54 protein-coding genes and 1 tRNA gene (1 of these 55 running past the window's edge) are annotated in these 57671 nt (G+C 57.8%); 24 read left to right on the top strand and 31 right to left on the bottom strand.

Going from position 1 to position 57671, the window contains the following annotated elements:
* The 5 genes from Q1A00_RS06145 to nifJ all read right to left on the bottom strand — a co-directional run.
* On the bottom strand, positions 1 to 42 hold the start of the coding sequence (locus Q1A00_RS06145) for a hypothetical protein (protein ID WP_298400586.1). 93 nt of this gene lie to the left of the window's left edge; only the first 42 of its 135 coding nucleotides appear in the window; the start codon lies at positions 40 to 42; its stop codon lies beyond the left edge, outside the window.
* A gap of 92 nt (positions 43 to 134) precedes the next feature.
* The gene (locus Q1A00_RS06140; protein ID WP_298482249.1) at positions 135 to 677 is read right to left on the bottom strand and encodes a TetR/AcrR family transcriptional regulator; all 543 of its coding nucleotides are present in this window, start codon (positions 675 to 677) and stop codon (positions 135 to 137) included.
* Positions 678 to 975: 298 nt separating this feature from the next.
* Entirely contained in the window at positions 976 to 1386 is a 411-nt protein-coding gene (locus tag Q1A00_RS06135; protein ID WP_299755753.1) for a cupredoxin domain-containing protein, read from the bottom strand.
* Positions 1387 to 2046: 660 nt separating this feature from the next.
* On the bottom strand, positions 2047 to 3114 hold the full coding sequence (locus Q1A00_RS06130; protein WP_298400592.1) for a dihydroorotate dehydrogenase-like protein: 1068 nt from the start codon (positions 3112 to 3114) through the stop codon (positions 2047 to 2049).
* On the bottom strand, positions 3111 to 6689 hold the full coding sequence (nifJ, locus tag Q1A00_RS06125) for a pyruvate:ferredoxin (flavodoxin) oxidoreductase (protein WP_298400594.1): 3579 nt from the start codon (positions 6687 to 6689) through the stop codon (positions 3111 to 3113). Before nifJ ends, Q1A00_RS06130 begins: the two co-directional genes overlap by 4 nt.
* Before the next feature lie 240 nt (positions 6690 to 6929).
* Here nifJ and Q1A00_RS06120 point away from each other — a divergent pair, with 240 nt between their 5' ends.
* From Q1A00_RS06120 to Q1A00_RS06070, 11 genes are all read left to right on the top strand, one after another.
* Positions 6930 to 7487: a DUF2064 domain-containing protein gene (locus Q1A00_RS06120; RefSeq protein ID WP_298400596.1), complete on the top strand. Its 558-nt coding sequence runs from the start codon at positions 6930 to 6932 to the stop codon at positions 7485 to 7487.
* Positions 7488 to 7623: 136 nt separating this feature from the next.
* A complete protein-coding gene (gene hrcA, locus Q1A00_RS06115) occupies positions 7624 to 8754 on the top strand; it encodes a heat-inducible transcriptional repressor HrcA (RefSeq protein WP_298400598.1) in 1131 nt (376 codons plus the stop codon).
* A gap of 33 nt (positions 8755 to 8787) precedes the next feature.
* Positions 8788 to 9363 (top strand): nucleotide exchange factor GrpE, encoded by a 576-nt coding sequence (gene grpE, locus Q1A00_RS06110; RefSeq protein ID WP_298400600.1) that lies wholly within the window; start codon positions 8788 to 8790, stop codon positions 9361 to 9363.
* 150 nt (positions 9364 to 9513) lie between these two features.
* Positions 9514 to 11355, top strand: coding sequence for a molecular chaperone DnaK (gene dnaK, locus Q1A00_RS06105; protein WP_298400602.1), 1842 nt, complete (start codon positions 9514 to 9516; stop codon positions 11353 to 11355).
* Positions 11356 to 11418: 63 nt separating this feature from the next.
* Positions 11419 to 12537, top strand: coding sequence for a molecular chaperone DnaJ (dnaJ, locus tag Q1A00_RS06100; protein WP_298400604.1), 1119 nt, complete (start codon positions 11419 to 11421; stop codon positions 12535 to 12537).
* 58 nt (positions 12538 to 12595) lie between these two features.
* The gene (gene rlmB, locus Q1A00_RS06095; protein ID WP_298400606.1) at positions 12596 to 13354 is read left to right on the top strand and encodes a 23S rRNA (guanosine(2251)-2'-O)-methyltransferase RlmB; all 759 of its coding nucleotides are present in this window, start codon (positions 12596 to 12598) and stop codon (positions 13352 to 13354) included.
* Positions 13355 to 13456: 102 nt separating this feature from the next.
* Positions 13457 to 13609 (top strand): hypothetical protein, encoded by a 153-nt coding sequence (locus Q1A00_RS06090; protein ID WP_172812265.1) that lies wholly within the window; start codon positions 13457 to 13459, stop codon positions 13607 to 13609.
* A 13-nt stretch (positions 13610 to 13622) separates the two neighbouring features.
* Positions 13623 to 14273: an N-acetyltransferase gene (locus Q1A00_RS06085; RefSeq protein WP_298400611.1), complete on the top strand. Its 651-nt coding sequence runs from the start codon at positions 13623 to 13625 to the stop codon at positions 14271 to 14273.
* Between the two features lie 44 nt (positions 14274 to 14317).
* On the top strand, positions 14318 to 15583 hold the full coding sequence (locus Q1A00_RS06080) for a Glu/Leu/Phe/Val dehydrogenase (RefSeq protein WP_366144861.1): 1266 nt from the start codon (positions 14318 to 14320) through the stop codon (positions 15581 to 15583).
* Between the two features lie 107 nt (positions 15584 to 15690).
* Complete coding sequence (locus Q1A00_RS06075; protein WP_298400617.1) at positions 15691 to 16059, top strand: response regulator; 369 nt, start codon at positions 15691 to 15693, stop codon at positions 16057 to 16059.
* A 20-nt stretch (positions 16060 to 16079) separates the two neighbouring features.
* Positions 16080 to 16769 (top strand): HAD family hydrolase, encoded by a 690-nt coding sequence (locus Q1A00_RS06070; RefSeq protein ID WP_299645217.1) that lies wholly within the window; start codon positions 16080 to 16082, stop codon positions 16767 to 16769.
* Positions 16770 to 16854: 85 nt separating this feature from the next.
* Here the strand turns inward: Q1A00_RS06070 and Q1A00_RS06065 are convergent, their stop codons facing one another.
* The 4 genes from Q1A00_RS06065 to Q1A00_RS06050 all read right to left on the bottom strand — a co-directional run bounded on the left by Q1A00_RS06065 (position 16855) and on the right by Q1A00_RS06050 (position 21441).
* Positions 16855 to 17112, bottom strand: coding sequence for a hypothetical protein (locus Q1A00_RS06065; RefSeq protein ID WP_298490463.1), 258 nt, complete (start codon positions 17110 to 17112; stop codon positions 16855 to 16857).
* Between the two features lie 140 nt (positions 17113 to 17252).
* Entirely contained in the window at positions 17253 to 18212 is a 960-nt protein-coding gene (trxB, locus tag Q1A00_RS06060; RefSeq protein ID WP_298400628.1) for a thioredoxin-disulfide reductase, read from the bottom strand.
* 288 nt (positions 18213 to 18500) lie between these two features.
* Positions 18501 to 19679 carry a DUF58 domain-containing protein gene (locus Q1A00_RS06055; protein WP_298400631.1) on the bottom strand — a complete coding sequence of 393 codons (1179 nt, stop codon included), beginning with the start codon at positions 19677 to 19679 and terminating at the stop codon, positions 18501 to 18503.
* Between the two features lie 172 nt (positions 19680 to 19851).
* Entirely contained in the window at positions 19852 to 21441 is a 1590-nt protein-coding gene (locus Q1A00_RS06050; protein WP_298482251.1) for an ATP-binding protein, read from the bottom strand.
* Between the two features lie 428 nt (positions 21442 to 21869).
* Here Q1A00_RS06050 and Q1A00_RS06045 point away from each other — a divergent pair, with 428 nt between their 5' ends.
* The 8 genes from Q1A00_RS06045 to Q1A00_RS06010 all read left to right on the top strand — a co-directional run bounded on the left by Q1A00_RS06045 (position 21870) and on the right by Q1A00_RS06010 (position 29036).
* Positions 21870 to 22160 carry a helix-turn-helix domain-containing protein gene (locus Q1A00_RS06045; RefSeq protein ID WP_298400637.1) on the top strand — a complete coding sequence of 97 codons (291 nt, stop codon included), beginning with the start codon at positions 21870 to 21872 and terminating at the stop codon, positions 22158 to 22160.
* An 88-nt stretch (positions 22161 to 22248) separates the two neighbouring features.
* A complete protein-coding gene (locus Q1A00_RS06040; RefSeq protein ID WP_066782371.1) occupies positions 22249 to 22614 on the top strand; it encodes a roadblock/LC7 domain-containing protein in 366 nt (121 codons plus the stop codon).
* Positions 22615 to 22686: 72 nt separating this feature from the next.
* Positions 22687 to 23181, top strand: coding sequence for a roadblock/LC7 domain-containing protein (locus tag Q1A00_RS06035; protein WP_015941405.1), 495 nt, complete (start codon positions 22687 to 22689; stop codon positions 23179 to 23181).
* A gap of 66 nt (positions 23182 to 23247) precedes the next feature.
* Positions 23248 to 23835, top strand: a complete 588-nt coding sequence (locus tag Q1A00_RS06030) for a GTPase domain-containing protein (protein ID WP_066782374.1) — start codon at positions 23248 to 23250, stop codon at positions 23833 to 23835.
* 48 nt (positions 23836 to 23883) lie between these two features.
* Positions 23884 to 24684 carry a DUF4388 domain-containing protein gene (locus Q1A00_RS06025; protein ID WP_298400651.1) on the top strand — a complete coding sequence of 267 codons (801 nt, stop codon included), beginning with the start codon at positions 23884 to 23886 and terminating at the stop codon, positions 24682 to 24684.
* A gap of 91 nt (positions 24685 to 24775) precedes the next feature.
* Positions 24776 to 26293 carry a bifunctional phosphoribosylaminoimidazolecarboxamide formyltransferase/IMP cyclohydrolase gene (purH, locus tag Q1A00_RS06020; protein ID WP_299755742.1) on the top strand — a complete coding sequence of 506 codons (1518 nt, stop codon included), beginning with the start codon at positions 24776 to 24778 and terminating at the stop codon, positions 26291 to 26293.
* 96 nt (positions 26294 to 26389) lie between these two features.
* Positions 26390 to 27010 carry a bifunctional phosphoribosyl-AMP cyclohydrolase/phosphoribosyl-ATP diphosphatase HisIE gene (gene hisIE, locus Q1A00_RS06015; protein WP_299755739.1) on the top strand — a complete coding sequence of 207 codons (621 nt, stop codon included), beginning with the start codon at positions 26390 to 26392 and terminating at the stop codon, positions 27008 to 27010.
* Between the two features lie 25 nt (positions 27011 to 27035).
* Positions 27036 to 29036 carry a response regulator gene (locus Q1A00_RS06010; RefSeq protein ID WP_298400658.1) on the top strand — a complete coding sequence of 667 codons (2001 nt, stop codon included), beginning with the start codon at positions 27036 to 27038 and terminating at the stop codon, positions 29034 to 29036.
* Between the two features lie 6 nt (positions 29037 to 29042).
* Here Q1A00_RS06010 and rimM read toward each other — a convergent pair whose 3' ends face one another.
* The 4 genes from rimM to ffh form a co-directional block, all read right to left on the bottom strand.
* On the bottom strand, positions 29043 to 29552 hold the full coding sequence (gene rimM, locus Q1A00_RS06005; RefSeq protein WP_298400660.1) for a ribosome maturation factor RimM: 510 nt from the start codon (positions 29550 to 29552) through the stop codon (positions 29043 to 29045).
* A 62-nt stretch (positions 29553 to 29614) separates the two neighbouring features.
* A complete protein-coding gene (locus tag Q1A00_RS06000) occupies positions 29615 to 29842 on the bottom strand; it encodes a KH domain-containing protein (protein WP_066782385.1) in 228 nt (75 codons plus the stop codon).
* Between the two features lie 23 nt (positions 29843 to 29865).
* Positions 29866 to 30135, bottom strand: coding sequence for a 30S ribosomal protein S16 (gene rpsP, locus Q1A00_RS05995; RefSeq protein WP_298400665.1), 270 nt, complete (start codon positions 30133 to 30135; stop codon positions 29866 to 29868).
* A gap of 119 nt (positions 30136 to 30254) precedes the next feature.
* On the bottom strand, positions 30255 to 31607 hold the full coding sequence (gene ffh / locus Q1A00_RS05990) for a signal recognition particle protein (protein WP_299755734.1): 1353 nt from the start codon (positions 31605 to 31607) through the stop codon (positions 30255 to 30257).
* 311 nt (positions 31608 to 31918) lie between these two features.
* On the opposite strand from ffh, the gene Q1A00_RS05985 reads away from it, so the two are divergent.
* The 3 genes from Q1A00_RS05985 to Q1A00_RS05975 all read left to right on the top strand — a co-directional run bounded on the left by Q1A00_RS05985 (position 31919) and on the right by Q1A00_RS05975 (position 36976).
* Complete coding sequence (locus tag Q1A00_RS05985; protein WP_299755732.1) at positions 31919 to 33886, top strand: PAS domain S-box protein; 1968 nt, start codon at positions 31919 to 31921, stop codon at positions 33884 to 33886.
* Between the two features lie 40 nt (positions 33887 to 33926).
* Positions 33927 to 36374, top strand: coding sequence for a hypothetical protein (locus Q1A00_RS05980; RefSeq protein ID WP_299755730.1), 2448 nt, complete (start codon positions 33927 to 33929; stop codon positions 36372 to 36374).
* Between the two features lie 77 nt (positions 36375 to 36451).
* Entirely contained in the window at positions 36452 to 36976 is a 525-nt protein-coding gene (locus Q1A00_RS05975; protein WP_298482255.1) for a hypothetical protein, read from the top strand.
* An 86-nt stretch (positions 36977 to 37062) separates the two neighbouring features.
* Here the strand turns inward: Q1A00_RS05975 and ftsH are convergent, their stop codons facing one another.
* The 7 genes from ftsH to Q1A00_RS05940 form a co-directional block, all read right to left on the bottom strand.
* A complete protein-coding gene (ftsH, locus tag Q1A00_RS05970) occupies positions 37063 to 39033 on the bottom strand; it encodes an ATP-dependent zinc metalloprotease FtsH (RefSeq protein ID WP_298400678.1) in 1971 nt (656 codons plus the stop codon).
* 345 nt (positions 39034 to 39378) lie between these two features.
* A complete protein-coding gene (gene hpt, locus Q1A00_RS05965) occupies positions 39379 to 39921 on the bottom strand; it encodes a hypoxanthine phosphoribosyltransferase (protein WP_298400680.1) in 543 nt (180 codons plus the stop codon).
* A 2-nt stretch (positions 39922 to 39923) separates the two neighbouring features.
* On the bottom strand, positions 39924 to 41345 hold the full coding sequence (tilS, locus tag Q1A00_RS05960; protein WP_299755725.1) for a tRNA lysidine(34) synthetase TilS: 1422 nt from the start codon (positions 41343 to 41345) through the stop codon (positions 39924 to 39926).
* Positions 41346 to 41435: 90 nt separating this feature from the next.
* Positions 41436 to 41510, bottom strand: a tRNA-Met gene (locus Q1A00_RS05955).
* Between the two features lie 400 nt (positions 41511 to 41910).
* Positions 41911 to 43020 (bottom strand): STAS domain-containing protein, encoded by a 1110-nt coding sequence (locus tag Q1A00_RS05950; protein ID WP_298400685.1) that lies wholly within the window; start codon positions 43018 to 43020, stop codon positions 41911 to 41913.
* Positions 43021 to 43326: 306 nt separating this feature from the next.
* Complete coding sequence (locus Q1A00_RS05945; protein ID WP_299755825.1) at positions 43327 to 44844, bottom strand: hypothetical protein; 1518 nt, start codon at positions 44842 to 44844, stop codon at positions 43327 to 43329.
* 81 nt (positions 44845 to 44925) lie between these two features.
* Positions 44926 to 45954, bottom strand: a complete 1029-nt coding sequence (locus Q1A00_RS05940; RefSeq protein WP_299755723.1) for an STAS domain-containing protein — start codon at positions 45952 to 45954, stop codon at positions 44926 to 44928.
* A 197-nt stretch (positions 45955 to 46151) separates the two neighbouring features.
* Between Q1A00_RS05940 and Q1A00_RS05935 the strand changes: the two genes are divergently transcribed.
* Together Q1A00_RS05935 and Q1A00_RS05930 are read left to right on the top strand one after the other, a co-directional pair.
* The gene (locus Q1A00_RS05935) at positions 46152 to 47045 is read left to right on the top strand and encodes a UbiA family prenyltransferase (RefSeq protein ID WP_298490524.1); all 894 of its coding nucleotides are present in this window, start codon (positions 46152 to 46154) and stop codon (positions 47043 to 47045) included.
* A gap of 144 nt (positions 47046 to 47189) precedes the next feature.
* Positions 47190 to 47390, top strand: a complete 201-nt coding sequence (locus Q1A00_RS05930; protein ID WP_299755720.1) for a hypothetical protein — start codon at positions 47190 to 47192, stop codon at positions 47388 to 47390.
* Positions 47391 to 47432: 42 nt separating this feature from the next.
* Here Q1A00_RS05930 and Q1A00_RS05925 read toward each other — a convergent pair whose 3' ends face one another.
* From Q1A00_RS05925 to Q1A00_RS05875, 11 genes are all read right to left on the bottom strand, one after another.
* On the bottom strand, positions 47433 to 48857 hold the full coding sequence (locus tag Q1A00_RS05925; protein WP_298400696.1) for a glutamine synthetase family protein: 1425 nt from the start codon (positions 48855 to 48857) through the stop codon (positions 47433 to 47435).
* Positions 48858 to 48974: 117 nt separating this feature from the next.
* Complete coding sequence (locus Q1A00_RS05920; protein ID WP_298400699.1) at positions 48975 to 49406, bottom strand: hypothetical protein; 432 nt, start codon at positions 49404 to 49406, stop codon at positions 48975 to 48977.
* A 62-nt stretch (positions 49407 to 49468) separates the two neighbouring features.
* Complete coding sequence (locus Q1A00_RS05915) at positions 49469 to 49912, bottom strand: cytochrome c (protein ID WP_298400702.1); 444 nt, start codon at positions 49910 to 49912, stop codon at positions 49469 to 49471.
* A gap of 28 nt (positions 49913 to 49940) precedes the next feature.
* Positions 49941 to 50402 (bottom strand): hypothetical protein, encoded by a 462-nt coding sequence (locus tag Q1A00_RS05910; protein WP_299755717.1) that lies wholly within the window; start codon positions 50400 to 50402, stop codon positions 49941 to 49943.
* 509 nt (positions 50403 to 50911) lie between these two features.
* On the bottom strand, positions 50912 to 51487 hold the full coding sequence (locus Q1A00_RS05905) for a cytochrome c (RefSeq protein ID WP_299755714.1): 576 nt from the start codon (positions 51485 to 51487) through the stop codon (positions 50912 to 50914).
* Positions 51488 to 52002: 515 nt separating this feature from the next.
* Positions 52003 to 52377, bottom strand: a complete 375-nt coding sequence (locus Q1A00_RS05900; protein WP_298400709.1) for a 2Fe-2S iron-sulfur cluster-binding protein — start codon at positions 52375 to 52377, stop codon at positions 52003 to 52005.
* Positions 52378 to 52468: 91 nt separating this feature from the next.
* Positions 52469 to 53803, bottom strand: a complete 1335-nt coding sequence (locus Q1A00_RS05895; protein ID WP_299755709.1) for a CheR family methyltransferase — start codon at positions 53801 to 53803, stop codon at positions 52469 to 52471.
* 2 nt (positions 53804 to 53805) lie between these two features.
* Positions 53806 to 54858 (bottom strand): chemotaxis-specific protein-glutamate methyltransferase CheB, encoded by a 1053-nt coding sequence (cheB, locus tag Q1A00_RS05890; RefSeq protein WP_299755708.1) that lies wholly within the window; start codon positions 54856 to 54858, stop codon positions 53806 to 53808.
* 7 nt (positions 54859 to 54865) lie between these two features.
* On the bottom strand, positions 54866 to 55309 hold the full coding sequence (locus Q1A00_RS05885) for a chemotaxis protein CheW (RefSeq protein WP_299755706.1): 444 nt from the start codon (positions 55307 to 55309) through the stop codon (positions 54866 to 54868).
* Positions 55310 to 55312: 3 nt separating this feature from the next.
* Positions 55313 to 55681: a hypothetical protein gene (locus tag Q1A00_RS05880; protein WP_299755703.1), complete on the bottom strand. Its 369-nt coding sequence runs from the start codon at positions 55679 to 55681 to the stop codon at positions 55313 to 55315.
* A gap of 8 nt (positions 55682 to 55689) precedes the next feature.
* On the bottom strand, positions 55690 to 57671 hold a 1982-nt coding region (locus Q1A00_RS05875; RefSeq protein ID WP_299755700.1), incomplete at its 5' end, for a response regulator.

Here is a 57671-nt window from a genome sequence, read left to right as displayed (position 1 = left end):
GACGCGGCAGAGGGTGGGAGCGAGCTGATCAAGCTGGCGCACCAGCTCACCATACCCGCCCAAGGAGCAGACCAATTCGCCGTAGCCGGTGAGGCGAGCGTCGTGCTGGCCATCGCCTATTCAACCCAACGTGGCTATTGCGCATACAGAGGCAACAACTGCTTAAAGGCAGCCACGCGGGCCGGATCAGCGAGATCGAGCCGGATTCCGGCTGGATCGAGCGGGCCACCGATAACATAGCCGGAGAGGATCCACGTAAGGCTGTGGATGATGAGGCGAAGATTGGGAACAGCCGGCGCGATCGCGCTGGCAGTCTGCGCTCGTTGCCACAGATCGAGCGCCAGCGTAGAGAGCGGCAGCGAAACCTCAACCTCAATCGTCGCCAACGAGTCGTCTTGTTGCAGCCACCGCTGTAACCAAAAACGGCGCAATTCAAGGTAGGGCAAGGACAGATCGACGAGGGCATCAATGATGAACACGTGTTCGCGCTTGACCAAGCGACCCAAGACGGCGCGATACCGATCGAATGTACTACCGCAATGACTATGAATTGGCACGACCGAGCGACTGGTGGCAGTTGCTAGTGTTCGCATCGAGATGCAATGATAACCATCACCGGCAAGCAGCGCGGTCGCCGCAGCCATCATCCGCCCGGCGCTGCTCTCAATTGGGTTCAACGTCTGCCATTGCTGAGCATCTCCGGGCAGGATAAACGATAACGCAAGACCACACTACGTCACGCTAGCCCAACCACGCCTCCCGCAACAGGCGCTCATCCGGCGATGACAGCATGCCAGCGTGAACGTTCGTTCGTTGCTTCCGCACCATTGCGTTGCGCCATGTCATCAATCGTTCGATGGAATGATGTTAGTATGAAGAGCAGGCAGGGGCGCGTCAAGAGGCGATACCTGAGAAATGCCACAGGCATACAGCAGCGCTATACGCCTGTGGTTTACGCTCACTTACGACTGAGATTTACGGTTGCGCCACTTGCAACGTACCCGACATCCCGGCGGTAAAGTGGCCTTCGATGCCGCAGAGAAATTGATATTGGCCGATCTGTTCAGGTGCGGTGAACGTAACCGTTGTCGTTTCACCGGGTTTCACTTCAATTTCCCAATAGATATTTTCTTCATCCTCATCACCAAAATTCTCGCCAACGTTTGTACCATATTTCATAATTACAAATTCATGCTCTATTGCACCTTTATTAGTAATGTTGAGAGTAATCTCTTTCCCCGGCGGAATAATGAAGGTGTTTGGTTCATACTTATAATCGGTCATAACAACATCGATCACCGTTGCCGGCGCTTGGCGACGGCCACAAGCGGTCAGCGAAATCATCGCGAGCACTAACGCGAGCAACACCAGCCAGCCTTTGTTCATTGTCCTCTCCTTGAGAAAACGATGCCAATCATTGGCGTCAATTGTGGAGGTTACGGTAATCGTCAATCCGACCTTTGAAACCCGTGATCAATTTAGCGAGGGCATAGATATTCCTCACCGCACAGTGATCCTGTCCCTCCTTGCTAGGTAGCGACTGGGGTGAATCGCATGCAAAATTCGATGAAAGAACATCATCCTTCATCGCTTAGGAATGGTTGCCCCTCATTCCCTACACAGCATATTTGGTTTTCCTCATCAGGAACCGATATAGTGAATATACATCAATCCATTCCGATTGTCAAGTGTTATCTTAATATACAAATATCTGAATATATCAAAACAATTTCATATCGTAACCACCGGCCAGCAACAGGGCGCGCGTCCGTCTGTCATTGCGAGGAAGCGGCGGCCCCCAGCCGCGCTGAGGAGCACTCGACCGCAGCGATCTCCCTCTTCAGGGGAATGGGTCGCTGTGCGGATATACCCCATCCTCGCGGGAGATTGCCTCGCTACAGGGCAGGGCTGCGCGCTGCCCTCGTAGCGAAGCATGACAGCGGGGGAGCGGGGGCACACAATGACAGAATTCAACGCGAAGAGCGCAACGCCACGGAGTTTATCCGGGGCGTCGCGCCCTGCCCCTCTTATCGGATCAGCGCAACGTCATACCTCATCACCAAGGAAGGGGTACAACATCCGACCGGTCAGATCGTTATGGCTACCGATGGCGTAGGGTGGCCGGTAATCTTCCAGCACGCGGATGTAGTTCGCCCGCTCGAAAGCTGCCGGTTCGGCGACCGCGCGCTGGCTCATACTACCGCGCAACTGCTCGATCGACTCGTATTCGTGTTCGGTCAGCCACAACTCTATATCGCGCAGCACGTTGCGCACAATATCAGGGGCGCGCCCGCGCAGCAACGCCGAGGCCATGGTGGCTACGCTCGCCCCCGCCATCAATCCTTTGAGGGCATCGATAGCGCTATGCACGCCGCTGCTAATAGCGAACTCGACCGGAATGCGCCCGTAGAGCAGCGCAATCCAGCGCAAGGGCAAGCGTAGATCGCCTGACGTGCTCAGTTGCAGATTGGGCCGCACCGAGAGCTGTTCAAGGTCAAGATCAGGCTGGTAAAAGCGGTTGAACAGCACCAGTGCATTCGCGCCGGCCTCCATCAAGCGCCACGCAAAATTGGGGAGGGCGGTGAAGTAGGGACCAATCTTCACCGCCAGCGGGATGCTGATCTCGGCGCGCACCGCGCGCACCAGCTCGATGTAGATGTTTTCGAGTTCGGAGCTGGTGATGTTGGTGTCAATCGGCAAAAAATAGATATTCAGTTCGAGAGCATCAGCCCCGGCCTCTTGGATGAGACGCGCGTAATGCACCCAGCCACCTACCGAAACGCCATTGAGGCTCCCGATCACCGGAATGCTCAGCGCCTTCTTCAAGGCCACGACCTGCTCGAGATAGCGTTCAGGACCAACACTGTACACACCGTGTTCGGGTAAGTAGCTGAGCGCCTCGGCGAAACTCTCGGCCCCATGGCTGAGCATCCGATCGAGTTCGAGACTGTTGTGAATGATCTGCTCTTCAAAGAGCGAATACATCACGATCGCGCCCAACCCGGCCTCTTCGAGCTGGCGAGCCAACTCGACATCACGGCTAACAGGTGATGCGGCAGCGACCAGCGGCGATCGGAGCCGCATCCCCAGATACGTGGTACTCAGATCGATCATCGCAGCCCCTCCTTCGTCTCGACAGCCAGCTCATTGGCCATCCATTGCAGATGCGCCCACTTCAGCGCCACTTGCCGGCGCAAGCTATTGAGCAATTGCTCGTAGCGGGCCGGGTTGGCTTGTTGCAGCATCTGGAAGCGACCCTCGCCGCGCACATAGATTTCGGGATCGATGCTAGGGGCCTTCGAGTCGATGGTCAGCGGCGAACCTTCATGAATTGCCGGGTTGTAGCGGTAGAGCGGCCAAATGCCCGATTCAACCGCCAACCGCTGCTGTTCAAGCCCGCGGCGCAGGTCGTAGCCATGGGCAATGCAGTGGCTGTAGGCAATGATCAGCGAAACGCCGGGATAGGCTTCGGCCTCTTGGAAGGCGCGCAAGGTTTGCACATCGTCAGCGCCAAACGCAACCCGCGCTACGTAGACATCGCCATAAGTCATTGCAATCTGGGCCAAATCTTTCTTGACCCCGCCTTTACCGCTGGCGGCAAACTTAGCCACTGCGCCAGTTGGCGTTGATTTGCTGGCCTGCCCGCCGGTATTGGAATAGACCTCGGTATCGAGCACGAGAATATTGACATCGCGGCCAGAAGCAAATACGTGGTCGAGACCGCCGAAACCGATGTCGTAGGCCCAGCCGTCGCCACCAACGATCCAGATGCTGCGTTTGATGAGGACATCGGCCAGCGCCAACAGGTCGCGCATCTGAGCCGCTTCGGGCAGGTTATCGGCCAGCAGCTCACGCAGGCGCTGTTTGAGGATCGCCACCCGCTCGCGCTGCTCGCGGATACCGGCTTCGGTATGCTGATCGGCGCGGAGCAGGTCTTCAACAAACTCGGCGCCAAGAGTGGGGCGCAGCCGGTTGAGCAGCATACGGGCATGTTCAAGCTGCTGGTCAATGCTGAGCCGCATACCAAGACCAAACTCAGCGTTATCCTCAAACAGCGAGTTACACCACGCCGGCCCACGTCCATCGGCATTGACCGTCCACGGTGTAGTCGGCAAATTGCCACCGTAGATCGACGAACAACCGGTGGCGTTCGCGATAATCGCCCGGTCGCCAAAGAGCTGGCTGAGCAACTTGAGGTAGGGTGTCTCGCCGCAGCCGGCGCACGCGCCGGAGAATTCCATCAACGGCACGAACAACTGGGTGTGCTTGACGCTGCCCGCCGGAATGAGGGTGCGATCGACATCAGGCAGGCTGAGGAAGAAATCCCAATAAGCGGCTTCGCGGGCGCGAATGGGCGGTTGCGGCTGCATATTGATCGCCTTGCGCCCCACCGCGCGTTTATCTTTGACCGGGCACGCCTCGACACAGAGACCACAGCCGGTGCAATCTTCAGGCGCGACTTGCAACGTATAGCGCTGACCGGGAAACTCTTTGAAGCGAGCTGGTGCGCTCTGGAAACCTTCGGGAGCGCCAGCCAGCGCCTCTTCGGGATACACTTTCGCTCGAATGGTCGCGTGCGGACAAACGAAGACGCACTTGTTGCACTGGATGCAGATATTCGGATCCCAGACCGGTATCTCAAGCGCAATATTGCGCTTCTCCCACTTGGTCGTACCGGTGGGGAAGGAGCCATCGATCGGGATGGCGCTCACCGGCAGCTCATCGCCGCGACCGGCGATCATCATGCCAAGCACGTCACGCACAAACTCCGGCGCATTGGACGAAACTGGCGGGCGCATCGGCAAGCCGTTGTCTTCGCTTGGTGGCGGGATTGGCACCTCGTAGAGCCGGTCGAGGGTGCGATCAACGGCGGCCCAGTTTTGCTTGACGACCGCCTCGCCGCGACGGCCATACGTCTTCTTGATCGACTGCTTGATGGCCGCAATCGCGTCTTCGCGCGGCAGCACACCGCTGATCGCGAAGAAGCAGGTCTGCATCACTGTATTAATGCGCCCACGCATGCCGACTTCATTCGCTACTGCGGTCGCGTCGATCACATAGAAGCGCAGATTGAGTTCGCGGATCTTGCGTTGCACGACGGTCGGCAACTGATGCCAGACCTGATCAGGGCCGTAGGGGCTATTGAGCAAAAAGACGCCATTGGGTGCAGCGTATTGCAACACATCAAACCGCTCGAGGAAACTGAAATGATGGCAAGCGACGAACTGAGCTTGACCCTTGCCGATCAGGTATGGCGTCGCCAGCGGCGAGGGACCAAAACGTAGGTGCGAGATCGTCACCGATCCTGACTTCTTCGAGTCGTAGACGAAGTAGCCTTGGGCATAGCGTTCGGCCTCGCCTTCGCTGCTATCGCCGATAATTTTGATGCTATTCTTATTCGCACCGACAGTGCCATCAGCGCCGAGTCCCCAGAAGACACAACGCACCGTACCGGGAGGATCGATGCAGAGGTCGGGATCGTAGCTGAGACTGCTATGGGTCACATCGTCGTTGATACCAACGGTAAACCGCTCTTTGGGCTGCTCTTTGGCCAGCTCGGCGAAGACGGCGGCTGCCATCCCCGGCGTAAACTCCTTCGACGACAACCCGTAACGTCCACCGATTATCGTGATCGGCTGCCCACGCAGCGCATACACCACATCAAGCAAGAGCGGCTCGCCGGAAGCGCCGGGTTCTTTGGTACGGTCGAGCACGGCAATCGCCTTCACAGTCGGCGGCAACACGGCGCGGAAGGCCTCAGCAGCAAAGGGCCGGAAGAGACGCACCTGCACCACACCCACCTTCTCGCCCTGCTGGTTGAGATAGAAGGCGGTCTCGCGAGCAGTTTCACCGCCCGAACCCATCACCACGATCACCCGCTCGGCATCGGGGGCGCCGAAGTAGTCAAACAGGTGATAACGGCGACCGGTGATTTCGGCGAAGCGATCCATCTGGGTTTGCACCACGCTGGGGAAGGCATTGATAATGGGCTGGATGCGCTCGCGGGCCTGAAACGCGACATCGGGATTCTGAGCTGAACCACGCAAGACCGGATGTTCGGGCGAGAGGGCATGGGCGCGTTGCTCATGCACCCACTCATCTTTGATCATCGCCCGGATTTCCGCTTCTTCGAGCAACGTAATCGAGTTCACCTCGTGCGACGTGCGGAAGCCGTCGAAGAAGTGAATCACTGGCAACTTGCCGGCCAACGAGCTCGCATGCGCGATCAGGGCCAAATCCTGCGCCTCCTGCACCGACGCCGAGGCCAGCATGCCAACGCCGGTCATCCGGGCTGCCATCACATCCGATTGATCGCCAAAAATCGACAGCGCCTGCGTGGCAATAGCGCGAGCGGCGACATGAAACACGCCGGGAGTCAACTCGGCGGCCATCTTAAACAGGTTGGGGATCATCAAGAGCAGCCCCTGCGAGGCGGTGAAGGTTGTGATCAGTGCACCCGTCTGCATCGCGCCGTGCAACGCGCCGGCAGCGCCGCCTTCTGACTGCATCTCATATACGGTTGGCACGACTCCCCACAGATTGGTCTTGCCGGCGGCGGCCATTGCATCGGCCTGCTCGCCCATTGGAGTCGAAGGGGTAATCGGATAGATCGCTATCACTTCACTCAGTTGATAGGCAACGTTAGCAACCGCTTCATTGCCATCAAGCGTTACACGCCGTGATCCCATTGCTGCCTCCTTGGCTGTATGCAGGAAAAACACTGCCTGCTCCATTCAGTATAGAAGCAGAGCGGCAACGCTTCAGATGAAACTCAGGCAACCTTCAGTGATAATTGCTTCATTCTGAGACCATTCCGACCGGAAAAGATTCATCGAATTTTTAACTTTAGGGCACCGTTTCTGTCGTTCAGAACGATACGACGTTCTATAATAGGTGCGATTTCGCGCACTACACAAATGGAGTAGCGCATGCAGCGCACAACCCTGATCCTCGAGCGCACCGCCGCTCTGCGGGAGACATTCGGCGTTGAAGCGAGTTGGTGGTCAAGCGCGTTTCTGGCCGATACACAGGCATTAGTGATGCGCATCACCGGCGCTGTCGCCATTGTCACATCAACCATCCACATCACCGCCGAGACCATCGATGGGCCATTCATCGTCATCAGCGGCGACACACCGCACATCCCAGAAACGCGGATCCGCGATACGTTTACCTTGCTCGAGCGCGGATATGATGTGGTGGTCGGGCCATGCGATCGGGGCAGTTGGTACATCTTGGGCCTGCGCCAAGCGAGCCTAGCGACCCACATCCCGCTCAGCGAAGGCGGGTTGCTACCGTGGATTGAACAGATACACCAACGCGGCGTGCGCATCATACAATTGCCGCTCTGGTTCCGGATCGTCCACCCAACTGATCTGGCGACGCTCGCGATCGCGTTACGCACGATGCCGGCTTGGTATGCGCCAGCCACCCGCCATCTGCTCGGCGATAACGAGGGTTCGTTGGCGCGGGAGTGGGGGGCATAGGGGGGTGACAACAGCCATAACTTATGGTATACTCTTTATCGGCGTGCATCAGATGCACGCCAACCTTTTACGTTAGAAGCCTTAGCACTCTCGCCTCACGAGTGCTAACCATCGACCAGCGAGGCAGGACACAGCGATGAGCGGACCTCTGACCGAACGCCGGCAGACGATTCTCAAGCTGGTCATCCAAGAGTTTGTTGACACGGCCACGCCGGTCGCATCCGAGACGTTAGTGCGCAAATATCGTCTGCCCGTCTCGCCAGCGACGGTGCGCAACGATATGGCTGCGCTCGAAGAGTTGGGCTTTCTCACCCACCCGCACACGTCGGGCGGGCGGATCCCGACCGATGCCGGCTATCGCTTTTTCGTCGAAAATCTCATGGAGCGCACGTCGCTGTCGCCCGCCGAGCAGCGTATGATTCGCCACCAATTTTACCAAGTGCGCGGCGAGCTGGATCAGTGGGTACAACTGGCCTGCGCAGTGTTGGCGCGCACCGCGCACAACGCCTCGGTGGCAACCGCGCCGCGCGCCGAGCAGCTCCGCTTCAAGAGCCTTGAGCTGATCGCGATCCACGAGACGATGGTGTTGGCGGTGATGGTCTTCCACAGCGGAATCGTCAAGCAGCAGACGCTGCCGATCGAGCCGGGCCGCACGCCAGAGGATCTGCGCCGCGCCGCCGGCATCGTGAGCGATCTATTGGCTGACACGACCCTGAGCCGGGCCGAAGAGCTCGCGGCGACAGCAACCCTTAACGGCGTCCCGCTCAGCGATTTCGAGCGCGGGCTGGTCGATCTGGTAGTGCGGGCCATGCAGGCGTTTGAAGAGCAAGCGCAAGAGCAAATCTATTCTGATGGCTTGCTCGAAATGCTCAGCCAACCGGAATTTTTGCCGGCAAGCGGGCGCGATGACGCTGAACGCGCGATTGAACGGATGCGCCGCACTCTAGAAATCTTGAAGAGTGGGCGCGGTCTAAGCCCGCTAATCCCGCAGGCGCTCGCTTCGGGCGGCGTACAGGTGATTATCGGCGGCGAGCATGGCGAAGATGCGATGCGCGACTATAGCGTGATCCTTGCTCGCTATGGCGTCGAGGGTGCGATTGCCGGTGTGCTTGGCGTGATTGGCCCTACCCGGATGGCCTATCCGCGCTCGATCTCGACTGTACGCTATATCGCGTCACTGATGAGCAATTTGTTGGCCGAACTCTATAACGTCAATGCGCGCCCCTCTGAGGTCGAGACCGATCCTCAAGATGATCAGCACGCATAATATCATAATATATTGTCTATGAACGAGGAAGCTATGTCGAACCCGGAAGAAGTCAAACCCGACACAACCACCACGACCGGCGATGACGCCGCTGCGACGACGCCAGATACGGCTACCGTCGAGACGCCGGACGATCCGGCAGCGGTGATTGCCGATCTGCAAAACCGATTGGCACAGGCTGAGGCGCAGGCGGCTGAATATAAGGATCAGTGGATGCGGGCGGTGGCCGATTATCGCAATTTCAAGCGCCGCACCGACACCGAACGCGCCGAACTGATCCGCAACGCCGGCGCGGCGCTGATTCTTAAACTGCTGCCGGTGCTCGATGATTTCGAGCGCGCCATTGCCAACATTCCACCTGAGATCGCCAGCACGCCGTGGTGGCAGGGGACGCAACTGATTGCCCAGAAGTTGCGTACTATCCTCGAAAGCGAAGGCGTGAAGCCGATCGAGGCGTTGGGGCAAGATTTTGACCCCAATCTGCACGAGGCTGTCATTTACGAAGAGGCGGAAGGGCAAGAGGGCAAGGTGATCGCCGAATTGCAGCGCGGCTACCTGCTGCACGATCGCGTGATCCGGCCTAGTATGGTCAAGGTCGGACGCGGATGATAGCGGTATAAGGCGGTACCTCCATACGGGCGGGGTTGAACCCCGCCCGTACACCCATCCGTACCAGCGGGGTTAAAACTCGCCGCTCCCTATGCCATAACGAGAATCACGATAACGGCCTGTGTCATCGCATATTGTAAAGGTTCTTTCATGCCGAAGGTTATTGGGATTGATTTAGGCACAACCAACTCAGTGGTGGCAGTCGTCGAAGGCGGCGATGTGGTGGTTATCCCCAACGCCGAAGGCGCGCGCCTCACCCCCTCGGTGGTGGCGATCACGAAGTCGGGCGAACGGGTGGTCGGCCAAGTTGCTCGCCGGCAAGCCGTCACCAACCCCGAAAACACGGTCTTCTCGGTCAAGCGCTTTATCGGGCGCAAATTCACCGAGCCGTCAGTGCAGCGCGATAAAGATCTGGTACCGTACCAGCTCACCGCAGCGCCGAATGGTGATGTGCGGGTACTGATGGCAGGCCGCGAGTATGCCCCGCCGGAGATTTCGGCGATGGTGCTGCAAAAGCTCAAGGCTGATGCTGAAGCCTATCTGGGCGAGCCGGTCACGCAGGCAGTGATTACGGTGCCGGCCTATTTTAACGATAGCCAACGGCAGGCCACCAAAGATGCCGGCAAGATCGCCGGCCTTGAAGTGTTGCGCATCGTCAATGAGCCGACTGCCAGCGCGCTGGCCTACGGCCTTGACAAGAAGGGCAAAGATGAATTGGTGGTCGTCTATGATATGGGTGGCGGCACCTTTGATGTCAGCATTCTTGAGCTGAGCGAAGGGGTGGTCGAGGTTAAAGCGACCAGCGGCGACACCCATCTCGGCGGTGATGATTTCGATCAGCGAATTATCGATTGGCTGGCTGAGGAATTCAAGAAAGAATATGGCATTGATCTGCGTGATGATCGGGTAGCCCTGCAACGCTTGAAAGAAGCGGCTGAGAAGGCAAAGATGGAGCTCAGCTCGCTGATGCAGACTGAGATTAGTTTGCCCTTCATCACTGCCGATTCCAGCGGCCCCAAGCATCTCAGTGCAACGCTGACCCGCGCTAAGCTCGAACAGCTCTGCGCCGATTTGATCGAGCGCAGTATGGGGCCGGTGCGGCAAGCCCTGCGCGATGCCGGTCTCCAACCGAGCCAGATCGATGAGATTATTCTGGTTGGCGGCCAAACTCGGATGCCGGCCATTCAGGCGGCGGTACGCAACTTCTTTGGCAAAGAACCGAACCGCAGCGTCAACCCCGACGAGGTGGTCGCAATTGGGGCGGCCATCCAAGCCGGCGTGCTTGGCGGCGAGGTGAAGGATGTGTTGCTGCTCGATGTGACGCCGTTGACGCTCGGCATCGAGACGCTCGGCGGCGTGATGACGCCGATTATCGAGCGCAATACCACCATTCCCACCCGCAAGAGCCAAGTCTTTTCGACCGCTAGCGATAATCAGAGCAGCGTCGAGATTCACGTCTTGCAGGGTGAGCGGGCCGAAGCGCGCTACAACAAGAGCCTTGGCCGCTTCGAGCTAGCGGGCATTCCACCGGCGCCGCGCGGTGTGCCGCAAATTGAGGTAACGTTCGATATTGACGCTAATGGCATCGTGAGCGTGAGCGCGCGCGATAAGGCCACCGGCAAAGAACAGCGCATCACGATTACCGCTTCGTCGGGCCTCTCGCAAGACGAGATCGCGCAGATGGTGCGCGACGCCGAGCTGCACGCCGAGGAAGATCGCCAGCGGCGCGCGTTGATCGCAGCCCGCAATCAGGCCGACAGCGTGTTGTACGCTGCCGAAAAAGCGCTGCGTGAAGCTGGCGAAAATCTTGACCCGACGCTCCGCAGCAATGTGGAAGAGAAGGCGACGGCCCTGCGCAGCGTGCTCGCTGACGACGACGAGCAGGTGATTCGCAATCGGATTGCTGAATTGGCGGTTGCATTGCAACATGTGACAGCCGCCGCACCCAATGGCGCTGCCGGCGTCGTTGATGGCGAAAAGGTCGAAGAGTAGGTCCGATGGCGGGCCGGTACGCATCGGGATACCGGCCGGCAGCGTGCGTAACGAGGAAACCGTATGACAGCGGGAGCCAAACGTGACTATTACGAGGTGCTCGGGGTGAGTCGCAGTGCGACGCCCGACGAGATCAAGAAGGCATTTCGCCGGCTAGCCCGCCAGTACCACCCCGATGTCAATAAATCGCCTGAGGCTGAGGCGAAATTTAAAGAGATTAACGAAGCCTACGAGGTGCTGTCTGACGAGCAGAAGCGGGCGATGTACGACCGCTTCGGCCACAACCCGCCCGGTTTCGGCGGCATAGGTGGCGATCCATTTGGTGGCGTTGATCCATTCAGCTCGATCTTCGACGCCTTTTTCGGAGGGGCTAGTGCGGGACGCAGCACCCGCGGGCCATTGCGCGGCGCCGATCTGCGCTACACGCTGCGCCTGACCTTTGAAGAAGCGGTGTTCGGTGCCGAAAAGGAGATCGAGTTTCGCCGATTGGAAACCTGCGCCGCGTGCCATGGTTCCGGCGCCGAACCGGGCACCGAGCCGGCGCGCTGCCCGCGCTGCGGCGGCACCGGCGAGATCCGCCAGCGTGCGCCGATTTTCAATATGGTGACGGTGACGACATGCGACACCTGTGGCGGCACTGGCTACGTCATTCCCATCCCCTGCCGTGAATGCCGCGGCGAGGGGCGCGTGCGCAAGAATCGCAAGATTACGGTGCGGGTCCCTGCCGGCGTCGATGGCTCGCAACAGATCCGGATCAGCGGCGAGGGTGAAGCCGGGCCGCGCGGCGGGCCGCCCGGCAATCTCTACGTGGCGCTCGATATTCAACCGCATCCGATCTTCGAACGCGATGGCAATGATATTATCTTGCCGTTGACGATCAACGTCGCCCAAGCGGCACTGGGCAGCGAAGTTAGTGTTCCCACCCTCGAAGGCATCGAGAAGTTGCGCCTGCCGCCCGGCACCCAGCACGGCCAGACCTTCCGCATACGCGGTAAGGGGGTGCCTTTCCTGCGCCAACAGGGTCGCGGCGATCTGATCGTGGTCATCCGAATCGAAGTACCAACCAAACTTACCGATCAGCAGCGCCGACTGTTCCAAGAACTGGCGCAAACTTTTGCGCACGATGGCGACCAAGGTGATAAGGGGTTGTTCGGCCATATCAAAGACGCGCTAGGGTTGTAGCCGGATGGAAACAACCCACGCCCTGTTGCGGCCATATGTAACAGCGAGTGAGTAGATTATGACGACCGAGTTGCTCTATGGGCGCAACGCGGTGCGCGAGGCTCTCCGCGCTCGCCGCCGCGCGTTGCGCCGTTTAGTTATCTCGCGCAGCGTGCAAGAGAGCGGCATTATCGCTGATATTATCCGGCTGGCCGAACAGGCCAGCGTGCCGGTAGAGCGGATCGAACGGCAGGCGCTCGACCGCCAGTTGCGTGACGCCAACCATCAGGGGGTGATGCTCGAAACCGGCCCCTATCCATATGTCGAGATCGACGAATGCCTGCAAGCAGCGGCTGACCGGCGTGAGCCTGCGCTCCTCTTGTTACTTGATCATCTGCAAGACCCGCAAAACATCGGCACCCTGTTGCGTACCGCCGAAGCAGTCGGCTGCCATGGCGTTGTCATTCCGGGCCGGCGCGCCGCCGAAATTACGCCGGCAGTGGTCAATGCTAGCAGTGGCGCAGTCGAGCATCTGCGAGTGGCGATGGTGACTAATTTGGCCCAAACGATCGAAGATTTGCAACGCACCGGTATTTGGGTGGTTGGGCTTGAGCAAGATGAAGCGGCCCAAGATATCGACACAGTCGATCTTGATCTGCCGCTAGCCCTCGTGATCGGTGCTGAAGGAACGGGCATAGCCCGCTTGGTGCGTGAACGGTGCGATTTTCTCGTGCGGTTGCCGATCGTTGGGCAAGTGGGATCGCTCAACGCTGCCGTGGCTGGCAGCATTGCTATTTACCACGCATGGCGGCAGCGCTTCCGTTCGGTGGCGGAATAACCTTGCCAATGATGGCAGGAGCCGGTTGACGTGGACTTGATTTCTACTTGAAGCCTCGCCGAGCCTGCGCTAGAATACAGTGCGGCAGAGCAAGGAGGAACTATGCGTTGGGTAACACTGGTAGCGTTGTTGGCAGCTCTTGGCTATATCGTCTTCTTGCAGCGAAAGTTGGCCGTCGCCGAGCGGCGCGGTGATATGTACCGTGATATTGCTAGCCGGCTGGAATTGCGTGTGGCCGAACTGACGGCACGCTAAGCAGGCGTAGGCAATGTACGCCGTCGCGACTCCTCCAATTGGCGTGCCTGCCGATAATGTAGTGATTCGACCGGCCCGCCTGAGTGATATTGAAGCAATCGTCGCCCTCCACCGCGAAGCTTTTGCTGACACGTTCGGCGCAGCGTTTGGCCCACGCGATCGGGAACGTGGCGCGCAAGCGTTGGCAACCGGCTGGCGGCGGCAAGGGCCAGCGGCGTTGCGCGGCATGCTGGTAGCAGAGTACGCTAGCCAACTCATCGGCACGACCAGCTTGCGCACCCGTGATATGATCGGCGATGGCGGGGGGGTTGCCGAGGCGGCTTTTTTTGAGATATTAGGCGTCTGGGGGGCGTTGCGTTCCCTCTTTGCCCTTTCGCTGCTCGATCATCAGATCGAACGTGGTGAAGGGTTTATCGCCGATGTCGCCGTTGCCCCAGAATGGCGGCGACGCGGCATTGCACGCGCACTGCTGCAACGTGCCGAAAACGATGCTCGCGCCCTCGCCCTCGCCTATCTAGGGTTGTACGTGCGCGAGAGCAATCACGGCGCCCGCGCGCTCTATGAGCGGCTTGGCTTTCGGCCACTGTATATCCGCCGCTCCCTGTTCGCCCGGTTGTTCTTCGGTCAGGACGGTTGGATCTATATGCGAAAGGATCTGGCCTGATCGAGAGGAGATACAGCTTGAAGATCAATGAAGAGGGGAAGACAATGACGTCTCACCAGATCAACCCGTTTTACGTCGCGCAACAGCAGTTCGATCAGGCTGCCGATATGTTGCACCTGCCCGATGATGTGCGGGCGATTTTGCGCGTGCCCCAACGCGAATTGACGGTCAATTTTCCAGTCCAGATGGACGACGGCTCGACCCGCGTCTTTACCGGTTATCGGGTGCAGCACAATCTCAGCCGGGGGCCGGTAAAAGGCGGCATCCGTTATCATCCTAGCGTTGACATTGATGAAGTGCGCGCGCTGGCGATGTGGATGACATGGAAGTGTGCGCTGGTCAATATTCCCTACGGCGGCGCGAAGGGTGGTGTGATCGTCGATCCCAAGCAGCTCTCGCCGGGTGAGCTTGAACGGCTGACGAGGCGCTTCGCCACCGAAATTAGCATCCTGCTTGGCCCCGAAAAGGATATTCCGGCGCCCGATGTCGGCACAAATGCCCAGACCATGGCGTGGATTATGGATACGATCTCGATGCACCGCGGCTATACGGTGCCGGCGGTGATCACCGGTAAACCGGTGAATGTCGGTGGATCGCTGGGCCGCGTCGAGGCGACCGGACGCGGGGTGATGCTGATGGTGCGCGAGATGGTGCGCAAGCTCAATTGGCCGCTGGCGGGGTTGCGCGTCGTCGTGCAAGGGTTCGGCAATGTCGGCAGCACGGCGGCGTATCTGCTCCATCAGCTCGGTTGCACGATCATTGGTGTGGCTGATGCGTCAGGCGGCTATTACTGCGCACATGGGCTTGATATTCCGGCTATGCGTGCCTACGTTGACCGCCATCCGTTCCACTTGCTGGAAGGCTACAATGCACCCGGTGTTGAACGGATCAGCGGCAGTGAGTTGTTGGAACTTCAATGTGATGTCTTGATCCCGGCAGCGTTGGAAAATCAGCTCACTGGCGCGAACGCAGAACACATCCGCGCCAAGCTGATTGTCGAAGGCGCCAACGGGCCAACCACACCGGAAGCGGATGCGATTCTGGGTGAACGCGGCATTATCATCGTGCCTGATATTCTGGCCAACGCCGGCGGTGTGATCGTCTCGTACTTTGAATGGGTGCAGGGCCTGCAAGAGTTTTTCTGGGACGAACAAGACATCAACGAGAAGCTGGAACGAATTATCGTCGGCGCCTTCCAGCAGGTGACAACTATGGCCGAACAGCGCCGGATCCCGCTGCGCCTTGCAGCCTATCTGCTTGCTGTGCAGCGAGTGGCCGATGCGAATATGACCCGTGGGGTGTATCCGTGATGAATGCTAAGCCGCTACAATGTTAAGCAAAGACCGGCTGGCGCGTAAGGTTGTTGCCAACGCCGCTGAACATCGTGGCGGTTTGTGCTGATTGCGCAGGAGACCGTATGCAGATTGTGGTCGTTGAGGATAATCCACTGATGCAACAATTGTTTGCGATCTTCCTGCGCGGGCAGGGCTTTGAGGTAACGGTCGCCGCCACCGGTGCGGCCGCATTGGCCGCGCCGGTCTCATCACCAGCCCTTTTTCTCATCGATCTGCGCTTGCCCGATTGTGATGGGGTTGATCTCTTGCACCAATTGCGCACCCACCCTGAGCTGCGCCACTGTCCGGCCATTGCGCTTAGCGGCCTTGGCGAAAGCGATCGGCGCACGGCGCTCGCTGCCGGTTTCGATCGCTTTCTCACCAAACCGACCGATCTCGATGAATTGATCCTGACGATTACCGAGTTGTTGGGCGGCGCGCCAGATCGTTAGGCTGCGCCGCAGTAGGAGTGATGATGAAGCGGTTAGTGTTGTGGGATGTTGATGGCACCTTGCTCTCGACCGACGGGATCGCCGCTAACGCGATGCGCACCGCGCTGCGGCAGTTGGTTGGGCCAGAGGTTCGGATCGAGCGCACCTCGTATGCTGGCAAGACCGATTGGCAAATTGTGCGCGATAGTCTGCCTTCGTTGGATGAAGCAACTATTCAAGCCCGGTTGCGCGAGTTTATCGCTCTGTACGTCGCCGAACTCACCGCGCAACGCGAGGCGCTGATCGCGCGTTCGACCGTCTTTGCCGGCGTGATGGCCGCATTAAGCGCGCTGACCGACTATGCGTACCAAGCCCCGCTCACCGGCAATGTCGCCGCCGCGGCCCGGATCAAACTCGAATGCACCGGTCTGTTACCGTGGCTCGATGTCGAAGCCGGCGCGTATGGCGATGACCACTTCGACCGGCTGGCCTTACCGCCCATTGCAGCCCGCCGCGCCGAATCCCGTTATCGACGCGCTTTTACCCCCGCTGAAGTGGTGATTATCGGCGATACGCCGCGCGACATCGCCTGCGGCAAAGCTTTCGGCGCGCGCACGGTCGCTGTTGCCACCGGCCCCTTCTCGTTGGCCGAATTGGCCGATCACCGTCCTGATTCGCTCTTGCCCGATCTGAGCAATACTGATGCTGTGCTGGCGGCAGTGTTGGGCTAAGTGTACAGAGTTTGCGGCCAAAAACGAAGGGAGGGCGTTAATAGCAAACGTGCCCTCCCCTTCGCTGCGGACCGGCAATCACACCTTACAATGCGCGCGGCCCGCCATGGAGTTCCTCAACCAAATGCGCGCGCGCCTCAACCGTGGCCATCTGCGCCGAAGCGTAAATTGAAGCGGCGCGCATAATCTCCTTCGCCTGCTCTGCTGGCATGGCACGCACTTGCTCGAGCGTAAGCCCTTGGCTGCGCAGATACTCCAGAATGTAGGCTTGCTCGAGGTGTTCATAGCTTTCACGAGCACCAGTATCAGTCAATTCAGGATCTGTAGGGGGCGTCGTTGCCATAGCGCACCTCCTCGGTGTGGGTTGACGCTTTTACTATAACATACCGGTGCGCTTCGTTTAGAAAAAAGTTCACAACTATCTGTAAAGTAAGGGTGAGTTGGTAACGGCAGGTTTGCAACCCACCGCTACTGGCGACCTACCTATGACGCCGTGGCGGTTGCAGTCGCCTTGGCGCGGGCATGCTCTTGCTCGGCAAGGTACCACGTCGCTTCCATTGCAGCGCGGCAACCATCACCGGCAGCGGTGATTGCCTGCCGGTAAACGTGATCGGCCACGTCGCCGGCGGCAAAAATGCCGGGGATATTGGTGCGGGTACGCCCGTCGGTCACAATATACCCGCCCTCATCGAGATCAAGGATACCGCGGAACAGCTCGGTGTTCGGCACGTGGCCGATGTACGGGAAGACACCATCAACCGGCAGCTCGCTGATCTCGCCGGTTTGCAGGTTGCGCAGCGTCACCGACTCGACCTTGTCGTTGCCGTTGATCGCCACGACCACCGAATTCCAAATGAAGCGCACCTTGGGGTTGCTGAAAGCGCGCTCTTGCAAGATCGGATCGGCGCGCAAGCTGTCGCGACGATGCACGATGAATAACTCATCAACGTAGCGGGTGAGGAACAGACCCTCATCGAGCGCACTGTTGCCGCCGCCAACAACTACCACCTTCTTGCCGCGGAAGAAGAAGCCGTCACAAGTGGCGCAATAGCTGACGCCACGATTAGCCAGCTCTTCCTCGCCGGGCACACCCAGCTTGCGCGGCGACGCGCCGGTACTGACGATGATCGTATCGGACGTGATGGTCTGGCCGCTGTCGGTATGAATCACGAAGGGACGTTGATCAACCTCAACCTTCGTTACCATCGTTTCCAGATACTGAGCGCCGAAACGGGCAGCTTGCTTCTCCATCGCCTCGGCTAGCTCAAAGCCGCCAATGCCTTCGGGAAAGCCGGGGTAGTTCTCTACTTCGCTCGTGGTCGCAATCAGACCACCGGGTTGCATCCCGCGAATCACCAGCGGCTCGAGGTTGGCGCGCGCTGCGTAGAGGGCAGCCGTCAGACCGGCTGGACCCGAACCGATGATAACAACTTTGTGATGCATAATGAATAATCTCCTCGCCTTTGCGTAATGACACACAGATCAAACTAGCGGCGCGACCAGCAGCGCGTCGCTCACAACAGGGAGTATACCATGCTGTGGTATCGTTTGTCTGTAATCTAGATTACCCCCCGGGGGTATGGGGGTAGTAGAATAGGATACAGATGAACCCGCGCTCACGGATTAGCACGGCTGCCCAATCCATGTTCATCCATTCCTAATCCCACCGATCACGGCCTCACACGGGCACCATAGATGGTCACGGTTGCCTACTCCGTGTCACTTTCACCTTTATCCATCACCTTCACCCTTCCGCGGCACCCAATGCACCTGCACGCCGGGCACCGCCGACGGCGGCGCGGTGCCGCAATAGATCCAGACTACCCGGAAACCCAATTCCCGCAAGCGCAAGAGCGTCGCGCGGATCGGCTCAGCGGCCACAGCGCCGATCAACCCAATCGTCGCGCCGGGATGAAGTTCGGGTGTAATCAAGCGCAACAAACGCGCGCCGGGCAACACCGAGTAGGCCGTCAACCGGGCCAGCGTTTCCATGATTTGGCTCAGTTGGTTAGGGCTGCGCCCGGGTGGCAGTCGGACGAGATGTTCATCGGCGGGGGGCGCACCGTTGGCGTAGAGACCAACCGCATGACCGGCGGCAAGGCTGCTACGGGCCAGCGTTGCCGTCACACTAATCAGATGCTCCACCAGTTCGGGATCGATGCCTTGAAAATAGAACTCGAAGGTGTCGAGATCAAGCACGAGGGCCAGCGTATGCGATGTTGTCGGCTCGTAGACACGGGTCTGCAACGTGCCGGTTCGCGCCGTCGCCACCCAATGCACATCTTTGAGCGGATCAGAGGGCGCGTAGTCGCGCACGCCAACCACTCGCAGCGGGTCGCGCAACAACGCCGGCGCACGCATCAATCCCAGCGGGTCACGGGCCGGTAGGCCAAGTTCGGCCAGCGTCAGCAGGCGCGGATAGACGAGGAGGGTCGCATCGGCAGGAAAGGTCGCGTCGCTGCGATAAAGCCCAAATGGATCACCACTCTGGGCTTGGGCCGGCCCCAAGTGAAACGCGCCACGCCGCTCGCACCGCAGCCGGTAGCGCCAGATCACCCGTTCGTACCAGCGTAATCCGGTACTGCGACGAAGCAGGCTGGTCTGGCGGCTGCCGCTGAAGATGACCGGAGCATCAAGTGCGCGCAAACCGTTGGGAATAGCGTCGAAGATTTGGATCTGGGCTAGCGGTAACGGTTTACGGTTCGTGATCGTAATGGTCAGTGTCACCTCATCGCCGGGAAAGGCGCGGGTCTGGCTCAGCTCACGGCGATATTCGACCCGGCGCAATGCCCACCGCTGCCAAAGGCGGGCCGCGCCAAGACTGGTTAACAAGGTGACGGCCAGCAACGCCAAGGCTGCTTGGCGCGCGAGCAAGGCAAGGATCAGAATGGCGAAGAGAGCAGGGATCATGGTGCAACAACGTTCTTGCGCGGTTACGCAGCGAGAAAACAGGACACGGGGCGACGGATGAGCCCAGATCAGGCCAAAGGAGGCAGACCAGTGTCCTATCTTCACTCCCAAACCTTGCGCATCCGTTTTATCCGTGTGTATCCGTGTCCCATTCCAAAACTGGGATCATCCATCACTCTCCCGGCAGACGGCGCCGGCTGAGCGGCAAGGTAAAGAAGAAGCGCGAACCGCGCCCGACTTGGCTTTCGACCCAGATCCGGCCACCGTGGGCCTCGACAATAGCGCGGGTAATAAAGAGACCCAACCCGCTGCCCGGCTGATCGCGGCGCAGACGGGTATCAACACGGTAAAACCGCTCGAAGATCAACTCCTGCTCTTCGGGGGGAATCCCGATCCCCTGATCAGCGACATAGACAATCGCCATCTCGCCCTCAGCGCGAGCACCGATCCGGATCGTGCCGCCGTTGGGGCTATATTTGACCGCATTCTCGATCAAATTGGTGAACACTTGCCGCAGTCGCTCGTAATCGGCATACACCGGCGGCAGATCGTCCGACACCCGGATCTCAAACTCAATCCGTCCGTCGACCTGCGCGGCAAAGCGGCGCACTACCTCTTCGACCAGCAGGCGCAACGACACATCACTCCGTTCGAGGCGCAACCCACCGGCGGCAATCCGCGACACATCGAGCAAATCTTGAATTTGGCGGGCGAGCCGGTCAGCTTCTTCGCCAATCACTTGCAACGCCTCGCGGTACTGTTCAATCGTAAACTGGCCATCGGGGCGCAGCATCGTTTCTGCAAAGCCCTTGATAATACTCACCGGCGTGCGCAACTCGTGCGAAATCACCGATATAAAGGTATTCTGGCGCTCTTCCTCAACCTTCTGGGCCGTAATATCGCGCACATTCGCGATCGCGCTAAGCAAATGGCCATGGGCGCCGCGCTGCGGGGCATAGCGGTTTTGAATAAACAGTTCGCGCCCATCGCGCGTAGTGATCCGGCCCTCGACCACAGGGTTCGTAAGTTCGGGATAGCGTTGCAACGGGCACTCATTGAGACAAATATTCACCCCTTGCGCATTGCGAATAGCGAGCACCTCGGCGCAGGGGCGACCAATCGCCTCTTCGCGTGACCAACCAGTCAATTGTTCCATCGTATGGTTAAAGGTGGTGATCCGCCAGCGGCCATCGATAATCATCACCCCATCGGCAGACTGCTCGATCAACGCATTGAGATGCTGCTTTTCACGCAACACACTCTGGAAAAGGCGAGCATTGCCGACCGCAATCGCCGCTTGATCGGCGAAATCCTGCAATATCTGGCGATCATCAGCCGAAAACGCAACATTGAGCGCGGCGCGAAAGACATAAATCACGCCCAGCGGCGTCTCGCGCACTGTGAGCGGCAGCGCGATCATTTGGCGGAGGGGAATGCCGGTGTCGAGCGAGATTTCGCGTAACGTTTGCGGGCCGAAGCGACTAAGGTCAGCGATTGGGATGCGTAGCAAGGGGGTGAACGCCGGCCAATTCTCGCGCGGCAGGTGCGCGGAAGCCCGAATGCGCAGTATCCCATCTTCGTCGTCGAACAGAGCAATAAAACCGAGCGTACCGGCAAGCAGCTCGACAGCGTAGGTGATGACCAGATTGAGCACGCTGCCCAAATCGAGCTGGGCCGTTAGGGCACGGCTAATCTGCAACAAATATTCGTGTTGGCGCAGGCGGAGATCAGTCATCGTTGGGTATTGTACCACAGCCGGCATGGGCCGGGGCCATCATCGCCCAGTGTAAACTTTTACACTCATCAGCATGCATGTTCGTGCTAGCTGTCAAGGATTACTAAGGATCAAGCAAGCGCAGATTGCCGCGACCATAGCAGCGAGCTTGATCTCATGCGCTATCTTAACGACAAGGCTATGCGGGCGGAGCAAGATAACATTGTTACTATTTACACACCGACTCGACAATCTCAGTTATGCATGATATGATGATAAAAAATTACACCCCAGCACGCAAACTTGGTTTCGCACCCAGTTCGTTGATGGCACGAACAACACCAAGCGATCGGGCAGCGCAGTAAGCGACTACCTACCCCATCGCCACAGCAACAGTGCAACTCGTGCCAAGCTGAGCAAGATCCGGTGGCGATGCCGCGAAACGGGCGCCATCGCCTAGCACGAGGAGAGGCGGCATGAAGTTGGACCTGAGCGGCAAGCGCGCACAAAAGCTGATTCGCGAACACAATCTCACCCCCGAGGAGATCCAGCAGATTGTGGCGGCTGCCCGGATCAACCTCGCCACCTTTGACCCCGGCTACCGGGCGAATGTGACCCAGATCGCCGACGAATTGCGCAAGAGCCGCCCAACCATTTACGGCTGGGCCGATCGGGCGCTGGCCGCAACCATCGACTCGTTGCGCAACATTCGCACTGGCCGGCCTCCCAAAGATCGCGAGCGCTCCAGCCCGCTCAGCGAGGCGTAGGGCACTTTGGAAATGGCATGGTTCCACGACAGTGTATAATAGGGATTGATGCGCAGAGGGGGGAATCCCGGCGCGAGAGTGAGGCAGCATGAGCAGTGGGCTGAAAGAGCTTCTCACCCGGTTCCGGGCGGTCGAGAGCGTAGAAGCAGCCGCCGTGGTCGCTACCGATGGGTTACTGATTGAAAGCGTGGCCCGCCCCGGCGTCGATATCGATGCCGTGGGCGCAGTGGCCTCCAACGGGTTAGCGATGGCTGATGCATTGGGGCGTGAAGTAGCCAAAGGCAGCACCGTGCAGGCGGTGTTGGAATACGATGACGGGTTGGTCTTGATCGAGCCGATCAGCGATGATGCAATGCTCTTGTTACTCACCAACTCGCGCGATGATCTTGGCTTGCTCCGGTTTCTCGCCGCCAAACATCGCGACGAGATGATCGATGCGCTGAGCGCAATCTGACAACGGGTATGCTATAATTTTGAAAAGCGACGCATCGACTCTCGCCATTCTCAGACGTGAAGGTAGGCTGCGATGGATCCTCAGTTGACTAGTATCATCGTGCCCTCAGAAGAGATCGCTCAGATTGAAGAGTGTCTTGCCCGTTTGGTGGAAGACACCGGCAGCGATTACGCCCTTTTGCTCGACAAAAGCGGCCAAGTCATCTCTTCAAAGGGCGATGGCGACCGGCAAGACATTACTGCGCTCGGCGCATTGATAGCCGGCGTGTTCGCTTCCTCGCGCGAAGTTGCCAAACTGCTGCGCGAACGCGATTTTCGCGCCTCGTTCCAACAAGGCGTGCGTGAAAACATCTTTATCGCCCTGATCGAAGAGCAGTGGATTCTGTGCATCATCTTTAATAAAGGGACGCATATTGGCTTGGTGAAGGTCTTGACCAAGAAGGCGACCGATGAGTTGGCCGCCGTGCTCGAGCGGGTGCGCCAGCAGCACAAAGCCCGCGATGAAGTGCTTGGCTCGGCATTCCGCACGTCAATGGAAGACACAATCGATCTGCTGTTCCGCGATTAGCCGCGCTCATGCCCTGCCGATTGGCCGTGTCGGCGCTCGCGTTCGACCGGCTACGCGAGAGAATGTATGGCTCTGATTAATGTCGCTGCGCGTGAAATACATTGCAAGATCGTCTACTACGGCCCCGGTATGTGCGGCAAGACCACCAACTTGCAGTACATCCATAGCCAAGTACCAAAAGAAGTAAAAGGCGATCTGCTCTCAATTGCGACTGAAACGGAACGAACGCTCTTCTTCGACTTCTTGCCGCTTGACCTTGGCAAGGTGCGCGGGTTTCAGACCCGTTTTCACCTTTACACCGTGCCGGGGCAAGTGCTCTATGAACGCACCCGCGTCGCGGTGCTGAATGGCGCCGACGGCGTGGTGTTTGTGGCCGATTCGCACAAGGGCAAGATGCAAGAGAACATCAATAGCTTGCGCGAGTTGGCACAAAATATCACACGCCAAAATAAGCGGTTTGCTGATTTCCCGATCGTATTGCAATACAACAAGCGTGATTTACCGCCCGATGTGTTGGCGCCGGTGGCAATGATGGATCATTTCCTCGGCGTGAACAAGATGAATTGGCCGCGGATTGAGGCGATTGCAACCAAGGGGGTGGGGGTGTTCGAGACGTTGCGCGCTATTAGCCGGGTGGTGATCAGTAAGCTGTAGCGCTAGCCAAAGCAGCGTTGCAGCCGGTAGATGAGGTGAGGCGCACCTATGGCGCTGGCAGGCGATCTGAGTGAGTTCTCACTCACTGACATTATCCAATTATTACAATTGAGTAAAAAGACCGGCGGAGTTGAGATTGATGGCCGCCGTGGCGGGCAAAAACTGACAGGCTGGATCTTTTTTCGAGATGGCAAAATTGTCGATGCGAAATTGCCCGGTTTAGAGCCGCTCGAAGCAGTCTATGCCTTCTTTACGGTCACTAGCGGCCCCTTCCGCTTCCACGAAGGGGTGACGTCGCCGCAGGTCACCATTACCGCGAGCAACGAGTCGATCATTATGGAGGGAGTGCATCGCCAAGAGACGTGGTCTCAGCAACAAGAGGCTGGGCCAACGTTGGCGATGGTGCCCCGGCTGGTACCAAACCCGGCCTCCGGTAGTGTAGAGATTAGCCTTGGCGCAGAAGAGTGGCGCGTGCTGACGATGATCAATGGCAAGCAGACAGTTGGTCAAATCGCCCAGCGCAGCGGCCTTGGCGAAGTGCGCACGTGCGAGATAATCGCCAAGCTGATGCAGAGCGGGTTGATCGAGCGGCGCGAGGCCGCCGCCGGTGAGTCGTTGGCGCCGGAGTTTGAGCAGATTGCTGCCGGCTACCTTGGTGCCGGCGCGAATGTGCTGTTGCAAGAAGCGTACCGGATCGCCGGTGTGATCGACCCCTCTCGCGCTTCGGCGGCCGAGATGCTCGCCGCCGCTGATGCTTTTGAAGCTGAAGCGCGCCGGTTGATCGGCGCTGATCGGGCAGGGCAAGCCGCTGCCCAACTCCGCGAGCGCGCTCGCGAGTTGCTCGTTTGATCTGTGGTACAATGGCAACGCGCGACCCTGCCCGTCGCTTCGGGCAGGTTTTTGATTCTGGGTGCCGCAGTTGTATATTGAGGAGCGTGTCGTGCGCGCATTAATGAGCGTCTACGATAAGTCGGGCATCGTTGAGTTTGCACAGGCGTTGCACGCATTGGGCGTTGAGATTATCTCCACTGGCCAAACGCAGCGTGTGCTCCGCGAAGCCGGCATTCCGGCCCTAGCGGTAAGCGAGGTCACTGGCTTCCCCGAAATTCTCGATGGTCGCGTCAAGACGCTGCATCCGGCCATTCACGCCGGTCTGCTCGCTCGCCGTGATTTGCCGGCGCATTTAGACGAATTGGCTGCTCACGATCTCAAACCAATCGATTTGGTGGTGGTCAATCTCTACCCGTTCGCAGCAACGATCTCCCGGCCCGGCGTTTCTATGGCTGAAGCCCAAGAGCAGATCGATATCGGCGGCGTCGCGTTGTTGCGAGCAGCCGCCAAGAATTTCCCGGCAGTGCTGGTGCTGGTCGATCCGGCTGACTATGACGCTGTCTTGGCCGGGTTGCGCGCCGGCGAGGTGCCATTGGCAGAACGGCAACGACTGGCGGCCAAAGCTTTTGCCCATACCGCCGAGTACGATGCCACGATTGCCGCGTATCTCCGCACTGAACCGCTGCCCGACGTGTTGCCGCTGGCATGGCGCAAATACCAACCGCTCCGTTACGGCGAGAACCCGCATCAGGCAGCAGCCCTCTACGGCGATTTCGGCGCCTTCTTCCAGCAGTTGCACGGCAAAGAGCTGAGCTACAATAACATCCTCGATACAGCCGCAGCCCAAGAGTTGATCGAGGAATTCCCCGTTGCCGAAGGCGCAGCCGTGGCAATTATTAAGCATACCAACCCTTGTGGCGTGGCTATTGGTCGCGATCTGCGTAGCGCGTGGGAGGCAGCGTTTGCCACCGACCGCGAAGCGCCGTTTGGCGGGATTATCGCTGTGAACCGCCCGGTTGACCTTGCCTTCGCTGAGGCGGTGAATGAGATCTTCTCAGAAATTATCATCGCGCCGGAGTTTATGCCTGACGCGCTCACACTGTTGCAGCGCAAGAAGAACCGGCGGCTATTACGCAGCCTGCGCCCAGTAACGAGCGCCGGGAATTGGCAGATCCGCAGCGTGCCCGGCGGGGTGCTGGTGCAAGAACCGGATCACGCGCCCCTCGCTCAGGAGGAGTGGCGCGTTGTGACCAAGCGCGCGCCGACCGATGCTGAAGTGGCGGCATTGCGCTTCGGCTGGCGAGTGGTTAAGCACGTTAAATCGAACGCGATTGTTTATGCTGCCGCCGATCGCACCCTAGGCATCGGCGCGGGCCAAATGAGCCGGGTTGACAGCTCACGCTTGGCGGTGTGGAAGGCGCAACAGGCTGGTCTCGATTTGCGCGGCAGCGTGGTGGCAAGCGACGCCCTCTTCCCCTTTGCCGATGGGGTCGAAGCGGCGATTGCCGCCGGCGCAACCGCCATCATCCAACCCGGTGGTTCCGTGCGCGACGAAGAGGTTATTGCCGCCGCCGACGCCGCCGGCGCCGCGATGGTCTTCACTGGCCGCCGCCATTTCCGCCACTAGTAGGGCCGCGCCACACGGCCGTGCGGCCTAAACCCACGGCGGTGCGCCCGCCAACACAAGCGGATCATCCGCACCAATACGGAGAATTGAGACTCTATGATGGTACAGATGCGTGACAACGAACTCTTGCCAGTCATCGTGCAACATGCTCGCAGCGGCGAAGTGTTAATGCTCGGCTATATGAACACGGAAGCGCTGGTCGCAACGCTCGAAAGCGGCTTTGTCACCTTCTACAGTCGGTCACGCCAGCGCCTGTGGCGCAAAGGGGAAACCAGCGGTAACACCCTCCGCGTCGTCGAAATGCGGCAAGACTGTGATGGTGACGCGCTATTAGTGTTGGCAGAGCCGGCCGGCCCAACATGCCATACGGGCCGGCCAAGTTGTTTCTTCCGCGATCTCGATGAGACCGAAGTCGCCGGCCCGGTACCGCCGGTCGCCATCGTGACCCGGCTAGCCGACCGTATCCACGACCGCCGTGATGTGGCCCCTACCGAGTCGTATACGGCTAAGCTGTTACACGGCGGCGTTGATCGGATCGGCAAAAAGATTGGTGAAGAAGCGGCAGAGGTCATTATTGCCGCCAAGAACGGCAATCCGGCAGAAGTCGCCTATGAGCTGGCCGATCTGATTTATCACTGTCTGGTCTTGCTTGAGAACCAAGGCATGAGCGCCGAGGCAGTGTGGGCCGAATTGGCCCGCCGCTACGCTTCCTCGTAATCAACGGAGATTACTGGCTAACGCTATGAGTAGTTGGGCTGGGCGAGTATTAGTCGTAGACGATGATCCGCAGTTGCGCGATCTGTGCCGGCAGACGCTGGCGCGAGCCGGGTTTGTCGTCACGACAGCGGCAAATGCGCCAATGGCCCTTGAAGCGCTCGACCAGTCAAGCTTCGACCTCATCATGGTTGATCTCGCCATGCCAGAGGTAAATGGGCTGCAACTACTCGAGCAGATCCGGTTGCGAGACATTAGCGTGCCGATATTGATTGCCAGCGGGGTAGCCTCGGTTGAACAGATCGCCTACGCAATGCGGCTAGGTGCGCGCGGTCTGCTCATCAAGCCCTTCCGCCCACATGAGCTAGCTGAGATTGCCCGCGAGCTGGTAGCGAAACGGCAAGCAGTGCGGGTAAGTGACCGGGTCGCTGCACTGCGCCCCGTTTTACAGATCAGCCAGCACCTGTTGGCCGACTTAGATCTGGCACGGCTCTATGCCCTGATCATCGAGACGGTACGGGTAGAGATAAACGCCGAGCGCGCCTCATTAATGTTGCTGGAACCTGACGAACAGGCATTGCGGATCGTCGCTTGCACCGGTTTGCCTGACACAGTGGGCATAGGCACGCTTGTGCCAGTTGCGCACAGCTTATCGGGATGGGTGATTCAGCATCGTCAGCCATTGCTGATCGATACGCAAGTAACAACATCACCGTGGTTTGCCGAACTCCACCAACACTTGCTCGCGCCGGAATTGACCACGGCGCTGTCAGTGCCGATTATGGCCGGCGAGCGGGCGCTTGGGGTGCTTAATGCAGCCAAAGCTACCCCGCACGCTGCCTTTACTATCGCCGATCAAGAGCTGTTGCAGCTTTTGGCCGGCCAAGCGGCAGTTGCGTTGGAAAATGTGCGCCTCTATAGCAAAGTATCGCGTTCAGAGGCGCGCTACCGCGCCCTCTTGCGCCACGCCAGCGATGCGGTGCTTTTGCTCGATGCCACCGGCACAACGGTGCTCGATGCCAATCTGGCGCTGGCTCGCTTATCGGGGTATAGCAGTGAAGAGTTGTTGGCGCTCGATCCGCGCCGTTTCTTGCCGACCTTGCCCCAATTGCTAGGCACCGCCGTCAATGGCCGGAGCGAGCAGAGCGAGATCGAAACGATGCTCTGCACTGCTGCCGGCCACGAGACGGCGGTCGCCGTAAGCGTGAGCGTTGTCCCCGATGGTGATCAACGGCTTTTTTTGGTCATTGCCCGTGATATTAGCGAACGCCAACGTATGGCGCGCGAGCTGGCTCAAGCCGAAAAATTGGCCGCCATTGGACGCTTGTCAGCCTCTATGGCGCATGAGATCAATAACCCGCTCCAAGCCCTCTCGAATACGGTGCGGTTGTTGCGCAATCACGATTTGCCCCCCGATCGCCGTGATCTTTACCTGACCAAAGCGGCTGCCGAACTCGATAGTCTGATCCACCGCGTGCAGCGCATTCTCGACCTTTCGCGCCCCAACCTCGACGGGCGGCGACCAGTGGATCTCAATCAGGTGGTGCATGATGTGATTGCTACCTATCGCGCCACAATGATGGCCCGCGGCATCAAGTATATCGGTGAATTAACCTCAACGCTGCCGTGGGTAACAGCCGTGATCGGGCATCTCAAGCAGGTCTGCCAGACTTTGGTGCAAAATGCGATCGAGGCTATGCCCAACGGCGGCACACTGCGCATCCGCACCTACCTGCGACCGCCTGACGGCGAGCCGGATCGGGCGCTCTTTTGGCGAGCCGGCGGCGGGACGCGCCAACCACTGCCCGATCCAGCCGTCATCCTTGAGATCAGCGACACCGGCGTGGGCATTGCGCAAGAAGAGGTACCAAAGATCTTTGAACCCTTCTATTCAACGCGGTTTGACGGGCTAGGGCTAGGGTTGCCGCTCTGCTATAGCATCATTGACTTTCACGGCGGCGATTTGCTAGTGCATTCCCAACCGGATCAAGGTACTACCTTCCGGGTTGTGCTGCCGGTGTCACATTAGCAGGCCCTAGTCAAGCAAGCCGTCAATCGGGCGAATGACAAGTTGGCGGCCACCGAGGTCGATCGCGATGATAAAATCGCGCACCATGGGTACGAGGGCATCAGGACGACCGTCACGCGCAATCACGGCAATCTCGCCCGCGCCGGTTTCGAGTATCTCGCGCACCTTACCGATCACATCGCCGGTATCAGTCACCGCGTGCAGCCCTATCAGATCGTGGTAAAAGAACTCATTGGCAGCCAGCGGCGCGGCATCAGCAGCGGCGATGTAGACCTCGGCACCGCGCAGGTCGGCAGCCGCATCGCGATCGGTAACGCTCTGCAATTGGATGATAAGTAACCCCGGTTTGTGTAAAAAGAGGCGTGTCACCTGATGCGGGATGCGCTTGGGGCCGATGAAGACGGTGCGCAGATGGCGAATCAGGTATTCGGGATGGCTCGAAATTGAATGGAGTTTAATCTGGCCGCGAACGCCAAACGGAGCGCCAAGCGCACCAATGTACAAAAGATCGTCCATATTTCGACATGCCAAAACAGCCGGCCAGTCGCTTGCGCCGGCCGGCTGCCCGCTAAGTACCGTTATTCAATATCAACGTGAACCCGCTTCTTCTGGCGAGCCGCTGCCACACCCATCAAATCGCGGATTGCCTTCGCCACCCGCCCGTTGCGCCCGATCACCTTGCCGGTTTCCGAGGGAGCAACGGTCAATTGGTAGGTAACAGTAAAGCGACCAGTACGCTCTTTGATGCGCACGGCTTCGGGGGTGTCAACCAGATTACGGGCAATATATTCGAGGAGCGCCTTCATCGAGCTCTCTCCATCGTTGACGATTAGGCTTCCGTTATCACTTTACCCTGCTCATCGAGAATGTTGCGCCGTTGGAACAGCTTGACTACCACCTCGGTCGGCTGCGCGCCGACGCTGAGCCAGTAGCGAGCGCGGTCGGCATTCACCTCCAGCACTTTGGGCTGGCGCGTAGGCAGGTAATAGCCAATGGTCTCAATAAACTTCCCATCGCGCGGTGAACGCGCATCGGCGACGACAATGCGATAGCTGGGCTGCTTGGTTTTACCAGTGCGGCGCAGACGAATTTTAACCATAGATCGTATCGTTCCTCATTCGTAGACCAATATCACACACTTATCACACACTAGCCATATAGTATAGCATAAATTGGCGCGAGCGTTGCAAACAGGCGCGTAGACACAACCGGACGGCCTTAGCGCAACCGGCGCAGCAGCTCGTTGGGATCGATGCTGCCGCGGCCCTTGCCGACTTTGCCGGCGATCTGCTTCATCATGCGCTGCATCTGTTGGAACTGCTTGACTAGCTGGCTCACCTCTTCTTCCGACGTGCCACTACCGCGCGCAATCCGCCTGCGCCGACTGCCTTTAATGATTTCCGGGCGGCGCCGCTCTTCCGGCGTCATCGAGAAGATGATCGCCTCGACCCGCTTGACATGCCGCTCATCGAGCAATTCCTCGTTGCGGGCCAACTGGTTCAGGCCGGGGATCATCGCAATAATCTGTTGCAACGGCCCCAACTTGCGCATCTGATGGAGCGAGGTGAGGAAGTCTTCAAAATCGAACTCACCCTTACTCAGCCGCTTCTGCATCTTCTTGGCCTGCTCGGCGTCGTAGAGCTGTTCGGCCCGTTCGATCAGCGAGAGCACATCACCCATACCGAGGATGCGCGACGCCAACCGGTCGGGGTGAAAGACCTCCAGTGTATTGCCGTCAACCTTCTCGCCGGTCGAGAGAAACTTGATCGGCACCCCCGTAACGGCACGCACCGACAACGCCGCGCCACCGCGGGCATCACCGTCCATCTTGGTCATCACTACGCCGGTCAGCTTGACGCGCTGATTAAACGTCTCGGCGACGCGCACGGCCTCTTGGCCGGTCATGGCATCAACGACCAGCAACCGCTCAGTAGGATGGACGCGTGCCTCGATCTGCTCCAACTCTTGCATAAGCGGTTCGTCGATCTGCAAACGACCGGCGGTGTCGATAATCACTACATTAAACAGCTCTTTACGGGCATGTTCAAGCGCATGTTCAGCAATATCCGGCGGGCTGGCCTGCACCCCCTCACTATAGACCGGAATGTTGAGCTGGCGGCCCAAGGCCTGCAACTGGGTAATTGCCGCCGGGCGATACACGTCGGCGGCCACCAGCAGCACGCGCTTACCCTTCTTGCGCAGATGCAGCGCTAGCTTCGCGGCGAGGGTCGTCTTGCCGGTACCTTGCAAACCGACCAGCATAATCACCGTCGGACCGGGGCGCGCCTCTTGCAAGGGCACGTTTTCAGTGCCTAACAGGTTGATCAGCTCTTGATGGACAATCTTAATGACCTGCTGGTGCGGGGTGAGGCTCTTCGTTACCTCTTCCCCAATCGCCTGCTCGGTCACTTTGGCGACAAAATCTTTGACCACGCGGAAGTTGACGTCGGCTTCGAGCAGGGCTAAGCGCACCTGCTTCATCGCCTCGCGCACATCTTCCTCGGTTAGGACGCCTTTGCTGCCTAGTTTTTGAAAAACGGCTTGCAATCGATCGGACAGGCTTTCAAACATAGTTTATACTCGTTTCGTGATAGTTATTGGTTATGCTGATTGCATTGTACGAGCGAGCGGCGCTGGCGTCAATCTCAGATTGAATGAGATTGCTTGATACCCAGCGGAAGAGATTCATATTTAGGCTGGCGAAAGCGGGTTGTCCCACAGGCGGGATAATCCATACATACCTTTGACGCACAATCTACCCTCTGCTATACTTATTTAAGTCTTCGGCCGCGTTTGCCGGTTCTTTTCATCTCTGCTTTCCCCCGCCACGTCGCGTCCATCTGCTTTCCGCTTTTCCAACCCCACTTGACAGGAGGGTCGTCATGGCGCTAACCGACCTTACCACATTGCAGGCTGAAAACGCGCACTTACGCGAGCGAGTGGCGCAGCTTGCGCGTTTTCAACGCATCGTCGAGACGACCGATCAGCTCATCACGGAAGTTGACGCGCAAGGAGTATTTACGTATGTTAATCCGGCGGCGGCCTACTATTTTGGCTACCCGCCGGAAGAGGTGATTGGCCGGCAATCGCTCGATTTTCTTCACCCCGATGACCGCGAACGAGCGCAGCAAGCCTTTATTGAATGGGTGCAACGCGGTCAACGTACTGTAACCATCGAAAACCGTATTCTGCACCGTGATGGCCGCGTCTTCCACAAACAATGGGCGATCACCTTGCACTACGACGAGCACGGCCACGTCTGCGGCGCCACCTCTCTTTCCTACGACATTAGCGAACTGCAACAAGCTCGGCGATCGGCGATAGAGAGCCGGTTAATGTTACAACTCGTGATTGACAACCTACCGCAAGCGGTCTTTTGGAAAGATCGCGAGGGCCGGTTTTTGGGCTGCAATCGGCACTTTGCCGCTGATGGCGGATTACAGACGGTAGAGGAGATTGTTGGGCGCACCGATTTTGACATGCCGTGGCGCGATCAGGCAACCGAGTATCGGGCCGACGATCAGATGGTGATGGAGCACGGCCCGAAATTGAACGTCGAAGAACCGCTGCGCCGAAGCGATGGTTCGGTGATCTGGCTGCGTACCGGTAAGATACCATTGCGAGACGATGGTGACGTGATTGGGATAATCGGCTTTTATGAAGATGTTACTGCCCTCAAGCGCCAAGAAGAGGAGCTGCGCACCTTTAAGCTCTTGGTTGAGAATGCGCCGGATGGGATTGCGATTGCTGATCTGAACCTGATTATTACATATGCCAACCCGGCGCTCTGTGCCATGTTAGGGCACGAAACATTGGTCGGGACATCAGTTGCAGAATTGATATACACACCGGATTTGGACAAACTGGCCAAGATAGCCGAACACGTCACCCAAGGGCAGACGCTGCGCGAAACGGTGCGCTACGTGCGCAGCGACGGAGCATTAGTAACCGTGCAAGCTTCAGCATTAGCCTTGCGCGATCGTTATGGCAATATGACCGGCTACGCTTCGCTTAATCGCGACATTACCGAGCAATTAGTCGCCGAAGAGGAGCTGCGCGCCAGCGAGCGGCGCAACCGGGCATTGCTTGAGGCAATGCCTGATCTGATGTTCTTGCTCAGCAACGACGGCGTCTTTCTCGATTACAAAACTGATCGCAGCGGCACCCTTATCGTGCCGCCAGAGGTGTTCTTGGGTCGCCGTGTCAGCGATGTGTTACCGCCAGCATTGTCCGAACAGGTGCTTTATCACATCGAGCAACTGCGCCGCACCGGTGAAATGCAATCGTACAGTTATCAGATTGACTTTGGCGATCACCTTGAGGAATATGAAGCGCGCATGGTCGCGAGTAATGATGATGTGCTGGTACTGGCACGCAATGTGACCGAACAACGCCGGATTGAACGTGAGCGGGAAGCGATGCAAGAGCAGGTGATCGCGGCCCAACAGGCAGCATTGCGTGAATTGAGCACGCCACTAATGCCAATTGCCGATGGCGTGGTGGCAATGCCCCTGATTGGCGCAATCGACAGCAGCCGCGCCCAACAGGTCATGGAGACGTTGCTCTACGGCGTAGCTGAACATCACGCACAGGTGGCAATTATTGACATTACCGGCGTGAAAGTGGTTGACACCCAAGTCGCCGGTGCGTTGATGCGGGCAGCGCAGGCGGCGCGTATGTTGGGCGCGCAAGTCATCTTGACCGGGATTAGCCCGGAAATCGCGCAGACCTTGGTGCATATTGGCGCGGAATTGCGCGAGGTGATCACCAAAGCGACGTTGCAAGAGGGGATTGATTATGCCCTGAAGCGGCGTATGCTAACAGCCCGCCAACCCGTAGCGAGAGCATAACCGGCAGCGGTTGCGTTTCTTCTGGTATAATCGCCATGGTATGCAACCGCTTGAGCTACAAACAGGCCAGCGCGTCGCGGTGGCCGGCACGATCCTCAATAACAGCGCGCGGACACTGGTCGTAACTCCCGTGCTGCACCAGCCCGTGGCAATTACTCGCGGGCAATTGTTGGTGCTGTGCGAACCGGTTGGGCCAACCGAGCGCGCTGAACATGCCTGCCGGATCGTCACCAAGACCATCCGCCAGACCTTTTATGAAAGCGACGCTACCAGCGCCGCATCGGCGCTGCGATTGGCGATTGTCGCCGCCAACAAAGCGTTGTATCAGGATAATATGCGCTGCGCGCCAGACCGCCGGATTACCGTAGGCGTGACGGCGGCAGCGTTGTTGGGCAACGATCTCTTTATTGCCCAAGTGCAGCCGGCGCAGCTCTTCTTGCGCACCGGCAACACATTGCGCGCTATTCCAACCCATCCGAGTTGGGATCCGGCCCAAGTGAATGTAGCGCATGTAGCGCTGACCGGAGCGCTAGGTGCCAGCCTGTTTGTCGAACCGGAGTTTTTCCGGGCCGTGGTGCAACCGGGAGACGCGCTGTTATTGAGCAGCAGCGCGTTGGTAACCCGGTTTGACCCACCAACGATGGCGGCCTTATTAGCTAGCGGCGACACAGCGGCGATACTAGACGCTGCTTATGAGCGGGCAAGCGAACTGGCGGCCATCGAACTGCTCGCGTTAACCTTCAAAACGCCTCAGCCGCAACCGGTTGCACCACCGCCACCAGCACCCGCGCGCCGATTAGCGAACTGGTTCCGGCGCGCGCCCGATCTGCCAGCCCACCAACCTACACCGGCGCCTGATTCGCTGGCAGCGCCACCACCACAACCGACCTTCTCACCAAACCCGTTGCCACGCCCCGCCCCAATTGATCTCGGCGAACCCCTAGCCGAACGGGTTGCGCAACGGGCAACGCCGTTACCGCCGTCAAGCACGTTGGGCGAAGACCCGCCACGGCTGCCGATCGATCTTGGCGATACGTTGACCGATGCCCGCCCGTATGGCTTACGCCAGCTCGTGCGCCCACCATCTACAATGACGTGGCGCGAGCGACTAGCATGGCCATGGTTCGCACTCAACGACATTGTGCGCGAATGGCGGCGCGAGCGCCAACTACGCCGTAAATCGCTCACGGTCAGCAGTTACGTTCCACGTGGACGAGGCCTCACTTACCGGCGCACAGCGCCGCCCTTCCCGTGGCAGTTGTTGCTGATCACGGTGTTAGTGGTGGCTGGAGCCGTGGTATATGGAATGAATCTGTCGCAGCGCAATAACCTGCAATTAGCCACCGAATATCTGGTAGCCGCGGAAGAACGGGTAGCAGCGGTGCGCACCGCACCCAATGAAGTCGCCGCACGTGAGGCATTACAAATAGCCCAACAGGCGATCGAAGCAGCCCGCGCGAGCGCTGAGATAACAGTGACTAATCCGGGGTTATGGCTGCGCTTTGGCGAACTCGAACGCGAGTACGAACGATTGCTGGCCGCAGTGGATCGGGTGTCGTTCCTTGAACCGGTTGTACTGGCGCGACACCCGTTGCCGAATGGTGTGTTTACCACGGTGATTGTGCCGCCAGCCCTCAGTGGCGTAAGCGATCCCAACCGACTCGAAATCGTGCGCTACCTTTACGCGCTCGATAGCGATCGCGATGCAGCGCGATTGTACCGGATTCCACGCGATGGCGGCCCGCCAGAACCTTACCTCGAACCCGGCCAACCGGTTGGCGCAGCAATTGTCGGGTCGCTGCGCGCGGCGCTCTGGCGAATTGATCAAGTAGTTGCCATCGATCAAGCGCCAAACGGGTTCGGCTACTATTTTCGCCAGAATGACACGTGGAACTACTCGAAGCTGGGGAGTTCGGAAATCTGGCCCACCCCAGAGCGGCTAGATGTGGAAGAGTACGCCGGCAATCTCTATGTGTGGGGGGCACAAGCAGGTGAGGTGTTGAAGTTTGCTTCCGGCCGTTACGGCGACACACCGGAATTTTGGCTCAACCCCGGCGTCACCCGCGATGCTGCTGTATTGTCTGCCATTGATATGGCAGTGGATGGCAGTATTTATCTATTGCAAACCAACGGGACGGTGTTGGTCTTTAGTTTCGGGCAACTGGTTGGTCAGATTGTGCCGGCCAACGTCTCACCGCTCATTACAGAAGTGACACGCTTTGTGATCACGGGCGCACCCGATGCCGGCTTTATCTTTATGCTCGAACCGGCCAACGAGCGTATCTTACAACTTGACAAGCGTACTGGCGCATTGATCCAACAACTTCGCGTGCGGGCTGATGGTGAGATCAACCTAAGCCAACTCACCGCGTTGAGTGTAGATACCAGCGGCGCGCGACCGGTGATCTACTTTGCCAGCGGCAACGTAATTGCGCGGGCGGAATTGCCGCCGCCACCGCGGAGTTTTCGAGACGAAGCGCAGCCATGAGTTGAACGCACCGGCGCGTAAAGGTGATGGGGTTCAATCGAATGATGCACAGCGACCCTTGGCGCAACACAGCCAGTATGGCAATGGTTCTCTGGCTCGTACTTGGGTTCTTCCTCGGCGGTTGCGGCGCAGTGGCACTCGATGAGAATGTTGGTCTAGGCGGCGTGACTCCCGAAGCGGTAGTTGAAAGTTTTCTCGAAGATATTAATGCTGCGCTGGCTGACCCCGCGCTCAACGAGGCAGCAACGCGACAGATGTGGGCCAACCGGCTCGCCAGCTATTTTGCCCCCAGCGAGCGCGCCGATCAGCGACAAGTCATGCGCGAGATGCTTGATGGGTTTGCCAGCGCAAACACCCGCCCGACACGCGGCAGCCGGGCCGAGGTAACAATTAGCTACGATCGCACCCGGGTGCTGCGCGCCGATGACCGCACCGCGTTGGTGGAGATCGCGAATGCCGTTATAACGGTGCGTTGGCGTGATAATGAGGGAAACCTGCTGCTTGAGCGTAACGGCGCTTTATTGCGACTAATCGGGCGAGAAGAAAGCGGCTTGCCAGTCATCCGGGTTGATGGTCGCTGGTATCTGACCGAGGCGGGATAAGACGACTAGCGCCATAGCGATCACTAAGGGCGGGTTTGAAACCCGCCCTTACACCTACATTCCAATGGTCATCTCTCGGGTGCACGTCACGCTGGCAGCGGATTAGGCCCACCCAGACCCATCTGCGGCGCATCGGGCTGGGCCGAGCGATCACTGCTGCGACCGTTTGGCGTTGTACCACCGGTCTTGCTCAGATCGAGCGCCAGCGGCTTCACCCGCCGGATCAGCTCTTCAAGCTGTTCGCCGTCGAGCGTCTCATACTCGATCAGCGCATTGGCCATATCGTCGAGCACAGCCCGGTTCTGAAGCAGGATCTGCTGCGCCGTCTCGTAGGCTTCACTGACGATCGCATGCACCTCTTCATCAATCTGGCGGGCCACCTCATCGCCATAATTGCGCTGCTCACTAATCTCGCGGCCAAGGAAGATAAGCTCTTCCTTCTCGCCGAAGACAATCGGGCCAAGGCGCTGGCTCATCCCGTAGCGAGTCACCATTGCGCGGGCGATGCGGGTCACCTGCACTAGATCGCCGGAAGCGCCGGTCGTCACCTCTTCACTCCCAAAGACAATCTCTTCGGCAACCCGACCACCCAGCGAGACGGCCAGCCGCGCCTTGAATTGCGAGACCGTGCGCAGGCTCAGGCTATCTTCATCGGGCAGGAAGAGGGTATAACCACCGGCCTGCCCACGCGGGATGATCGTCACCTTCTGCACCTTGTCGGCCTTGGGAATAGCTGCGCCGACAATCGCATGCCCAGCCTCGTGATAGGCCACCACCAACTTCTGGCGGTCGGTCATCACCCGCGAGCGACGCTCAGGGCCACCGATCGCGACGCGCTCAACCGCATCTTGGAATTCAGCCATGCTAATCTTGCGCTTTGAGCGACGCGCAGCCAGAATTGCCGCCTCATTCACCACGTTCATCAGATCAGCGCCAGAGAAGCCGGGAGTCTGGCGAGCGATCACTTCGAGGTTGACATCCTCAGCCAGCGGCTTACCCTTGACGTGAACCTTCAGAATCTCGATCCGGCCCCGCACATCGGGCGCATCGAGCACAACCTGCCGGTCGAAGCGGCCGGGGCGCACCAACGCCGGGTCGAGCACGTCAGGCCGGTTGGTGGCAGCAATCACGATCACGTTGGTATTGGTATCAAAGCCGTCCATCTCAACCAGAATTTGGTTGAGCGTCTGTTCACGCTCATCGTGCGAACCACCTAAGCCAGCACCGCGCTGGCGGCCCACGGCGTCAATTTCGTCAATAAAGACGATGCAGGGAGCGTTCCGCTTAGCCTGATCGAACAGATCGCGGACGCGCGAAGCGCCAACGCCGACAAACATTTCGACAAACTCGGAGCCAGAGATGCTAAAGAAGGGCACCCCTGCCTCGCCAGCCACCGCCCGCGAGAGCAACGTCTTACCGGTGCCGGGCGGGCCGACCATGAGCACGCCGCGTGGAATGCGCGCACCGAGGGCAGCGAACTTATCTGGGAACTTGAGAAACTCAACCACCTCGGCCAAATCTTGCTTGGCCTCTTCTTGGCCGGCAACATCGGCAAAGGTGATCGTCGGCTTATCGCCAGCAAACATACGGGCCCGGCTCTTGCCGAACGACATCGCCTGATTGTTACTGCCCTGCGCTTGGCGCATAAAGAAGACAAAGAAACCGATCAACAACAGGGTTGGCAAGAGAATGGTAAAAATGCTTAATAAGCCGCCCCACGCCGGCGCCGGCTGCACAATAACGTTAATCGTGCGCTGACCTTGCTCGTTGCGCAGCGGCACGCCATAATCGGCCAACAACCGCATTACACTATCAGCCGACTCAAGGCGCGAGCGGTACTTCTTGCCATCGTTATACGTCACCACAATCTGCTCATCGCCGGCTTGGGCTTGAATTTCGCGCACCAGACCAGCCTGAGCATCGGCAATCACATCAGCAATGCCTTTTTCTTCCGTCTGGCTTGCTCCCGGCCCTAGATACTGGAAGAACAGCGCCAGTGCAGCGACCAGAATGATGAGGTAGACAAAGCTATTCTTTAACCAACGATTATCACCCATACATCATCTTTCTAGAGGGGTTGCCTCAGTACCCGATTCTGATACCATGCTGGATCAGTCGATTCAGAGGGACATGCCCCGACTACGAGGAATTTTAGGTTGCACGTGACAACATGGTGTTACGCATGCCATCCGTATTGGAATTATAGCATCAGCCGATCGGCAGAGGCAAGGGAACAGATCACAGTCAGAATGTGATCTGGATCACATATATACGGATGGACGACCGGGCAAGCGGCGGTTCCATCCCAACGGTTAGTCAACCGACGGGTGATTAGGAGTCGCGCTGCCGTGCGTCTGGTAATGGTGCCGCACTGCCGTGCGGCTTGGGGACATTCCGGTGTGTTACGACAGGTAGACCTCGGGGCGCAGAACACCGATGAACGGCAAATTGCGATATCGTTCGGCATAATCAAGGCCATAACCAACGACGAAAGCATTGGGAATATTGAAACCGACATAATCAACTGGCACATCGGCGGTGCGGCGTTCAGGCTTATTTAGGAGAGTGCAGATGCGCAGACTAGCCGGATTGCGGCGTAACAGTTGACCACGTAGGTAGGCAAGAGTTAAACCACTGTCGATAATATCTTCGACAATAAGCACATGGCGATTAGTAATATCGGTGTCAAGGTCTTTGATCAGGCGCACGACGCCAAATGACTCAGTGCTGGTGCCATAGCTGGCAACAGCGATAAAGTCGATGGCTAAGGGCAAATCGATCGCACGTGCGAGATCGACCATAAACATTGCACACCCCTTCAACACCCCCACTAAGAGCAGGTCGTGGAGCGGGCGATAAGTGGCGGTGATTTCGGCGGCAAGCTCGGCAACGCGCTGCTTGATCTGTTCCTCGGTAATCAATACATAGTCAATGTCTTGGCGCATACTTACTCCTGTTTCGTAGCGGGAGCAACCATTCCGATCCACATTGTAGCCTGATTTGGTTCAACTGCGGCAATCCCAGCAGCGACGCGCAACCCTGCCAGCCAGAGGATCTGACCGTCGGCAGCGACGAGCAACGGCCAACCATCACGCAACGCGCGCGGTACGTGCAGATCGACAAAGATATCTTGCACACGACGACTGCCGGGCGCACCGGCGGGGCGCATACGGTCGCCGGCGCGGCGCGGGCGCAGCGAGAGTGGGCCAACCGCAGGGCGGGCCAACCCTAGCCACCAGCGATCGAGGTGAGCAGGGGGATAATCCCGCACAACACATTGCCAGCCGTTGGCCAACGGCACGCTGCCATTGTCAGGCAACGACACGGGTTCGGCAATCTGCGGCACGGAAGACGGTTCGGCGGTAGGCAAGCGCAGCGTTACCACCTGTTGATCACAAACGAGCGTCACTTGCGGGGTAAGCCGCATCTGGCTGCCAGCGTGCCCGGCCACCAGATACAGGGCCGCATCAATTTGGGCAAGGCTCGGCTCTTCGTCGCCGAGTTCGGCAATCGCGCGGCGCAGGGCATAGCGGCGCAATGATGGATGCAACGCGCGCAGAGCAGCGCGGTCAAATGCAATGAGACCACGCCGCTGCTCGGCGATGAGCAGCGGCCACTGTGCCGCCAGCGCCTGTTGGATAAAATCGTAGTCTTCGGCGCAGATGCGGGCGGTCCGGCCAAGCGCAGCGGTAATATGCCGGTTTTCGGCGGCCAGTTTTGGTAACAATTGATGGCGGATGCGAGCACGTAAGGAGTGTAAGTTATGGTTTGTCGGGTCTTGGCGAGGAGTAAGACCGTGGTCAGCACAATAGGCAGCGAGCGCAGCCCGCCTGATCGAAAGCAGGGGGCGGAGCAATGGCGGGCCATGGAGCGGCGCTTGGCCCGCGGCAATAGCCGGCGCGGCCCATTCCGGCCACTCGACGCGCGGTCGCATACCGCGTAAGCCAGCTGGCCCCGCGCCGCGCAACAGATGCATCAACACCGTTTCGGCCTGATCATCGGCTTGATGAGCAACGAGCACCGCATCGACCTGCTCGACAGTAGCAGTCCGAGCAAGGAACGCATAGCGAACCGCACGCGCCGTCGCCGCCGTTGTCCCCGCCGGGAGGTTTGCCGACTCAACGATGACGCGCAGCCCCCATGAAGTCGCTGTTGCCACCACGAACGCTGCATCTGCCGCCGACTCGGCCCCGCGCAACCCGTGATCGAGGTGAGCGACGATTGGAACCGGCCCGCCGGTCATGTGCAGCGTGTAGAGCATGTGGAGCAGAGCGAGCGAGTCGCCACCACCGGAAACGGCTACTAACAAGCGGGTTGACGACTGCCCGAAACCTTCAGTACACAGAAACTGGCGCAGGTGATTGAGCATAGATCAGCGGCTATTTTCAATTGCAGGGGAAGGTAGTTAGGCAGCGTGGGTTTGAACTGAAACGCCGGTGAGCAATGCTCACCGGCATTGTGGTGCCGGAGGCGGGATTCGAACCCGCGACCTAACGATTATGAGCCGTTTGCTCTACCGCTGAGCTACCCCGGCACAGCTCCCAAGTGTATCACTGATGTGAGCATTAGTCAAGCGTCGGCCTCACCTCCCTATCATTGCATAGAGGGCCGGCAGAGGCGGGTTTCAAAGCCACCTTCCCCGCTCTGCTACACCATTGCGCAATTCCCCCTCACCCCCCTCTCCCCGCTGGGGAGAGGGGCACCCTTATCTTGGCGAGGAGGCGCCCCCCCGATACAATCGCCACCTTCGTCTGCCCCAGCACCTCGCCCGGCGCACCCCCTCACCCCCCTCTCCCTGCTGGGGAGAGGGGCACCCTTATCTTGGCGAGGAGGCGCAGCGCGTAGCGGTAGGGGCGGGTCTGAGACCCGCCCCTACCGGCACCGGACGCAGCACGTAACGGCGCACTGCTGTGCGCTCCTACGGGGTATCAGGCTCAAGAGGTGCTCCGACGATACATCCGACTCTCGACCATCTCTAGCGCTGCCTCAAGCGTAGACGCCGTGCGGATCAGCGACAAATCTACGCCTAAGCTGACCAGCGTTTGGGCAACTTCTGGCCGAATACCAGCCAAAATGGTAGTGGCGCCCATCAGACGCGCCGCTTGCGCAACGTGCAACAATCCCGCCGCAGCATGAGTATCAATTACGGCAACACCAGTCGTATCGATTACCAACGTGCGCGCATTCATCTCTTCAATAGCCTTTAGCGATGCTTCAAGCAAGTGCTGAATACGCGGAGTATCGAGGGTCCCAATCAACGGTGCAACCAGCGTATCATGCTTAACCGGAATAATTGGGACATCAAGTTTGATCAGCAGTTGATTTAACTGTTGTTGCCTGTGCAGGGCTTCAGCCAACTGTGCCATCGTTGCACGCTGTTCATCGGCGAGTCGTTGGATTTCAGCGGTTCGTTCAACGATACGTGTTTCAAGTTGGGCATTTGTCTGCGCTAATTGCTGATTTGCTTCCTCAGCCTGCTGACGTAGTCTCCGTGCCTCAGCAAGTGCAGTATCAAGACTGCGCGCACCAATGAATGTTATCAACGCACTGACAGTAAGGAGCACCGCTAGATGAGATATTGCAAGTGGAAGAAGCGTTTGTTCTTTTATGTCGGGAGGAATGACAGTCATCGCACCAACTAGTGTAAGTAGACACATACCAAGTACAAGCCATATTTGGTTGGCTGTGAGCAAGATACTCGCCAATAAAACACAAATCAAGAGATAGAATAGATTAAAAGGCGAGTTTGGATTTAGAAAAATACCACTTATAGCCCCCAAACCACTAACAATAATAAGAATATACGCACCAATATTAATAAATCCTTGCCGACCGAGCAAGGCAGCCATGGCAAACACAAGGATAGCTAGGCCTAGATTAATAAATCGTCCGACCGTCGGTGCAAGAAGCGTTAACGTCAGGCCAACTGTCGCTAAGATAGCGACAATCCCCAACGACAGAGATACAAGAATTTGACCGCGGCGCTGTTCGTCAGGGGTGCGGGCGTGTTTGACAGTTGTGAGTGCAGCGAAACGTTCCCACATAAGGCTCTCCTTGCAACGGACGATCGCGGTACCGGGAACCTATTTCGAGAGCGGGTTAGCGCTGGAGGCTCGCAAGCATTAATAGCGTTCACAATGATAGGTTTACAAGGATACTCCTGCTCATCCGATGAGGAGCGAATATGTTTCATTATAGTGATTTTTTCCTTAAAATGCAGGGGTTAAACTACCTTGATCCACCCATCTCTTTTGACAATGTGCGACAGCACATTCTGTATCAAAGACGGCTAACGCTTTCGATAAGGGATCCGATCCGGCTCATTACCAAGCCAACTTGCCAAGGCGGCGCTAAGAATGTACTGGTGAACGTACCAACCCTACGAGCGCCGCCAACGGCAGTGCAGTACGAGGCAAAAAGCCATTGCGCCAGAGACCACCGTGGTTAGCGTTGGCGGTTAGTAGTTCGAGCGGATGATCGAGGGGAATGTCAGGATTGGCGGCGCAATCACGGCAACGAAGGTCATGCACCCAGAGCGCAGCCATCAGCGCGCCGGTCGTTTCGGGGGCAAAGATCTCAACCCCGAACAGACTAGCCCCGTTATAGCCAGCCCGGAGGGCTGGGTTCTTGATCACCGACTGAGTCATCGTCGCCGGAGCCACATTCATCGAGACACGCTGACCACCAGCACGCGCAATGATCGCTCGCCACTGTTGCAAGCGTTTAGCAAGGGCATAGTTCGGCCCCTGTTCAAGGAACAGGCAGTCGACGATCCCATAGCGTTTGCCATTAGTGCTGGCGATCAACTCGCGCACATGCGGTTGCAGCAACCTCCCGCCGCTAAGCGCGCGCACAATCGCTGCCGCAGTCTCTCCCAATGGATAGGCCTTGGCCGCATTGCGCATCGCCGCCAGCGCCGTCTCTTCATTGACGGCGAACATATCAGTAGGGGTCGCCATCGTCATCAAGGTCGTATCGGGGCGGGCAACGCTGACGGTAGCAACGATCGCATCCATAGCCAAAGCGACACGCAGGTGGCGTTCACCGTCGAGATAGGCGAGCGTAGCAATATCGAGCGGACGCTCAAAAGAGAGCAGCCATGTCACGATTTCGGGCGCGTGCCTGAGCAAATCAACGCCAGCGACCGGCAACCACTCATCTGGATCAGCGTCAGGCGAAATTGGCTGCAACGATGGCGCGATCAAGCGAGCATTGCCGGCGCGCACCACTTCGACGATTCGCTGCCAGCGCGCCGGATCGGGCACATCGACCGCAATAAGATTCGCGCGCCAGCGAGCAAGCATAGCGAGCGGCCCTGCTTCAGCGCCAGCACCAAGTAACACGAGTGTGCGATCAGAAAGGTCGAGCCATTCGGGATGATCCAGCACCCGCAACAGGGCGCGAGCGCAACCGGGTTCGATAATCCCAGCAGCTTCCCAATGCGCAATCTGCGCATGCAGCGCCGCGCCGGAGAGACACTGGCCGCGATACGGGATTGAAAAGGGTTCGATCAGGTGAGGGCCGCGACCGTGCAACACCGCCGTATACATCGTATGGAGCTGAGGCCAGCGCATCGCCTCAGCAAGAGGGGCAGACGTGCCATTGCGCAGCCATTCAACCTGCTGCCAAGCAGCGGTTAATCCGGCAGTCGCCATCGTCAGCGCCTGCGCCGGATCGACTGCGGCAGCTTCCGTTAGTGCGCGCACATAGCGGGGGTACCGGCGACGCCAGTTGGTTTCTTGGTGCAGTGCCGTCACGGCGTCGGGATCGATGCCGGTCAGTGCGGCGCTGCAAATGGCGAGATTGGCATGCGTTGAACTCCGTCTACCATCAGGCGCGGGGACGAACTGCAACCCTTCCTCGTGCATCAAGAACATCTCCTTGCTATCAAGCGATGCTCAGATTATAGCAAAGAGTGTGCAGTTGCAAGCGCTGTAACGTCCCATGCATCACGCCACAACCGGATGGTGCGCTAGGGCAAGCGCGGTTTCAGGATTCGGCGCGGTAACAATATCTCCTAAACCGGCGTTAAGATGCACCAGCGTCTGGGCCACGGCAGGCCGAATACCACTGATAATCGTGCGCGCACCCAGCAAGCGAATGGCGGTTGCGGTATCAACCAACGCTTTCGCTACTGCCGTATCGATGACCGTAATCCCGGTGATATCGATGATCACCGTATGCGCACGTCGCTCGGCCACTTCCTCTAGAATTCGGCGGCGCAATTGCTCGGCACGGCGGCTGTCGAGATTACCCACCAGCGGTACTAGCAACACTTGATTGTCAATCTGCAAGATTGGCAATTCGAGGGCCGCTACCAACTCAAGCAGACGTTGCTGCTCAACATTACGCTGCTCCAATTCACGATTTGCCGTTTCGACCTTCTGCCGTTCGTTTTCAGCCTCGTAGGCGCGTTGCTCGGCAAGCTGCAACGCCTGCATCTGCGCCGCGAGGATTTGATCAAGGAAGGCCCAGATTCCAATCAGCAAGGCGATAAGGCTGCTAGCTTGTAAGAAGCGGAGAAGGGGCAGCGGAATCACAGTTATTGATTCATCAGGTACGACTAAAACAATAAATATTATGACAACAATACATACCACCACGATGCCAATCGAAAATAAACGCGAACGATATAGTCCAGCCAGTAGCACGACTACGCTAAGAAACGGCGTCACAGCAAGACGCAACTCTGGAAATAGGAGCACAGTGACAATTTCGTTTACAATAATGGACAATCCAAATGGTATAGTTGCTTGCCAAAGTGGTTGTTTACGCGCTAATAGGAATAGGGTTAGCCCACTTCCCAGACACGAAATCAAAGCAATTGCCAAAATTGCAATAATAGCACTATTGCCGATCACGACAAACGTGACCAATGTAATGGAAGCAACAATCGAAGCAATTGCCAGCGTACCCAGAGCAATTGCTCGCACAATCCGACGGTAGAAGTGTTCAATAAAAGCTTCTGTAGAAAGCATGTTCACACTCCTAATCTATTAGCGTAACTCGATAAGGAAGCGATGTAAATGGTGGAATGCTACAGACGACAACAGTACCTCATTATAGAACATAACCGAAACCAAACAATGCCAATCGGCACATTTTTTCGCTATAATATTGCTGCTATCATCGTTTGGCGAGCATTCCAGCATAGGAGATGATGATGTATACCCCCATGAGAATACCTGCCGCCCGTCTACCTCATTGGCTGAAAACGATTGCGTCCGAAGTCTACCTCTATTGGCGCTTTACTCGGTACGACATCTCGGCCACAGTGATACCCGGTATGCTCTTTATGCTCGCAGCGTGGCACAGTGCCCAACCTGATTGGCACGCACTGCCGGGCCTCGTCGTTTGGGGAATGATCTACTTTTGGCTCTACTGTACCACCTTCTGCTTGTCTAATCAATTGGCTGGTGAAGCAGAGGATCGGCTTAACAAGCCGGATCGCCCCTTGCCGAGCGGCCTAGTATCGCGGCGCGGTACCTGGATACGCTGGTTTGGCACGATGATCCTCTTCACTTTAGTTGGCTGGTGGTTAGGTGTCGTTGAATGGACCCTCCTCTGGCAAGTTACCCTCACGTTACACAATCTGGGTGGATTCGCGCGGCATTATTGGCTGAAAAATCTCGCAATGATGCTCGGTGTCATTGCCCAGTTGGCAGCGGCTTGGCAAATGGTGCGACCACTAACACCAGAAGCATACACATGGTTGATCTTTGCCGCATTAACGGCTTTTGCAAATATATCGATCCAAGACCTACGCGACATTGATGGTGATCGACTGAATAATCGCCGCACGCTGCCGATTGTCTTCGGCACCAATTTCACTCGAGGGTTTGTAGCAGTGGCATTTGTATTATCGGCACTCCTTACCCATTTCGCCCTCTTCGTCCCATTTGGGTTGAATGTCGGTGCGCTACTCCTTGATCTCGTTCTAGCTGGACTATGCCTCGTCATCGCTGGCCGGGTGTTGCTGTTTCGCACAACGGCTGCCGATCACGTCTCTTATATGCTCTACACCTATTGGTACTGCTTTGTGCTAGCGGCAGCGATCGTCGTGCTGTAACCACACCAGCCATAGCCAGCGCCGAAGATGGTGGCAGGGTGTACCACCATCTCCGGCGCTGGCATACCGGATTGTTGGCCCGCCCGATCTGATTGTGGAGGTGGTATCACCGGGCACAGCCAGCTATGACCCGGCGTGAGAAGCGTGATCGCTACGCTGCTGCTGGAGTGCGCGAGTATTGGATCGCCGATCCCCAGCCATCGGGTGGTAGAACTGCTGACGTTAGAGGAAAGCGACTACCGCGCCGAGCATGTCTACCGCGGGCAGGTGATGGTGCCAAGCATGGTGTTGCCCGAATGGCAGACAGCGACCGAGCAATTGTTTGGTGACATAGCGGCGTGGTAGGAACACGGCGACGCTGTGTCCCTACCACGCCACCGCCCGACATCAAAACCGGCTCCACAGATACTGATTCGTCACCTCGTGATGGAACTGCACCTCAGCCCGCTTGATAAGCGTACCGAGTTTGCGCGGACAACGGTCTGCTACCGTCGTCTTGAGATCGACGAAGCGGGTATGAACACCTTCACCCAAAATCTGGGCCATAAAGGCGCTCTGGCGGAAGTTGGCAATCGCGTCGTAGATGTTATCGGGCAGAGTTGCCGTGCCATTACGCACATCAGTGGTGGGCAGCGGCCCTTCGAGACCGGTGCGCAGCAAGGCGTAGATGGCCAGATAGGGATTAGCATCAGGCGCAATCGAGCGCACCTCGATGCGAGCCGAACGGGCATTACCAATTGGAATGCGGATCATCGAACCGCGGTCGGTCGGCGACGCCTTGATCTGGTTGGGTGCCTCGAAGTGGGGATCAAGCCGACGGTACGCATTCACGCTCGAATTCAAAATCAGGCAGAGATCTTGCCCGCTGTTAAGAATGCGGTCGATAAAGCTCCACGCCAACTCCGACAACCGTTCGGGGCCGTTAGCATCGTAGAAGAGATTCACCCCTTGCCGTGCCAGCGAAATGTTGGTGTGCATGCCATTGCCATTCACACCAGTGACCGGTTTGGGCAAGAAGCTCGCGGTCATGTCGAGCTTACTGGCAATCTGGCGGCAGATCAGCTTGTAGAGCAAAATCTGGTCAGCAGCAATAGTTGCCTCGGTGTAGCTATAATTCATCTCGAACTGCGAGGGCGCAACTTCGGGGTGATCCTTTTCATTTTCAAACCCCATAGCCCGTTGCGCTTCCGCCGCCATATCAATAAACTGGCGCAGTGGATCACCGGGTAGCGAGTGATAGTAACCGCCGGTGCTGACCATCGTAAACTCACCGGTCTCGCGGAAGCGCTGCTCGGCGTTGCGCCCCTTGAAGAGAAAGCCTTCAATCTCGGTGGCGATATTGCAGGTTATGCCATCACGCTCATACAGCTCATTCACGTAGCGGTGCAGCCGGCCACGCATATCGGCCTCGTATGGCGAGCCATCTTGGTTCAACACATAGCCAAAGACCAGCACCTTGCCGGGGCCAAAAACATCAGCCGGCAGCCAATAGAATGCCGACCAGTCGATAGCAAGGCGCAGATCCGACTCGGCTTGCACCGAGAAGCCGCGCACCGACGAACCGTCGAAGGTCAGGTTATCGGCAGAAGCAAGGAGAAACTTTTTGTCGTAATCAAGCATGTGCAGGCGGCCTTCGAGATCGGTGAAGCAGACCGTCACTGCTTTAATCCGGCGCTCATCGGTGAGGTAGCGCATCCGCTCTTCGCGCATCACATCCGGCGAGACGCGAGCCAAGCGCTGGCGCTTCACGCTCAGGTTCAACTCTTCCAGTTGCTCATAGGGAATTTCGAGAAAGTCGCGCAACTCGCTCATGGAAGTTCCTTTTCACTAGACAACAGCGTGGTTGTTAGCGCGTATTATACTCCGAAGAGCAACAGCCGCCGTTACCGGCGGCTGGTGGCGAGAGCAATGACCAGCGTTCTAGCTGGGCTAGCGAATTTCACTGACTTGCCAACCCAACACCGTTAAGGTCACGATTACCTCAAGTCTGCTTTCACCGTGAGGGCAAGCGAAGCGGAGCGGAATAGCGAGTTGGGTACCGGGGATGGGCCAATCAGGCACGCGGTATGGTCCCAACACGAAACTGGCCGGACGATGGGCATGCTGCCATGCTGAGATAAGCAGGTCGAGCGAACCCGGACGATCCATCTGCGCGGCGAAAGCCGCCAACTCGGATGGATCGCCGTGTTCAACGGCAGCGATGAGATCGCGAATGATCGCGGTGGGCAAACGGTAAGGTTGGGTTAGCGCCAGCAGGTTGCGCGCAAATTGGTCTTGCGCCAAACGACCAACTGGTGGGATGGCAAAATTGCTGAACAAGATGACTAGACAGCACACCCAACCGAAACAAGCGGTGCGCATAGCGTATCCCGGGTAACATAGCACCGGCAGCAGTGTGGTCTCCGCTGCCGGCTCGCTCCTTATTACTTCAACGTGCGCAGGTACGCCATGAGGTCGGCCATTTCTTGATCGGTCAGTTTATGCTCAGGCATATAACCAATCCGACCGGTACCGCCGGTACGGATCCATTCGGCAATATTCGCCTCACTCCGCTCCTTGCCATTCGGCAACATGCCGTTGTAATCGACACCTTTGGGAAGAACCGGCCCCTTAGCACTGAACAGACCGGCCAACCCCGGCCCGACTAAGACCTCTTTGGAAGTGGTATGACAAGCGGCGCATGGCCCAAACCGCTCTTTGCCGCGCTTGGGGTCGCCCTTAGAGGAAATGGAAGTATCGGTCAATGCTACCGGCAACGTTTCGCTCGCCTGAGACGAAGACGAATTCGCCGCATTCTGATTGCCGCCACAAGCTGTCAAGAGCGCGATCAACAGGAGCGTGAACATCCACGCGCTGGTGCGATTCATAATGTCCTCCTTGAGCAAAGTGCGCTAACTACCACTGCACCGCAGATGCAGCTTTGACATTTTTCACCGGCAATGACGGGAACAGCAGGCGCAAGGAGAACATGCGCGGCGGCGGGGTTGGGGGAGGGAGAGGACTAGTGCGAAGGAGAGCAGGGTGATGTGAAGCCAAGAGCAGGATGAGCGGCACAACAAGCAGCACCGCAACCCATAGCGGCGGCAACGCTTCGTAGACTGCACGCGGATGCACCGTAGCAATGGGGGCAGCATCGTCGGTGATCGTTCCGTCGTGGCGCAGATCGCAGAAAAAGAAATTGGGTGAAGCCTGCTCATACATCCATTGCTGGATCAGGCAGTGCAATACGCAACTAAGCGGGCTGAGCACACCCAACTCAAGCACGACGATGATAGCCACGACCCGCGTGCTCCAATGCTTCAGGATATGCAATTGCCGGCGCAACCGGCGAAAGAGGAAACTTGTGCCGTTTTTCACGGCTTGATCGTAACGTTAGGAGTATGCATTGTCAAGAGGTGAACACCGGCAAAAAGTGGCATAACAATTAACATTCACCAACAAATGTTGTCGTCAATCAACACAAAGGCGCGAAGTTCCGGTTTGACGAGCAAGCGAAAATAGACCGATAAGCATACGTATGGATGAGACTTACAGAGCCTTTAGAAAAGACCCACATTACGGGAAAGATGGTACATATAGAAGGAGAAACTACAATTCGCTTATTACCCTCAACCATCGCCCACCGGTGAGAGGGAGGATCGCATGCGATAGCTGATTCGGGGATGGGGTCAGTGTCGTTCTTTCCTTCACACGTAAACGTCAAGGATGGCTCTGCTATGCCCGACTCATAGGCACATGTAGTCTAGCAGGCAAGGCAAGGCGACACTGACCCAGCAGTTTCTGAATTCGGTATGCTGTTCGACGAATATGGTCGTAAACCAGATCGTGCAAGAAACGTGAACAGTGCCGAATGATACCGGCAAGTCTTACTTCAACGTGCGCAGGAATGCTAGCAAGTCTGCCATCTGTTGATCGTCCAGATTATGCGGCGGCATGTAACCAATGCTCCCGGCACCGCCACTACGGATCCATTCGGCCACATTTTCTTCACTACGCTCCTTGCCATTTGGCAGCAGACCGTTGTAATCCACGCCTTCCGGTAACACCGGCCCTTGAGCACTGAAGAGACCAGCTAGACCCGGCCCAAGTAAGACCTCTGTAGAGGTACTGTGACACCCAGAGCAAGGAATAAACAGATTTTTACCCCGCACCGGATCGCCGATAGATGAGATGGGAGTCGCGATCAAGCTTGGCGGCAACAGCTCAGCCAATTGCGATACATTGGCTGACTGCGCAGCGTTCGCCTGCGATGCCTCGGTCGCTTGGGCAGCGCTCGCCTGCGATGCCTCGGTCGCTTGGGCAGCGCTCGATGGTGCATTATTCAATTGCATTGCATGAGCCGATTGCGTGGTAACCGACTGCGCGGTGTTTTGCGATCTACCACAGGCCACCAAGAACGTGATCAGCAATAGGGTAAACATCCATGCGATCGCGCGGTTCATGCCCTTATCTCCTTTGCAAATAGGTGTTAACCATACTACAACGAGAAACAATACGAACCTCTCCCACACGCAACGTAAACGTGCGGAACAGCAATCACTAGCGAGAGATGAGGAACGGTAGGTCAGGAGAAGAGGGACATCATAGGCGCCACCCACTAAATAGCAATCGTGAGCGACGGCAGAGTTTTATAGAACGCATTGGGCAAAACGCTAAGAGGCTCATTTGACCTGTGGTGAAGCAGTATGCTGACGGCATCACACACGTACAGCCAGAACCTGTACCGTGACGGCACAGTTTATCCTTCATCTCCGCCAGCCATCCCTCGCAACAATGAAAGTTTGCCCCAGCCATACAACCTATTCCACGCGCGTTTTGACCGAGAACGGGATGCCTGCTGCTTTCCATCTACCCAAGACCACACTTCAATAAGGCAGTCTGGCTGATAACCAGCTCAGCTTGCTATTCTTGGCGGCTTCTACCGGCTCTGTCGATTAGGCAATGTATTCGGCATTTGCTAACCACGCTCAAACGTTGCACGTGGATGGGTGGTTGGATCAGGTGTAACGGTTGGTTCTGGTGGAGGACCAGTATCAGTCCAGCCTTGGCTCTCAAGCGTCATAGGTACGTCAGCAATGACCATATCACGGTCACACACGATCTGACAGGAAAGGCGGTATTGACCTAAGAGACCGCGCTCGCTGAGTTTTGCGTACTCAGCGGCAGTCATTTCATCTGGTTCGCCAGCCGCAAACGCAACTCGGCACGTCGTACAGCGAGCATAGCCACCACAACGATGGCCAATCGCAATTCCAGCCTGTTCGATCGCAAGCACTAATCTCGTCCCAGACGCAACATTGATCGAGTAGTCACCTATCGTAACCGTGGGCATGCTTCCTCCACAGATTAATGCAGCGCGGGAATAAGACACATATACAATACCACTAGTTTCGCGTTGCGTCAATCAGGATGCACAACATCGATCAATGTATGTGCTGTAACAAAAGAGTGATATACGATCGTATTTCAGCAACAGTTTCATTGTGAAACAAATCAACAATTTGATCATCCGGCTGCTGATTGAGCTGATCCAGCGCCTGCCGCAGGACACGACGGGCAAGATCACGTTGCTGAAGCCGAATCGCGATACTCGCCATCCCAACGAGGCCGAGCACGAAGTGCGGATCAAGGTAGACGCTACGACGGTAGCAGGCTAACGCCTCGTCGAGATGGCCGTGATGTTCAGCAATCTGGGCTTGCAGATAGTACACCGGCGCAAAGAGCGGATGATCGTTCAGCAGAGCTTGCACATGCGCTTGCGCGACTGCCCAATCGCCGCGATCGGCGGCATTACGCGCGTGACGGAGTCGTTCTTCAGGCGATGACGGAACTGGCGCGGTTGCAGGAGGGGGTCGGAGGATTGGTGGAGATGCGAGTGGTGACGACGGGGTAGACACAGAGCACGCAGCGCCTACCGGCGTAAAGGGCGGCGCGTACAAGGGTTTGCGATACAGAACAGTACCCGGTGCGTTGTGCGTTTCAAATTGGCGGTAGAGGGCAAGATTTGGTTCGGCATGCCCAACCACTAACCAGCCGCCGGGAACGAGCGAGTCGTACATCCGCTGAATAATGGGTTGGGTAGTGGCTTCATCGAAGTAGATCAATACGTTGCGGCAGAAGATAACATCAAACGCAATAATGCCCGATTGCGGCGAAGGGTAGATCGGCTCGACGAGGTTAAGCTGCGCGAAGACGACATCACGCTTGACCTCATTCCGCAAGCGCCAGCGGCCTCCTTCGGGAATGAAATAGCGATCACGCACATACTCGGGCGTTTCGCGAAACGACCAGTTGCCGTAAACCGCCTCGCGGGCGCGTTCGAGAAAGCGGAAATTGATATCGGTCGCTAAAATGCTGATCTGCCACGGCGGATCGGCAGGCAACGTCTCACGGAGCGTGATGGCCAATGAATACGGTTCTTCGCCGGTCGCGCAGCCAGCGCTCCAGAGCCGCAGATAGCGCACCATACTGCGCCGCTGGATGAGATCGGGCAAGATGACCTCGCGCAACGCGGCAAACTGGGCGGCATTGCGAAAAAAGTAGGTCTCGCCAATCGTGAGTTCGGCGATCACTTCGTTCCATGCGACAGGCGAGCGTTCGATTAATGCCAGCAGTTGGCCCAGATCAGCCACACCAAGCTGCTGCGCGGCGCGTTGCAAACCATAGGCCAAGTCGGCGCGACGTTGCGGGGGATAGGAAAGACCCGTGCGCTCGCGCACGAGGGTGGCAAACCGTTGATAGAGGTCGTCACTCAGCATAGTCAGTCCTTGGGCTGGACTGGAGTGAGCAATGCAGCAACCGAAAGCCCTAACCGTTCAAGTGGCAATTCATAGCGCACCGCACCCAACGCTTTAGCCGCTTTGGGCATACCATACACCACACACGAAGCTTCATCTTGGCCAAAGGTGATAGCACCGGCAGCGGCCAACTCAGCCAACCCTTGCGCACCGTCTTCACCCATACCGGTCAGGATAACGCCAATAGCACGCGCGCCGTAATGGCAAACAACGCTGGCAAACAACCGGTCGGCGCTGGGACAATAGCGGTCAGTGTCACTGATAGGGATCACGCCAACTGTGCCCGGTTGTTTAATCACGAGATGCAGGTTATCTGCCGGTATGTAGACGTGACCGGGCGTAAGCGACAGCTCGCGCGTAACCACATGGATGGGTTGCGGCACAACACTCGCTAGCCAATCAGCTAGCGCCTGCGCAAAACCAACCGCCATATGCTGAGCAATAACAACGGGAACTGGCATATGCGCACCGAGATCGGTGAGCACTGTTTGCAATGCGGCCGGGCCACCGGTTGAGGCAGCAATTGCCACAATATCAATCTGGTTAGAGGTGCGATGCAACACCGGTGTCGGCTTGGCACGCGGCGGATGGCGAGTGACCACCTTGACGCCAGCCATGAGACGCAGGGTACGGATCAAATGCTCGCGATCAGTCGCACTCGCCGGATCAGCCGGTCCGGCTGGTTTGCGCACGACTGCCAACGCGCCAGCAGCTAATGCCGCCATTGCCCGCTGTTCGGCATTGCCGGCACTCGAACTAAACAACACGATCGGAGTTGGCTGATGCCGCATAATCTGGCGCGTCGCCTCATAGCCATCAAACACCGGCAAATGAATATCCATCGCCACCACGTTTGGCCGCAGACGGATTGTTGATTGTACTGCTTCCTGACCTGTTGTCGCTGTACCAACCACTATCAGATCCGGTGTGGCAGCAAGATACGCGCGGAGTAACTGTAACTGGCTAGGCGAGTCTTCGACGAGCAAGACTCGAATCGGTGCAGTATACGGTTTCATAGCACTCCTAGCCAACATGTTCAGAAACAGACGCTATTTGGGCATAGGCAGCTAGCACTGCCGGATCAAGCACCGGCATCACACCGTTGTTGGTATGGAGGGATGCCATCAGGACATTACTGCCGATAGTCAGAGGGGTCAGATCAGTAGCTTGCGCTTGGTACACACCGTAGACCTCATCAACCAGCAAGCCGAGTTGCGGTTGATCGACATTGACTCCTAGAATCATCACCATGGTATTCAAATGAATATTCACCGGCTGTTCAAGCAGGTAATGCCCGATCAGCACTGGGATCAGTCGGCCATGGAAATCGAGCAGGCCAGCGATAACTGGGAGCGCACCAGCAACCGGAGTTATGGCCGGCAACCGCACCACCTGTTGCACGACTCTCAGCGCAAGGGCAAACATCTGATTGCCGGCGCGGAAGGTGACAAAGGTATGTGACATCATAAACTACCTCGCACGCATCTTCATTGCCAGATGGCAACCAAGTGGCGATTGCTGCACCTTCACTTCATCAACCAGCGTGTACGCAGTTTGAACGTCTGCTTGACGGGTTGCCCGGTGATATGCCTCAGATTCGGCTTCGCACTCAATGACCAATGCGTGATGGATATCACTATCATCGCAATGAATCGTGATCGTGCTGCTGCTCAATTGGCAGATTAACGCGCGCACAACTTCGCTCACCGCTGCGGTCACTCGCGCCTGTTGCGAAGGCGTGAGTGCCATGGTACGCGCGCATTGGCGTAGCATCTGGCGAAGGAGAATGAGGTCAGCGTCAGTGCTGACAGTGATTTGTTGCTCTTGGACGTGGTTCATAGCTTATCTCAGAGCAAGCGCGCGATGGTTGCCAACAACGCCTGTTGGTCGAAGGCGCGTTTGACAATATACGCATCGGCGCCTGCCGTCAAACCGCGCTCGCGGTCGGTTGGATTATCGAGCGAGGTAACCAACACAACCGGCAAGTGGCGGAGTTGCGGATCCGAACGAATGCGCTCAGTCAATTCAAAGCCGTTGAGCCGTGGCATATCCACATCACTCAATACTAATTGGCAGCCGCCGTTGGCTTGCAACGCACGCAATTGGTCGAGGGCCTCTTGACCGTTGGTGGCGAGCTGTACGCGATACCCAGCGGCTTCGAGAATATTCTTTTCGAGGGTGCGGGTTGTAATTGAATCATCGACCACAAGGATGGCCGGCGCTTGCGCTGAGACAACTGTTTTATCGGGCAAAGCCACGGTTAGGCGAGCCGCCATCGCTACCCGAATCATATCAACCGGATCCAGAATCGGGGCCACACTGCCATCGGCAAGGATCGCCGCGCCACTCACGAACTGTACTCGTTGTAACGGGGCCGGCAGGCGATGAACAACTAATTCTAGCTCTTCACTAATTGCATCAACAAGACAAGCGATTTGCCGCTCGTTCACACCGAGGATCAGCACCGGTTTAGCTTCATCCAGATCAATCGTGCTCTCGCTGTTGATCCCCAACAACTGTCCCAATGGAATCAGCGGTAATGGCCGTCCTTCCATTAACAACACTGCGCGCCCTGCCAACATCCGCACCCGTTCGCGGGTAGCCGGCACGATCCGTTGCAAACTATCCAGCGGGATGGCAAAGGTATGTCTTGCAACGTGGATCAGCAGACCATGGGAACGTTGCAAAGTCAGCGGCAAGCTGAGAATGAACGTGGAGCCTTGACCAAGCGTGGTCTCAACCCTAATCTGCCCACCCATCCGTTCAACGCTCGTGCGCACGACATCAAGCCCCACCCCGCGCCCCGATAATGCGCTGACGCTGCTCTTGGTCGAAAAACCGGGGACGAAGATTAGGTCGAGCAACACGGTTTGATCAACCGTCGCTTGCTCACGAGTTAACAACCCGCTGGCGATAGCGTGCTGACGCACCCGTTCCAAATCAATCCCGGCACCATCATCACTCAGCGTAATAACCAGCCGATCACCAGTTGTAGTCGCAACGAGCTTCACCAGTCCGGTGGGAGACTTACCCTGCGCCTGCCGCACCTCAGGCGACTCGATACCGTGATCGACGGCGTTACGCAGCAGGTGCAAACACATCTCACGCACCTGTTCGAGGACTTGCCGATCTGCTTCCGCGCCGCCATCATCGATCACAAATTCAACCTCTTTGCCGGCGCTCCGGGCCAACTCACGCACATGCAAGCGCAACGGCCCGACAATCCCGCTGAGCGGAGCCATTCGGGTTTGTTGGACATAGGCTTGCAACCTGCCACTGATCGCGCTCAGGCGGTCGTGGTCTTCGCGGGCACGGGCAGCAACACGACTGATCGCTGCGCTGAGCGCATCAATGAGCGCATTCGCCTGTTCTAGGGTCGTTACGAGGGCTTGGAAGTCGTCGCTATCGGTTTTGCCAGCGGCGTGAGGCGCAGCGCGGCGCTGCACACGCCGTGCCACTGGCGCTGCGCGCCGCCACGTGCGTCGCCACCGTTCAAATTGGGGGGCGAACGCTTGCAGATCACGCGCCAACTGCCGTGAGCGCAACGTGCTGGTCAGCAATTCACCGACTTCATGCATCAGGTTATCAAGAATACCGACATCTACTCTGATGCTCGTTTCAGCCGGAGTGACCGGCGCCGAAACGGCGCGCGCAGGCATTGCCGGAACCGGTTCGGGCGCCGGCGGCGTATCAGTCTGCGTGATCGCGGCCAATTGAGCTAACATTGCAGTAAAAGCCGATTCATCAGCAATCACACCGGGCACGGCCTGATCCATCAATGCGCCAATAAGATCGAGCGCGTGATATATCACATCGCAGACATCAGCAG

It is taken from the genome of uncultured Chloroflexus sp., assembly GCF_938091255.1.
GTDB lineage: Bacteria > Chloroflexota > Chloroflexia > Chloroflexales > Chloroflexaceae > Chloroflexus.
This window is presented reverse-complemented; position numbering and strand designations above follow the sequence as displayed.

Excerpts from the sequence above, each read along its gene's own strand:
- Q1A00_RS06040 (WP_066782371.1), top strand. The coding sequence starts at position 22,249 with ATGAGCAGTGGGCTGAAAGAGCTTCTCACCCGGTTCCGGGCGGTCGAG.
- Q1A00_RS05880 (WP_299755703.1), bottom strand. The coding sequence starts at position 55,681 with ATGAACCACGTCCAAGAGCAACAAATCACTGTCAGCACTGACGCTGAC.
- Q1A00_RS06070 (WP_299645217.1), top strand. The coding sequence starts at position 16,080 with ATGATGAAGCGGTTAGTGTTGTGGGATGTTGATGGCACCTTGCTCTCG.
- dnaJ (WP_298400604.1), top strand. The coding sequence starts at position 11,419 with ATGACAGCGGGAGCCAAACGTGACTATTACGAGGTGCTCGGGGTGAGT.
- Q1A00_RS06050 (WP_298482251.1), bottom strand. The coding sequence starts at position 21,441 with ATGCCGGCTGTGGTACAATACCCAACGATGACTGATCTCCGCCTGCGC.
- Q1A00_RS05920 (WP_298400699.1), bottom strand. The coding sequence starts at position 49,406 with ATGCGCACCGCTTGTTTCGGTTGGGTGTGCTGTCTAGTCATCTTGTTC.
- Q1A00_RS05885 (WP_299755706.1), bottom strand. The coding sequence starts at position 55,309 with ATGATGTCACATACCTTTGTCACCTTCCGCGCCGGCAATCAGATGTTT.
- Q1A00_RS06120 (WP_298400596.1), top strand. The coding sequence starts at position 6,930 with ATGCAGCGCACAACCCTGATCCTCGAGCGCACCGCCGCTCTGCGGGAG.
- Q1A00_RS06055 (WP_298400631.1), bottom strand. The coding sequence starts at position 19,679 with ATGATCCCTGCTCTCTTCGCCATTCTGATCCTTGCCTTGCTCGCGCGC.
- Q1A00_RS06135 (WP_299755753.1), bottom strand. The coding sequence starts at position 1,386 with ATGAACAAAGGCTGGCTGGTGTTGCTCGCGTTAGTGCTCGCGATGATT.
- Q1A00_RS06030 (WP_066782374.1), top strand. The coding sequence starts at position 23,248 with ATGGCTCTGATTAATGTCGCTGCGCGTGAAATACATTGCAAGATCGTC.
- rimM (WP_298400660.1), bottom strand. The coding sequence starts at position 29,552 with ATGGACGATCTTTTGTACATTGGTGCGCTTGGCGCTCCGTTTGGCGTT.
- Q1A00_RS06075 (WP_298400617.1), top strand. The coding sequence starts at position 15,691 with ATGCAGATTGTGGTCGTTGAGGATAATCCACTGATGCAACAATTGTTT.
- rpsP (WP_298400665.1), bottom strand. The coding sequence starts at position 30,135 with ATGGTTAAAATTCGTCTGCGCCGCACTGGTAAAACCAAGCAGCCCAGC.
- Q1A00_RS06090 (WP_172812265.1), top strand. The coding sequence starts at position 13,457 with ATGCGTTGGGTAACACTGGTAGCGTTGTTGGCAGCTCTTGGCTATATC.
- hpt (WP_298400680.1), bottom strand. The coding sequence starts at position 39,921 with ATGCGCCAAGACATTGACTATGTATTGATTACCGAGGAACAGATCAAG.
- tilS (WP_299755725.1), bottom strand. The coding sequence starts at position 41,345 with ATGCTCAATCACCTGCGCCAGTTTCTGTGTACTGAAGGTTTCGGGCAG.
- ffh (WP_299755734.1), bottom strand. The coding sequence starts at position 31,607 with ATGTTTGAAAGCCTGTCCGATCGATTGCAAGCCGTTTTTCAAAAACTA.
- Q1A00_RS06025 (WP_298400651.1), top strand. The coding sequence starts at position 23,884 with ATGGCGCTGGCAGGCGATCTGAGTGAGTTCTCACTCACTGACATTATC.
- Q1A00_RS05950 (WP_298400685.1), bottom strand. The coding sequence starts at position 43,020 with ATGTGGGAACGTTTCGCTGCACTCACAACTGTCAAACACGCCCGCACC.
- Q1A00_RS05945 (WP_299755825.1), bottom strand. The coding sequence starts at position 44,844 with ATGCACGAGGAAGGGTTGCAGTTCGTCCCCGCGCCTGATGGTAGACGG.
- Q1A00_RS06045 (WP_298400637.1), top strand. The coding sequence starts at position 21,870 with ATGAAGTTGGACCTGAGCGGCAAGCGCGCACAAAAGCTGATTCGCGAA.
- Q1A00_RS05975 (WP_298482255.1), top strand. The coding sequence starts at position 36,452 with ATGGCAATGGTTCTCTGGCTCGTACTTGGGTTCTTCCTCGGCGGTTGC.
- Q1A00_RS05895 (WP_299755709.1), bottom strand. The coding sequence starts at position 53,803 with ATGCTGAGTGACGACCTCTATCAACGGTTTGCCACCCTCGTGCGCGAG.
- hisIE (WP_299755739.1), top strand. The coding sequence starts at position 26,390 with ATGATGGTACAGATGCGTGACAACGAACTCTTGCCAGTCATCGTGCAA.
- Q1A00_RS06035 (WP_015941405.1), top strand. The coding sequence starts at position 22,687 with ATGGATCCTCAGTTGACTAGTATCATCGTGCCCTCAGAAGAGATCGCT.
- Q1A00_RS06065 (WP_298490463.1), bottom strand. The coding sequence starts at position 17,112 with ATGGCAACGACGCCCCCTACAGATCCTGAATTGACTGATACTGGTGCT.
- Q1A00_RS05940 (WP_299755723.1), bottom strand. The coding sequence starts at position 45,954 with ATGCTTTCTACAGAAGCTTTTATTGAACACTTCTACCGTCGGATTGTG.
- rlmB (WP_298400606.1), top strand. The coding sequence starts at position 12,596 with ATGACGACCGAGTTGCTCTATGGGCGCAACGCGGTGCGCGAGGCTCTC.
- Q1A00_RS05980 (WP_299755730.1), top strand. The coding sequence starts at position 33,927 with ATGCAACCGCTTGAGCTACAAACAGGCCAGCGCGTCGCGGTGGCCGGC.
- Q1A00_RS06080 (WP_366144861.1), top strand. The coding sequence starts at position 14,318 with ATGACGTCTCACCAGATCAACCCGTTTTACGTCGCGCAACAGCAGTTC.
- Q1A00_RS05905 (WP_299755714.1), bottom strand. The coding sequence starts at position 51,487 with ATGAACCGCGCGATCGCATGGATGTTTACCCTATTGCTGATCACGTTC.
- Q1A00_RS05915 (WP_298400702.1), bottom strand. The coding sequence starts at position 49,912 with ATGAATCGCACCAGCGCGTGGATGTTCACGCTCCTGTTGATCGCGCTC.
- Q1A00_RS06000 (WP_066782385.1), bottom strand. The coding sequence starts at position 29,842 with ATGAAGGCGCTCCTCGAATATATTGCCCGTAATCTGGTTGACACCCCC.
- hrcA (WP_298400598.1), top strand. The coding sequence starts at position 7,624 with ATGAGCGGACCTCTGACCGAACGCCGGCAGACGATTCTCAAGCTGGTC.
- grpE (WP_298400600.1), top strand. The coding sequence starts at position 8,788 with ATGTCGAACCCGGAAGAAGTCAAACCCGACACAACCACCACGACCGGC.
- Q1A00_RS06130 (WP_298400592.1), bottom strand. The coding sequence starts at position 3,114 with ATGATCGATCTGAGTACCACGTATCTGGGGATGCGGCTCCGATCGCCG.
- ftsH (WP_298400678.1), bottom strand. The coding sequence starts at position 39,033 with ATGGGTGATAATCGTTGGTTAAAGAATAGCTTTGTCTACCTCATCATT.
- Q1A00_RS05935 (WP_298490524.1), top strand. The coding sequence starts at position 46,152 with ATGAGAATACCTGCCGCCCGTCTACCTCATTGGCTGAAAACGATTGCG.
- nifJ (WP_298400594.1), bottom strand. The coding sequence starts at position 6,689 with ATGGGATCACGGCGTGTAACGCTTGATGGCAATGAAGCGGTTGCTAAC.
- Q1A00_RS06085 (WP_298400611.1), top strand. The coding sequence starts at position 13,623 with ATGTACGCCGTCGCGACTCCTCCAATTGGCGTGCCTGCCGATAATGTA.
- Q1A00_RS06010 (WP_298400658.1), top strand. The coding sequence starts at position 27,036 with ATGAGTAGTTGGGCTGGGCGAGTATTAGTCGTAGACGATGATCCGCAG.
- Q1A00_RS05985 (WP_299755732.1), top strand. The coding sequence starts at position 31,919 with ATGGCGCTAACCGACCTTACCACATTGCAGGCTGAAAACGCGCACTTA.
- Q1A00_RS05925 (WP_298400696.1), bottom strand. The coding sequence starts at position 48,857 with ATGAGCGAGTTGCGCGACTTTCTCGAAATTCCCTATGAGCAACTGGAA.
- Q1A00_RS05900 (WP_298400709.1), bottom strand. The coding sequence starts at position 52,377 with ATGCCCACGGTTACGATAGGTGACTACTCGATCAATGTTGCGTCTGGG.
- cheB (WP_299755708.1), bottom strand. The coding sequence starts at position 54,858 with ATGAAACCGTATACTGCACCGATTCGAGTCTTGCTCGTCGAAGACTCG.
- trxB (WP_298400628.1), bottom strand. The coding sequence starts at position 18,212 with ATGCATCACAAAGTTGTTATCATCGGTTCGGGTCCAGCCGGTCTGACG.
- dnaK (WP_298400602.1), top strand. The coding sequence starts at position 9,514 with ATGCCGAAGGTTATTGGGATTGATTTAGGCACAACCAACTCAGTGGTG.